At 59.4% G+C, this 57671-nt stretch carries 49 protein-coding genes and 2 tRNA genes (1 of these 51 running past the window's edge); 30 read left to right on the plus strand and 21 right to left on the minus strand.

Translation table 11 applies throughout. The annotated features are described in order from the left end of the window. The 5 genes from ACNQ62_RS05305 to typA form a co-directional block, all read left to right on the plus strand. Positions 1–860 carry the 3' portion of an NADP-dependent isocitrate dehydrogenase gene (locus ACNQ62_RS05305; RefSeq protein WP_009826912.1) on the plus strand. 358 nt of this gene lie to the left of the window's left edge, so 860 of the gene's 1218 nt are visible here — the last part of the coding sequence; its start codon lies off the left edge, out of view; its stop codon occupies positions 858–860. Between the two features lie 147 nt (positions 861–1007). Then, complete coding sequence (locus ACNQ62_RS05310; RefSeq protein WP_005853215.1) at positions 1008–1616, plus strand: YitT family protein; 609 nt, start codon at positions 1008–1010, stop codon at positions 1614–1616. An 82-nt stretch (positions 1617–1698) separates the two neighbouring features. Beyond that, a complete protein-coding gene (locus tag ACNQ62_RS05315; RefSeq protein WP_005853213.1) occupies positions 1699–2028 on the plus strand; it encodes a DMT family transporter in 330 nt (109 codons plus the stop codon). A gap of 114 nt (positions 2029–2142) precedes the next feature. After that, positions 2143–3015 carry a mechanosensitive ion channel family protein gene (locus ACNQ62_RS05320; protein WP_418094694.1) on the plus strand — a complete coding sequence of 291 codons (873 nt, stop codon included), beginning with the start codon at positions 2143–2145 and terminating at the stop codon, positions 3013–3015. Positions 3016–3119: 104 nt separating this feature from the next. Beyond that, a complete protein-coding gene (typA, locus tag ACNQ62_RS05325) occupies positions 3120–4937 on the plus strand; it encodes a translational GTPase TypA (protein ID WP_037944140.1) in 1818 nt (605 codons plus the stop codon). A 183-nt stretch (positions 4938–5120) separates the two neighbouring features. Here typA and ACNQ62_RS05330 read toward each other — a convergent pair whose 3' ends face one another. The 3 genes from ACNQ62_RS05330 to recA all read right to left on the minus strand — a co-directional run bounded on the left by ACNQ62_RS05330 (position 5121) and on the right by recA (position 9277). Then, positions 5121–5408, minus strand: coding sequence for a DUF1330 domain-containing protein (locus ACNQ62_RS05330; protein WP_009826907.1), 288 nt, complete (start codon positions 5406–5408; stop codon positions 5121–5123). Positions 5409–5411: 3 nt separating this feature from the next. Beyond that, complete coding sequence (alaS, locus tag ACNQ62_RS05335) at positions 5412–8072, minus strand: alanine--tRNA ligase (protein WP_418094357.1); 2661 nt, start codon at positions 8070–8072, stop codon at positions 5412–5414. Between the two features lie 134 nt (positions 8073–8206). Beyond that, positions 8207–9277, minus strand: a complete 1071-nt coding sequence (recA, locus tag ACNQ62_RS05340) for a recombinase RecA (RefSeq protein WP_005853202.1) — start codon at positions 9275–9277, stop codon at positions 8207–8209. 206 nt (positions 9278–9483) lie between these two features. Here recA and ACNQ62_RS05345 point away from each other — a divergent pair, with 206 nt between their 5' ends. Then, the gene (locus ACNQ62_RS05345) at positions 9484–10077 is read left to right on the plus strand and encodes a gamma-glutamyl kinase (RefSeq protein ID WP_418094358.1); all 594 of its coding nucleotides are present in this window, start codon (positions 9484–9486) and stop codon (positions 10075–10077) included. Between the two features lie 12 nt (positions 10078–10089). Here the strand turns inward: ACNQ62_RS05345 and ACNQ62_RS05350 are convergent, their stop codons facing one another. From ACNQ62_RS05350 to guaB, 3 genes are all read right to left on the minus strand, one after another. Next, the gene (locus tag ACNQ62_RS05350; RefSeq protein ID WP_418094359.1) at positions 10090–12375 is read right to left on the minus strand and encodes an ATP-binding protein; all 2286 of its coding nucleotides are present in this window, start codon (positions 12373–12375) and stop codon (positions 10090–10092) included. A 114-nt stretch (positions 12376–12489) separates the two neighbouring features. After that, a complete protein-coding gene (locus tag ACNQ62_RS05355; RefSeq protein ID WP_418094360.1) occupies positions 12490–13650 on the minus strand; it encodes an RsmB/NOP family class I SAM-dependent RNA methyltransferase in 1161 nt (386 codons plus the stop codon). 38 nt (positions 13651–13688) lie between these two features. Beyond that, positions 13689–15137, minus strand: a complete 1449-nt coding sequence (gene guaB, locus ACNQ62_RS05360) for an IMP dehydrogenase (protein ID WP_289080445.1) — start codon at positions 15135–15137, stop codon at positions 13689–13691. Between the two features lie 239 nt (positions 15138–15376). Here guaB and ACNQ62_RS05365 point away from each other — a divergent pair, with 239 nt between their 5' ends. The 3 genes from ACNQ62_RS05365 to ACNQ62_RS05375 all read left to right on the plus strand — a co-directional run bounded on the left by ACNQ62_RS05365 (position 15377) and on the right by ACNQ62_RS05375 (position 18164). Beyond that, positions 15377–17413, plus strand: coding sequence for an ASKHA domain-containing protein (locus ACNQ62_RS05365; RefSeq protein WP_037962505.1), 2037 nt, complete (start codon positions 15377–15379; stop codon positions 17411–17413). An 89-nt stretch (positions 17414–17502) separates the two neighbouring features. Continuing rightward, a tRNA-Gly gene (locus ACNQ62_RS05370) sits at positions 17503–17576 on the plus strand. Between the two features lie 165 nt (positions 17577–17741). Further along, a complete protein-coding gene (locus ACNQ62_RS05375; RefSeq protein WP_418094361.1) occupies positions 17742–18164 on the plus strand; it encodes a lysozyme inhibitor LprI family protein in 423 nt (140 codons plus the stop codon). A 21-nt stretch (positions 18165–18185) separates the two neighbouring features. On the opposite strand, the gene ACNQ62_RS05380 is transcribed toward ACNQ62_RS05375, so the two are convergent. Further along, a complete protein-coding gene (locus ACNQ62_RS05380) occupies positions 18186–19514 on the minus strand; it encodes an ATP-binding protein (RefSeq protein WP_037944103.1) in 1329 nt (442 codons plus the stop codon). A 45-nt stretch (positions 19515–19559) separates the two neighbouring features. Between ACNQ62_RS05380 and ACNQ62_RS05385 the strand changes: the two genes are divergently transcribed. Next, entirely contained in the window at positions 19560–20471 is a 912-nt protein-coding gene (locus ACNQ62_RS05385) for an MBL fold metallo-hydrolase (RefSeq protein WP_168592185.1), read from the plus strand. 81 nt (positions 20472–20552) lie between these two features. After that, positions 20553–20627 (plus strand) — tRNA-Asn (locus ACNQ62_RS05390). An 854-nt stretch (positions 20628–21481) separates the two neighbouring features. Here ACNQ62_RS05390 and ACNQ62_RS05395 read toward each other — a convergent pair. Further along, the gene (locus tag ACNQ62_RS05395; protein ID WP_418094362.1) at positions 21482–21880 is read right to left on the minus strand and encodes a hypothetical protein; all 399 of its coding nucleotides are present in this window, start codon (positions 21878–21880) and stop codon (positions 21482–21484) included. An 86-nt stretch (positions 21881–21966) separates the two neighbouring features. Between ACNQ62_RS05395 and ACNQ62_RS05400 the strand changes: the two genes are divergently transcribed. The 4 genes from ACNQ62_RS05400 (at position 21967) to ACNQ62_RS05415 (ending at position 25897) form a co-directional block, all read left to right on the plus strand. Then, positions 21967–22290 carry a helix-turn-helix domain-containing protein gene (locus ACNQ62_RS05400; protein WP_418094695.1) on the plus strand — a complete coding sequence of 108 codons (324 nt, stop codon included), beginning with the start codon at positions 21967–21969 and terminating at the stop codon, positions 22288–22290. 746 nt (positions 22291–23036) lie between these two features. Continuing rightward, the gene (locus ACNQ62_RS05405) at positions 23037–23789 is read left to right on the plus strand and encodes a hypothetical protein (RefSeq protein ID WP_418094363.1); all 753 of its coding nucleotides are present in this window, start codon (positions 23037–23039) and stop codon (positions 23787–23789) included. A 1-nt stretch (position 23790) separates the two neighbouring features. Beyond that, a complete protein-coding gene (locus ACNQ62_RS05410) occupies positions 23791–24660 on the plus strand; it encodes an HAD family hydrolase (protein WP_418094364.1) in 870 nt (289 codons plus the stop codon). Between the two features lie 202 nt (positions 24661–24862). Beyond that, the gene (locus ACNQ62_RS05415; RefSeq protein WP_418094365.1) at positions 24863–25897 is read left to right on the plus strand and encodes a hypothetical protein; all 1035 of its coding nucleotides are present in this window, start codon (positions 24863–24865) and stop codon (positions 25895–25897) included. Here the strand turns inward: ACNQ62_RS05415 and ACNQ62_RS05420 are convergent. The 7 genes from ACNQ62_RS05420 to ACNQ62_RS05450 form a co-directional block, all read right to left on the minus strand. Then, positions 25877–27541 (minus strand): Eco57I restriction-modification methylase domain-containing protein, encoded by a 1665-nt coding sequence (locus ACNQ62_RS05420; RefSeq protein ID WP_418094366.1) that lies wholly within the window; start codon positions 27539–27541, stop codon positions 25877–25879. The genes ACNQ62_RS05415 and ACNQ62_RS05420 overlap by 21 nt on opposite strands. Before the next feature lie 129 nt (positions 27542–27670). Beyond that, positions 27671–28567 carry a site-specific integrase gene (locus ACNQ62_RS05425; RefSeq protein ID WP_418094367.1) on the minus strand — a complete coding sequence of 299 codons (897 nt, stop codon included), beginning with the start codon at positions 28565–28567 and terminating at the stop codon, positions 27671–27673. A 95-nt stretch (positions 28568–28662) separates the two neighbouring features. Next, complete coding sequence (locus ACNQ62_RS05430) at positions 28663–29766, minus strand: hypothetical protein (protein ID WP_418094368.1); 1104 nt, start codon at positions 29764–29766, stop codon at positions 28663–28665. A gap of 971 nt (positions 29767–30737) precedes the next feature. Next, the gene (locus tag ACNQ62_RS05435) at positions 30738–31331 is read right to left on the minus strand and encodes a hypothetical protein (RefSeq protein ID WP_418094369.1); all 594 of its coding nucleotides are present in this window, start codon (positions 31329–31331) and stop codon (positions 30738–30740) included. A 944-nt stretch (positions 31332–32275) separates the two neighbouring features. Further along, complete coding sequence (locus ACNQ62_RS05440; RefSeq protein WP_418094370.1) at positions 32276–33484, minus strand: tyrosine-type recombinase/integrase; 1209 nt, start codon at positions 33482–33484, stop codon at positions 32276–32278. Between the two features lie 503 nt (positions 33485–33987). Beyond that, complete coding sequence (locus ACNQ62_RS05445) at positions 33988–36300, minus strand: molybdopterin cofactor-binding domain-containing protein (RefSeq protein WP_418094371.1); 2313 nt, start codon at positions 36298–36300, stop codon at positions 33988–33990. After that, complete coding sequence (locus tag ACNQ62_RS05450) at positions 36293–36763, minus strand: (2Fe-2S)-binding protein (RefSeq protein ID WP_037944099.1); 471 nt, start codon at positions 36761–36763, stop codon at positions 36293–36295. The genes ACNQ62_RS05445 and ACNQ62_RS05450 overlap by 8 nt, the downstream gene beginning before the upstream one ends. 323 nt (positions 36764–37086) lie before the next feature. Here ACNQ62_RS05450 and ACNQ62_RS05455 point away from each other — a divergent pair, with 323 nt between their 5' ends. Beyond that, positions 37087–37632 (plus strand): YaeQ family protein, encoded by a 546-nt coding sequence (locus ACNQ62_RS05455; RefSeq protein WP_074635026.1) that lies wholly within the window; start codon positions 37087–37089, stop codon positions 37630–37632. 59 nt (positions 37633–37691) lie between these two features. Here the strand turns inward: ACNQ62_RS05455 and ACNQ62_RS05460 are convergent, their stop codons facing one another. Further along, the gene (locus ACNQ62_RS05460) at positions 37692–38072 is read right to left on the minus strand and encodes a VOC family protein (RefSeq protein WP_418094372.1); all 381 of its coding nucleotides are present in this window, start codon (positions 38070–38072) and stop codon (positions 37692–37694) included. Positions 38073–38126: 54 nt separating this feature from the next. Then, positions 38127–38516 (minus strand): nuclear transport factor 2 family protein, encoded by a 390-nt coding sequence (locus ACNQ62_RS05465; protein ID WP_009826837.1) that lies wholly within the window; start codon positions 38514–38516, stop codon positions 38127–38129. 97 nt (positions 38517–38613) lie between these two features. Between ACNQ62_RS05465 and ftrA the strand changes: the two genes are divergently transcribed. Beyond that, positions 38614–39588: a transcriptional regulator FtrA gene (gene ftrA / locus ACNQ62_RS05470; protein ID WP_418094373.1), complete on the plus strand. Its 975-nt coding sequence runs from the start codon at positions 38614–38616 to the stop codon at positions 39586–39588. Positions 39589–39712: 124 nt separating this feature from the next. Continuing rightward, positions 39713–40873 (plus strand): amidohydrolase, encoded by a 1161-nt coding sequence (locus ACNQ62_RS05475; protein WP_418094374.1) that lies wholly within the window; start codon positions 39713–39715, stop codon positions 40871–40873. Between the two features lie 33 nt (positions 40874–40906). On the opposite strand, the gene ampC is transcribed toward ACNQ62_RS05475, so the two are convergent. Beyond that, entirely contained in the window at positions 40907–42073 is a 1167-nt protein-coding gene (ampC, locus tag ACNQ62_RS05480) for a class C beta-lactamase (RefSeq protein WP_418094375.1), read from the minus strand. A 208-nt stretch (positions 42074–42281) separates the two neighbouring features. Between ampC and ACNQ62_RS05485 the strand changes: the two genes are divergently transcribed. From ACNQ62_RS05485 to bioB, 9 genes are all read left to right on the plus strand, one after another. After that, the gene (locus ACNQ62_RS05485; protein ID WP_168592191.1) at positions 42282–43196 is read left to right on the plus strand and encodes an ABC transporter substrate-binding protein; all 915 of its coding nucleotides are present in this window, start codon (positions 42282–42284) and stop codon (positions 43194–43196) included. Between the two features lie 11 nt (positions 43197–43207). Beyond that, positions 43208–44380 carry an ABC transporter permease gene (locus tag ACNQ62_RS05490; RefSeq protein WP_418094376.1) on the plus strand — a complete coding sequence of 391 codons (1173 nt, stop codon included), beginning with the start codon at positions 43208–43210 and terminating at the stop codon, positions 44378–44380. Continuing rightward, entirely contained in the window at positions 44377–45312 is a 936-nt protein-coding gene (locus tag ACNQ62_RS05495) for an ABC transporter ATP-binding protein (RefSeq protein WP_418094377.1), read from the plus strand. Before ACNQ62_RS05490 ends, ACNQ62_RS05495 begins: the two co-directional genes overlap by 4 nt. Then, entirely contained in the window at positions 45309–46043 is a 735-nt protein-coding gene (locus ACNQ62_RS05500; RefSeq protein WP_418094378.1) for an ABC transporter permease, read from the plus strand. The genes ACNQ62_RS05495 and ACNQ62_RS05500 overlap by 4 nt, the downstream gene beginning before the upstream one ends. Before the next feature lie 76 nt (positions 46044–46119). Beyond that, entirely contained in the window at positions 46120–46770 is a 651-nt protein-coding gene (locus ACNQ62_RS05505; protein WP_418094379.1) for a DUF1007 family protein, read from the plus strand. Further along, the gene (locus ACNQ62_RS05510) at positions 46755–47678 is read left to right on the plus strand and encodes a nickel/cobalt transporter (protein ID WP_418094380.1); all 924 of its coding nucleotides are present in this window, start codon (positions 46755–46757) and stop codon (positions 47676–47678) included. The genes ACNQ62_RS05505 and ACNQ62_RS05510 overlap by 16 nt, the downstream gene beginning before the upstream one ends. Positions 47679–47723: 45 nt before the next feature. Continuing rightward, entirely contained in the window at positions 47724–48392 is a 669-nt protein-coding gene (locus tag ACNQ62_RS05515; protein ID WP_278375376.1) for a GntR family transcriptional regulator, read from the plus strand. An 83-nt stretch (positions 48393–48475) separates the two neighbouring features. Next, the gene (locus ACNQ62_RS05520) at positions 48476–49033 is read left to right on the plus strand and encodes a biotin transporter BioY (protein WP_005853098.1); all 558 of its coding nucleotides are present in this window, start codon (positions 48476–48478) and stop codon (positions 49031–49033) included. Next, complete coding sequence (bioB, locus tag ACNQ62_RS05525) at positions 49030–50013, plus strand: biotin synthase BioB (protein ID WP_005853096.1); 984 nt, start codon at positions 49030–49032, stop codon at positions 50011–50013. The genes ACNQ62_RS05520 and bioB overlap by 4 nt, the downstream gene beginning before the upstream one ends. Before the next feature lie 76 nt (positions 50014–50089). On the opposite strand, the gene ACNQ62_RS05530 is transcribed toward bioB, so the two are convergent. Continuing rightward, entirely contained in the window at positions 50090–50893 is an 804-nt protein-coding gene (locus ACNQ62_RS05530) for a thioesterase family protein (protein ID WP_418094381.1), read from the minus strand. A 196-nt stretch (positions 50894–51089) separates the two neighbouring features. Between ACNQ62_RS05530 and ACNQ62_RS05535 the strand changes: the two genes are divergently transcribed. Genes ACNQ62_RS05535 through arsJ form a run of 3 tightly spaced genes read left to right on the plus strand, consistent with a single transcriptional unit; the run spans position 51090 to position 54187 of the window. Next, on the plus strand, positions 51090–51932 hold the full coding sequence (locus ACNQ62_RS05535; protein WP_418094382.1) for a helix-turn-helix domain-containing protein: 843 nt from the start codon (positions 51090–51092) through the stop codon (positions 51930–51932). Positions 51933–51938: 6 nt separating this feature from the next. Next, complete coding sequence (locus tag ACNQ62_RS05540; RefSeq protein WP_418094383.1) at positions 51939–52937, plus strand: ArsJ-associated glyceraldehyde-3-phosphate dehydrogenase; 999 nt, start codon at positions 51939–51941, stop codon at positions 52935–52937. Then, the gene (gene arsJ, locus ACNQ62_RS05545; RefSeq protein WP_418094384.1) at positions 52934–54187 is read left to right on the plus strand and encodes an organoarsenical effux MFS transporter ArsJ; all 1254 of its coding nucleotides are present in this window, start codon (positions 52934–52936) and stop codon (positions 54185–54187) included. The genes ACNQ62_RS05540 and arsJ overlap by 4 nt, the downstream gene beginning before the upstream one ends. A gap of 36 nt (positions 54188–54223) precedes the next feature. Here arsJ and ACNQ62_RS05550 read toward each other — a convergent pair whose 3' ends face one another. Together ACNQ62_RS05550 and ACNQ62_RS05555 are read right to left on the minus strand one after the other, a co-directional pair. After that, positions 54224–56161: a TRAP transporter permease gene (locus tag ACNQ62_RS05550; protein WP_418094385.1), complete on the minus strand. Its 1938-nt coding sequence runs from the start codon at positions 56159–56161 to the stop codon at positions 54224–54226. A 101-nt stretch (positions 56162–56262) separates the two neighbouring features. After that, entirely contained in the window at positions 56263–57453 is a 1191-nt protein-coding gene (locus ACNQ62_RS05555) for a TAXI family TRAP transporter solute-binding subunit (protein WP_418094386.1), read from the minus strand. Positions 57454–57671: the final 218 nt, after the last annotated feature.

The following is a 57671-nucleotide window of genomic DNA, read 5'->3' on the forward strand; positions in this document are numbered from 1 at the left end:
TTGTGCCCGGCTGGACCAAACCGATTGTCGTGGGCCGTCATGCCTATGGCGACCAGTATAAAGCGACCGATTTCAAATTTCCCGGCAAGGGCAAGCTGACCCTGAAATTCGTCGGCGAAGACGGGACAGAGATTGAACGCGAGCTTTTCGACGCCCCGGACGCCGGTGTCGTGATGGGGATGTACAACCTTGATAAATCCATCATCGACTTCGCCCGCGCCTCGCTGAACTACGGTTTGAACCTGGGCTGGCCGGTGTATCTGAGCACCAAGAACACGATCCTCAAGCAGTATGACGGCCGTTTCCTTGAGCTGTTCCAGCACATCTACGAGACCGAGTTCGAAGATAAATTCAAAGCGGCGGGCATTACCTATGAACACCGTCTGATCGACGACATGGTCGCCTGCGCGATGAAGTGGAACGGCGGCTATGTGTGGGCCTGCAAGAACTATGACGGCGACGTGCAGTCAGACACCGTCGCGCAGGGGTTCGGCTCGCTCGGGTTGATGACCTCCGTGCTGATGACCCCCGATGGCCAGACGGTCGAGGCTGAAGCCGCCCACGGCACGGTCACCCGCCACTATCGTCAGCACCAGAAGGGCGAGGAAACCTCGACCAACTCCATCGCGTCGATCTACGCATGGACCGGCGGGCTGAAGCACCGCGGCAAGCTGGATGGCAACGCCGAGCTGACACGCTTTGCCGAAACGCTCGAGAAAACCGTGGTGGATACTGTGGAATCGGGCTTCATGACCAAGGACCTCGCGCTGCTGGTCGGCCCCGACCAAGGCTGGCTGACCACAATGGGCTTCCTTGAAAAGGTGGACGAGAACCTGAACAAGGCGCTTGGCGCGCAGTAAGCCGAATGCTCAAATTAAGGGCCATTCCTACCGGGTGGCCCTTTTTCTGTGCACGATCCCCCGCGTGACGTGATGTTATCGGGGAAAATATTATTCTGCACTGCAGCACCCCTAGACAGGTCAACATAGCTGCCCTATCTGAGCGATATGACATATGCTGATCCCCTCCACCATTCTTCACTAGATGATGTTCAAGGCCTCAGCCTTGGGGTCTTTCTCTGCGGTATCGGAATTTTTGTGCTGACCTCTGCCGGTCTGATCACCGGACAGACGGCGGGCTTGGCGGTGATCATCGCCTATCTGACAGGCTATTCCTTTGGCACGGTCTTCTTCCTGATCAACCTGCCGTTCTACTTCCTTGCGTATAAACGGCTTGGGGCCGAGTTCACGATCAAGTCGCTGATTTCCGTGACCATGCTGTCGGTCGTGACCGAATTCCTGCCCTATGGTTTCGCGATCCAGTCGCTCAGCCCTGCCCTCGCGGCGGTGATCTTTGGCGCGCTGGTGGGTCTGGGACTGCTGGCGATGTTCCGCCACAACGGGTCGCTCGGCGGACTTGGGGTGGTGGCCCTACTGGTGCAGGACACCACGGGGTTCAAAGCCGGATGGGTCCAGCTGATCACCGACGCCGTGATCTTTTCAGTCGCCTTGTTCCTGTTTCCAGCCTCCGTCGTGGGCTATTCGCTGCTTGGGGCACTGGTGCTGAACCTGATCATTACCTTCAACCACCGCCGCGACCGCTATATCGCGACCTGATCCACAGACCTGCACCGCTCTTGACACCGGCCCGTGACCGCCGCAGGACTGGGCCGGAAAGCAGCAACGGGGGCGTCAGGATATGCATTACTTTTGGTTGATGATCGCGATCCTGACAGAGACGTTGGGCACCAGCGCTTTGCAAGCCTCGCAACAGTTTACGCGGCTTTGGCCCTCCGTCGGCGTCGTCGTCTGCTATGCGATTTCTTTTTACCTGATGGGGCTGACGCTCAAGGTGATGCCCGTGGGGATCGTCTATGCAATCTGGTCGGGCCTTGGCATCGTCTGCATCGCGGGCATCGGCTATATCGTGTTCGGACAAAAGCTCGACCTCGCCGCGGTGGTGGGCCTGTCGATGATCATCGGCGGCGTGCTGGTCATCCACCTGTTTTCCCACAGTGCCACCCACTGACGCGCGCTTTCTCGGAACCTGCCGCTGGTTTTAGGCGTTAGCGTGTAACGCAACGACCGAAAGTGCCGCATGTTAGACTCACTAAGCTCCGTATGGGGCACCCTCCCCGACCCTTTGCGCAATCAGCTAGAAGGCTACGCCATCGGGTTCTGGAGCGTCCTGCCGCAGCTTATCCTGTCGATCGTTTTCCTGTGTTTTCTCTGGGCCATCATCCGCATCGTTCAGGCCGTCGTGCCCGGCACCCTGCGCCGCGCCCATATGCGGCGGTCGCTTGTTGACGTGATCATGATGCTGATCGTCGTGGGCATGTGGCTCTTCGGGGTGCTGATCGCGGTGACCATCGCATTTCCCACAATCACCCCCGGCAAGGCGCTGACCGCCTTGGGTGTGGGCGGTGTCGCCATCGGTTTCGCCTTCAAGGATGTATTCGAAAACTTCCTCGCCGGTATCTTGCTGCTGATCCGCGAGCCCTTCGCGGTGGAGGATTACATCGAATGCGAAGGGTTCGAGGGTCAGGTCGAAGAGATCACGATCCGCGATACCCATGTGCGCCAAACCGACGGGCAGCTTGTGGTCGCCCCGAACGCGATGTTCTTCAAGAACCCCGTCACCATCCGTACCGCCCGCGATGTGCGCCGGACCACGGTGATCTGCGGCGTGGCCTACGGCGAGGATGTGGATGCCGCGCGCGACGTGATCGCCAATGCGGTGCGCGGCGTGGATGCGGTACGCGACGACGTGCGCGACGTCGAGATCTTTGCGCAGGAATTCGCGGATAGCGCGATCAACTTCGAGGTCACATGGTGGACCGGCTCGCGCCCCATCGACATCCGCAGCAGCCGTGACAAAGTCGTGGCCGCCGTCAAACGCGCGCTGGATGATGCGGGCATCGAGATCCCCTTCCCCTATCGCACGCTGACCTTTAATGAACCGCTGCCCATCCGCGACCAGCGCGACAGCACAGAAGACACAGGCACCGGCGGCTAATCGCCTTTAGGGCTAGCTTTCTGATGCCGGGCACGGTAAGCGCTGCGCAAATGCTGCGGTGCGAGAGCGTGCGCGGCCCCCTCCCGTATCAAAGGCATACCCCAATGGACATGCGTAACATCGCAATCATCGCTCACGTTGACCACGGCAAAACGACGCTGGTTGACGAGCTTCTGAAACAATCCGGCACCTACCGCGAAAACCAGGCCACAACCGAACGCGCGATGGACAGCAACGATCTGGAGCGCGAGCGCGGCATCACGATCTTTGCCAAGCCGACCTCGGTCGTCTGGAACAACACACGCATCAACATCGTCGACACCCCCGGCCACGCCGACTTTGGCGGCGAGGTGGAACGCATCCTGTCGATGGTCGACGGTGTTGTCCTGCTGGTCGACGCGGCTGAAGGCCCGATGCCACAGACCAAATTCGTGACCTCCAAGGCGCTGAAGCTGGGCCTGCGCCCGATCGTTGTGCTGAACAAGGTCGACAAGGCCGACGCGGAGCCTGACCGCGCACTGGACGAATGTTTCGACCTTTTCGCCAGCCTTGACGCGACCGACGAACAGCTTGAATTCCCGCATATGTACGCCTCTGGCCGCTCTGGCTGGGCCGATGCAGAGCTGGACGGCCCGCGCAAAGACCTTAGCGCGCTGTTCGAGCTTGTGCTCAAACATGTCCCCGCGCCCAAGCAGATCGAAAACGCCGACAAGCCCTTCACCATGCTGGCAACCACATTGGGCGGCGACCCCTTCTTGGGCCGTCTGCTGACGGGTCGCGTGGAAACAGGCACGCTGAAAGCCGGCCAAAGCATCAAGGCGATGTCGCGCGACGGCAAACTGATTGAAAACTTCCGCTGCACCAAGATCCTCGCCTTCCGCGGGCTGGAGCAGACAGCCATCGACGTGGCCGAAGCCGGTGACATCGTTTCCATCGCCGGTATGTCCAAGGCAACCGTGGCCGACACGCTGGCCGATACATCGGTGAACGAAGCCATCCCTGCCCAGCCGATCGATCCGCCCACCATCACCGTGACTTTCGGCATCAACGACAGCCCGCTGGCCGGTCGTGACGGCAAGAAAGTCCAGTCCCGCGTGATCCGCGAGCGCCTGATGAAGGAAGCCGAATCCAACGTCGCGATCAAAATCTCCGATACCCCCGGCGGCGACGCCTTCGAGGTTGCCGGTCGTGGCGAATTGCAAATGGGCGTTCTGATCGAGAACATGCGCCGCGAAGGGTTCGAGCTTTCGATCTCGCGCCCGCAGGTTCTGTTCCAGGAGATCGACGGTGTGCGTCACGAGCCCATCGAAGAAGCCACCATCGACGTGGATGACGAATACTCCGGCGCGGTCATCGAAAAGATCACTGGCACCCGTAAGGGCGAGTTGGTTGAAATGAAACCTGCCGGCGCCGGCAAAACCCGCATCATCGCCCATGTCCCGTCGCGCGGGCTGATCGGCTACCACGGTGAATTCCTGACCGACACACGCGGCACAGGCGTCATTAACCGCGTGTTCCATTCCTGGGCACCGCACAAAGGAACGATTCCCGGCCGTCGCGCGGGCGTCCTGATCTCGATGGAGAACGGCACCTCGGTGGCCTTCGCCCTGTGGAACCTTGAAGAACGCGGCAAGATGATGATCGGCGCACAGGCTGACGTCTATACCGGCATGATCATCGGCGAACACAGCCGTGAGAACGATCTTGAGGTGAACCCGCTGAAGGGCAAAAAGCTGACCAACGTCCGCGCCTCGGGCACCGACGAAGCCGTCCGTCTGACCACGCCCATGACCCTGAGCCTGGAAGAAGCCATCGCCTATATCGATGACGACGAGCTGGTTGAAGTGACGCCAAACGCAGTCCGTCTGCGCAAGCGCTATCTGGACCCGCACGAGCGGAAACGGATGGCAAAGTCGGCGTAAACAAAGCGACGCTGGACCGGGGCTTTGCCCCGGACCCCAGGATTTTATACCATTTGGAAAGCGGGGCTGGTTTTGCCCTGCTTTTTTTATGTCTGGCGATGTGTGGGGGGGAGGTTTAGTGGGGTCAGCGGCCTTGCTTGGCCGCTGACAAGAGCTTGGGTGCGGGCTTGGCCAGCTGTGGGCTTAGCCGTCGATCTCTACGACCATCAGCTCGCGTTCCGACGCGTCTTTGGCGTGGCTCAGCGCCTCTTGGTAGGCGTCGGAGTTGTAGCAATCGACCGCATCCTCGACAGAGGCGAAACGGGCCACAACATTGCGCGGGCGTTCCTTGCCTTCAAGCTGCACGAAGCGGCCACCACGGGCCAGAAAGCTGCCCCCATGCGCCGCGATGGCGGGGCCAGCAAGCTTGGCGTATTTACCGTAGGCGTCCTCGTCAGTAACCGTGACATGTGCAATCCACAAAGCGGGCATAGTTTATCCTTTCAGAACATTTTCGGCTGCGGCAATCGCGGCCTCGGCGTTTGCGACATCTTTGGCGCCACCCTGGGCCATTTCAGGACGGCCACCGCCACCCTTGCCGCCCAGTTCGGCAACGACTGTCTTGACGATATCAACCGCCGAGATCGTGGCGGCCAGATCGGAGGTCACACCCGCCGCAACCGCTGCCTTGCCGTCTGCATCAGCGATCAGCAGCACCGCACCGGACCCGAGCTTGGCCTTATGTTCGTCGATCAGCGCGGGAAGATCTTTGCCGGTCACACCGTTGACCACCTGCGCGATGAACTTGATCCCGTTCACCTCGCGCGGGGCCGCGGCACCGGCATCGCCACCGCCCGACATGGCCAGCTCGCGGCGCAGCTGAGCGACCTCGTTGGCCAAGGCGCGGCGTTCGTCCAGCAAGGCACGGACGCGATCGGGCACATCCGCGGTCGAGGTCTTGAGCTCTGCTGCGACGCGGGTCAGCGCGGTTTCCTGCGTGCGCAGCCACTTGAGGGCTTCGGTGCCGGTCAGCGCTTCGATCCGGCGGATGCCCGAGCTGCTGGAGCTGTCGCCCAATAGCACAAAGGCCCCGATGTCACCGGTCTGGCGCACGTGGGTACCACCGCAGAGTTCCAGCGAATAGGTCTGCTTGTCCGCGCCCTTGCCCGAACCGGCCTCGCGGCCCATAGAAACAACCCGCACCTCGTCGCCATACTTCTCGCCAAAGAGCGCCTGCGCCCCCATCTCGCGCGCGTCATCCGGGGTCATGATCCGGGTTTCCACGGCGGTGTTCTGGCGGATGTAGCTGTTCACTTCCTCCTCGACCGCGGCCAGTTGGTCGGCCGTCATCGGGTGGTTATGGCTATAATCAAACCGCAAACGATCCGCCGCATTCAAAGAGCCACGCTGCATCACGTGATCCCCCAAGGTCTTGCGCAGCGCCTCGTTCAGCAGGTGTGTGGCGGAGTGGTTCGCACGGATCGAGGTCCGCCGCGCGTGGTCCACATCCAAGACCGCGGCCTGAGAGGTCTTGACTGTGCCCTCTGTCACCTCGCCGATATGGATGAAGACGCCCGCGGTCTTGCGCGTGTCGGTCACCGTGACCACGCCGCTGTCGGTTCTGATCGTGCCGGTGTCCCCGACCTGACCGCCGCTTTCGGCATAAAACGGTGTCTGGTTCAGCGCGATCTGAACGGCGTCGCCCTGTTTCACCTCGGCAACCTGCGCACCGTCCTGGATCAGCGCAAGGATCTGCCCCTCGGCGGTTTCGGTATCATAGCCCAGAAAATCGGTGGTGCCGGATTTTTCGGCCACATCGAACCAAATGGTCGCATCCGCCGCTTCGCCCGAACCGGACCATGCGGCACGCGCCTTGGCCTTTTGCGCATCCATCGCGGCGTTGAAGCCTTCAAGGTCAACCTTGCGGTCCTGTTCGCGCAGGGCATCCTGCGTCAGATCGACCGGGAAGCCGTAGGTGTCATAGAGTTTGAACGCGGCCTCGCCCGGCAGATCGGCACCGGCGGGCAGGCCCTTGAGTTCGTCATCCAGCAGCTTCAGGCCGCGGTCCAACGTTTGTTTGAAGCGCGTTTCTTCCAGCAGCAGTGTCTCTGTAATCAGTGACTGCGCCTGCCCCAGTTCGGGGTAGGCCCCGCCCATCTGACGCACCAGTTCGGGCACAAGGCGGTGCATCAACGGGTCTTTCAGCCCCAGCAAATGCGCGTGACGCATCGCCCGGCGCATAATCCGCCGCAACACATAGCCCCGCCCGTCGTTCGACGGCATCACCCCGTCCGCGATCAGGAAGGAGGTCGACCGCAGGTGGTCGGCGATCACGCGGTGGTGCGTCTTGCCCGGGCCATCCGGATCGGTGCTGGAGGCATGGGCGCTCGCCTCGATCAGGTTGCGCATCAGGTCGGTGGCATAGTTGTCGTTCGTGCCCTGCAGCAGCGCCGCGACCCGCTCGATCCCCATGCCAGTGTCGATCGATTGGTTCGGCAGTGCGGTGCGGCTGCCATCCTCGAACTGTTCATACTGCATGAAAACGAGGTTCCAGATTTCAACAAACCGGTCGCCGTCTTCCTCTGGCGATCCGGGAGGGCCGCCCCAGATGTGATCCCCGTGGTCGTAAAAAATCTCGGAGCATGGGCCGCAAGGGCCGGTCGGCCCCATCATCCAGAAGTTGTCATCTGTCGCGATGCGAATGATCCGGTCGTCCGGCAGCCCGGCGACTTTCTTCCAGATCTCCGCAGCCTCGTCGTCGGTATGGTAAACGGTCACGTAAAGACGGTTGGGATCAATGCCCAGTTCTTTGGTAATCAGCTCCCATGAAAACGCGATGGCCTCGGCCTTGAAATAGTCGCCAAAGCTGAAGTTCCCAAGCATTTCAAAGAAGGTATGGTGCCGCGCCGTATAGCCCACATTGTCAAGGTCATTATGTTTGCCCCCGGCGCGCACGCATTTCTGCGCTGTTGTCGCACGCGAATAATCGCGGGTTTCGACGCCGGTAAACAGGTTCTTGAACTGCACCATGCCGGAGTTCGCGAACATCAGCGTGGGGTCGTTTCGCGGCACCAGCGGGCTGGACGGCTGGATCGAGTGACCCTGCTTTTCAAAATAACCAAGGAAGGTTGATCGGATATCGTTGAGCGTCTTCATATGCGGGGCCTTTCGAGGGGCAAAAACAATTACCTTCGAATACCCTCGCGACAGAGCACTGTCCACAGGCAGCCCCCATGAAAAAAGGCGCGCCCTGGGGGCACGCCTTTTCTAACCACTTGCGGTGCAAGCCTTTACGCTTCGAGGATATCCGCGTCGTCGCTGTCGGAGCCGTCGAAGTCCAGCCCATGGGCCGCGCGGATCTTGTCTTCGATCTCATTTGCCATGGCGGTGTTCTCTTTCAGGAAGGTCTTGGCGTTTTCACGCCCCTGCCCGATCCGTTCATCGCCATAGCTGAACCACGATCCCGATTTATCAACCACGCCAGCCTTGACCCCTAGATCCAGCAGCTCGCCCATCTTGGAGATCCCTTCCCCATACATGATGTCGAATTCGACCTGCTTGAACGGTGCGGCCACCTTGTTCTTGACGATCTTGACCCGTGTGGCATTGCCGACCACCTCGTCACGATCCTTGAGCGCGCCAATGCGGCGGATGTCCAGACGCACGGAAGAATAGAATTTCAACGCGTTCCCGCCGGTCGTCGTTTCGGGCGACCCGAACATAACGCCGATTTTCATCCGGATCTGGTTGATGAAAATCACCATGCAGTTCGACCGCGAGATCGAGCCTGTCAGCTTACGCATTGCCTGGCTCATCAGACGGGCCTGCACCCCGACAGAGCTGTCGCCCATATCGCCTTCCAGCTCGGACTTTGGCGTCAGCGCCGCAACGGAGTCGACCACCACCATATTCACCGCACCAGAGCGGACCAACGTATCCGTAATTTCAAGCGCTTGTTCGCCGGTGTCAGGCTGGGAAATCAGCAGCTCGTCGATATCAACGCCCAGTTTGCGCGCGTATTGCGGATCAAGCGCGTGTTCCGCGTCAACAAAGGCACAAACGCCGCCGTTTTTCTGCTGCTCCGCAACACAATGCAGGGTCAATGTGGTCTTACCCGAGGATTCCGGGCCGTAAATCTCGATGATCCGCCCCATGGGCAGACCGCCGATACCAAGCGCGATATCCAGCCCCAACGAACCGGTCGAGCTTGCCTTGATGTCCTGAATGGCCCCTTCGGCCCCCAGCTTCATGATCGACCCTTTGCCGAACTGGCGTTCAATCTGTGCCAGCGCGCTGTCCAGGGCCTTTTGCTTCTCAGCTTGTTTCTTGTTGTCCATAGTCAAAAGATCTGCCGTTGCCATGATAGGTTATCCTCTTACTGTCACAGTGGTCTGCAAGCCGCAATCATCATGCCCCGACCATCTTGATGTTCTTTCTATGTTCCATATGAGATCAAAATGAGAACATTACAATGTATTTGTTTGCCCTTTCATCTATTTATTGAACTGATTAACATTCGGTTGATACGCGAAAATTACTATTCGACTGACGAAAGGTTTTCTTTCAAGTGCTTGTTTTCTTTAAGGAACGCCTTGCGTTTTTGTCGGTTCCAAAAACCGGAACCACCGCCTATGAAACCGCTTTGGCCCCCCGGGCGGATATGGTCATTTCCGAACCGCCCATGCTGAAACATGCGCCGGTCTATCGCTACAACCGGTTTATTCGCCCGATGTTTCTGAAAGTCTGTGACACGGAGCTTGAATTGATGGCCGTCATGCGCGAGCCGATCAGTTGGCTGGGCAGTTGGTATCGTTATCGCCAGCGGCCCTTTATGCAGGGCAAGCCCAATGCCACCTTTGATGTGAGTTTTGACGAATTCATCCTTGCCTATATGAAGGGGAAAAAGCCTGGGTTTGCCGACGTGGGCAGCCAGCTAAACTTTATGGCAGCGCAACCGAACGGAACGGGCATAACCCATTATTTTCGATACGAGAATCAGGATCGGTTAAAAGGTTTTCTTGAACAAAGGCTCGACGTGACGCTTGATCTGAAACAAGAAAACGTGTCCCCTCAAATAGACCTGCATCTTTCCCCGGAGATAGAGCAACGTTTCAAACGCAAATTCGCAGATGAATTCGCGCTTTACGACTCGATCGAGTAGCAACCAGCCAGCCTATTGGATCTGACTGTTCACAGTATTCGTCAGCTCCGTCAGCGAAAACGGTTTAGGCAGGAAAACAGAATTGGGAATCGTCATCTGGGCATCGCCGAAACTGTCCTCGGCATAGCCAGAGACAAAGACCACAGGCACCCCCGGTCGTGCTTTCAGCGCTTCGCGTACCCAAGTGGGGCCATCCATTCCCGGCATGATCACATCGGTCACAAAGACATCAATATTAAGCGCTTGGTCCTCAAGGGTTTTTAGTGCCATCTCGGCCGAGTCGGCTTCTAGAACAGTATAGCCGCGCATGCGCAGCGCGCGGCTGGCAAATGCACGCACCGGTGCTTCGTCTTCGACCAGCAAGACGGTCCCGTCCTCTCTTTTCGATCCGGTCGGGGAAGCGGTTAGCTTCATCGGCGCTGATGCCTCCGCGCCCTTACTATGGCACGGGAAATACAGGGTGAATGTGGTGCCTTCCCCGATCGTGCTGTCGACGAAAATATAGCCCCCCGACTGTTTGACAATACCGTAGGCGGTGGACAGCCCCAGCCCCGTCCCCTCGCCGGTCCGCTTGGTGGTGTAGAAGGGTTCAAACACTTTTTGCAAACGGTCCTGCGGAATACCTTCGCCCTCGTCAGTGACCTGAACAGTTACGTATTTCCCGACGGGCACGGTTACCCGATCACGTGTAAGCGGTTCAGCCAGCAGGGTATTTTCTGTCGTGACCGTGATTTCCCCGCCCATGGGCATCGCATCGCGCGCGTTCACGATCAGGTTCATCAGCACCTGTTCCAACTGCCGTTTATCTGCACGAATGGGTTGCAAGATCGGGTCATGGCTGAGCGTCAGTGTCACCGTTTCACCAACCAGACGATTAAGCAAATGGGTAAGGTCGGCAAGCGTGTCGCGCATATTGACCGTCTCGGGACGGAGCGTCTGCTTGCGTGAAAAGGCGAGCAACTGCCCCACCAAAGCCGCAGCGCGGTTGGCATTCTGGTCGATCTGTACCAGATCGCTGTAATCACGATCGCCCGGGTCATGGCGCAGAAGGAGCAGGTCACAGTGGCCGGAAATAGCGGTGAGCAGATTGTTAAAATCATGGGCAACGCCCCCAGCAAGCTGCCCGATAGCCTGCATTTTTTGACTTTGGGTAAACTGCGCCTCCAGCGATTTAAGCTCGGTCGCGTCATGTAGCACGGCGATAAGCGTGGGCGTGCCGCCTTCGGAAATTAGGCTTAACCTTATCTGAACAAACACTTCCCGATCGCTGCGTTTAAGCCTGAGGAACTCGGGCTTTTGCAGCAACCTCCCTTCCAGCGTATCTTGCAACCAGTCCGAGATTGATCGCCCCAGCCCCTCCATCACGTCGGCAAGCGACACGCCTTCCGTCAATTCCGCGCCCACCAACTGCTCTGCCGGGGCGTTGAAGGACAAAACCTCGCCGCTCGGGGCGACTTTGATGAGCGGAATCGGCAGGTTTTGAAGCGCGGACCATCCTGCGTCCTGAAACCGGTCGTTTGCATGGGGCAGAAAATACAGTGCGCGGCGGTTGGCCGAGGCTCCGATCTCGGCGACGGTCATGCATATGGGGCCTTTGGCAGTCTGCACGGTGACCATTTCCCCCGAAGCGATGGGGATATCGCCGATGATCTGATTCAACGCCGTCACGCGCCTGCCGACTAGACTGCGGGCCGCGGCGTTCATGAATAAAATGACGTTCGAGTTGCTGGCCATGACCATTGGCAACCCGTGATCGCTGGTGCCAGCCCCGTTTTCGGACGCGTCCCACAAGGTTTCGAGCCGCCAAAATAGATCTTCCCCCACGCGGTGCGCGGACAGGCGCATGGTGCCGTCACGGGTGTTGATGTCTTCTTTCGCAGCGCCCCCTTCCGTCGCCTTGGCCGCGAGCCGAGACGACAGCGCCTCAGGGTCCGCGAAAAGCGGCGCGAGCAGGTCGGCGATGGTGGGCTGTGCCGGACGCAGAAAGGTGGTTAACGCAACGTTGTTCTGCGCAACGATATCGCCTTCCTTGGTGGTAAGTACACAGGGGTTCGGATCATCAGCCATCGTGGTTTTTGCCGCCGTACGCTGCGCGCGTTGCACCCGCTGGCGGCGCAGCGCGACCACAAAGTTAACCAAGACAGCAAGGCCGACAGTGGCGCTGGCAGCCTGTAGAACGATGGCCAGAGAGCGCGCTGGAGCGATTGAACCAAGGATGGCGGCGAAGATAACAAAGGCTGATAGAACCAGCCAACGCTTACCAAAGACGATCTGACGAGCCGCACTTTCTTGAGCCAACACTTTCCCCCTAAATCATGAAACCGAGTTCATTTAGACTTAGGACGGTTAATGTGCTGTTAATTTCGTATCAGGTCAAAGGAAATAACATCTTCAAGTTGTTTCAAAGATCCTTCAACGACGCTTGAAATGTGCCGTGAAAAAACCGTCACCCTGCGCATCTACATGGAAACGCTTGGTAAATACCTGCGTCCAGTCCGGGTTCCGCGACAAAAACGCCGCAGCCCGATCTTCGTTTTCAGAGTGCAGCACCGAGCATGTCGCATAGGCCAGCGTCCCGTTTTTGGCGGTCAGCGTGGCAGCGTGATCCAGGATTTTATCCTGAATTTGTGTCAATTCTTCCAGACGACCGGCTGTAAACGTCCACTTGCCTTCGGGCGACCGGCGCCACGACCCGCTCCCTGAACAGGGAGCGTCACATAGAACGACGTCAAAGGGGCCGGCCCCGTCCAGTTCATCGGTTGTCACCTGTCTGACGGTTGCACCAGCGCGGTCTGCGCGCGTGGGCAGATCCACCATTCGACGCGGGTCGATGTCGTGGGCAAAGACAGTCGCATCGCGCCGCGCGGCCATTGCCAGCGCCTTGCCGCCGCCACCTGCGCAATAATCAAGCATCCGCTCAGCTTCGGGAAGCGCTGCCACAACCGCTTGGCTGGCCGCATCCTGAAGTTCAACATCACCGTGTAAGTAACTGTCAGAGTTGCGAAGTTTTCGCTCCCCCTCAGTCACCGTCAGGGCGGTCGCGCAAAGGTCATTCCTGCGTGTTTCGATACCGGCTTCGGCCAGTGCCTCTGCCACATCCGTGACCGTTGCCTGCGCCGTATTCACCCGGACCGAGATCGGTGCCCGCGATTGCAGGGCCTCCGCGACAGCTTCTGCGTCTGCCCCGAGCGACGCCTGAAACAGCGGAATGACCCAGTCCGGCAGGTTCCACAGGGTCGCCATATCACTTGGCACGTCGGGGGTCGTGGCCTCTGCGTCCGACAACGGCAGCGGCGCGTGACCTTCCCCGTTGAACAGCGGCGCAAGGTCGATGCCCTGCGCCCGCAAAACGCCAATCATCAGCGCCCGCCCCGTGTCATCCCCCCCAAGGTGCGCGGCTAGCCGCCGCTGCCGCAAGACATCGAACACATGATCGCGCACCGCAGCACGGTCCTTGGACCCTGCATAGCGGCTGCCACGGGCCCAACGGGTCAAGGCTTGCTCCGCCGGGACACCGTCCGCCATTGTGTTCAAGATCTCGATGGCGGCAGAGATGCGCGCGCCGGGGGTCATGCTTGGGTCACGTAGATTACGCCTTTGATTTAAGGGAGTTACCCGATGCGGTAGTTCGGGCTTTCGCGGGTGATCTGCACGTCATGCACGTGGCTTTCAGACAGACCCGCGTTGGTGATCTTGACGAAAGTGCAGTTCTTGCGCATCTCTTCGACCGTAGCGCAGCCAGTATAGCCCATGGCCGCACGCAGACCGCCGACCAACTGGTGCACAACGGCATTGGCAGAGCCTTTGTACGGCACCTGACCTTCGATCCCCTCTGGCACCAGCTTGTCCGATGCGGCGTCTTTCTGGAAATACCGGTCGGCAGAGCCCCGCGCCATGGCGCCAAGGCTGCCCATGCCACGGTAGCTTTTGAAGCTGCGGCCCTGGTACAGGATCACCTCGCCGGGGGATTCATCGGTGCCCGCAATCATGCTGCCGACCATCGCGCAGGACGCGCCTGCCGCAATCGCCTTGGCGAAATCGCCCGAGAACTTGATCCCGCCGTCTGCGATGATAGGCACATCGCCCGCAGCTTTGGCGCAATCCATGATCGCCGTCAGCTGCGGCACGCCGACGCCAGCCACCATGCGGGTGGTGCAGATCGACCCGGGCCCGATGCCAACCTTAACGGCATCCGCCCCCGCATCGATCAACGCACGGGTCGCGTCCCCTGTAGCGACGTTGCCCGCAACGATCTGGACCGTGCTTGATAGCTCCCGCGCACGGCGGACGGCTTCTGCGACGCCGGCAGAGTGGCCATGCGCGGTGTCGATCACGATCATGTCGACACCAGCTTCAACCAGGGCCTGCGAACGCTCATAGCCCGCGTCGCCGACAGTCGTCGCCGCGGCAACGCGCAGACGGCCAAGGTTGTCTTTGCAAGCGGTGGGGTTCAGCACGGCCTGTTCGGTGTCTTTCAACGTCAGCAGACCCGTCAGCTTGCCCTTGGCGTCGGTGACCAACAGCTTCTCGATCCGGCGCGCCTTCATCAGGCTGATCGCCTCGTCGCGGTCGGCGGGCTCTTGCAGCAGCGCCAGATTGTCGGAGGACATCATCAGGCGCACCGGCGTGGCATCATCAGAGGCAAAGCGCATATCGCGGTTCGTCACAATGCCCACAACGCGGCCTGCTTCATCAACAACGGGGAAGCCCGTGACACGGTAGCGTTCCTGTAGCGCCTTGGCATCAGCCAGCGTCTGGTCGGGGCGCAGGGTGATCGGGTTGTAGACGATGCCGGATTCAAACCGTTTTACGCGGCGCACTTCCTTGGACTGTTCGTCGATCGTGAGGTTACGGTGGATGACCCCCATGCCCCCCGCCTGCGCCATGGCAATCGCCATGCGGCTTTCGGTGACCGTATCCATCGCAGAGCTGAGCAGCGGAATGTTCAGCGCGATCGATTTGGTAACGCGGGTCCGCGTGTCAGCCGTAGACGGCAACACGTTGGATGCCGCAGGCACCAGTAGTACATCATCAAAGGTCAGAGCCTCACGAATCTCCATTTTGCACCTCGGCTTGCATGGGTTCATTTGGCGGTTTCATATTTCATGGATGGTCTTGATTGGAAAGACCCATTTGCACGCTAACTGCATTGCTTGACGCGCATACGTGATCCGCGCAGCCGCTGTTATGGGGGTACAGGGGCACAGACAGGCGCAGATGGCAGGAATTATGCCGCATCGCGGCTTTCACCTGCCGCCTGCTACGCTATGGTGCGCCAAAGTGTTGAGGATAAAGACAGATGAGCAACGATCCCCTTGTGGTATTCACGCCTTCGGGCAAACGCGGTCACTTTGCCAAGGGCACGCCGGTGCTCACGGCGGCGCGGCAGTTGGGCGTTGATCTGGATTCCGTCTGCGGCGGGCGTGGCATCTGTTCGAAATGTCAGGTCTCGCCCGGATATGGGCAGTTCTCTAAGCATGGGGTCACCGTGGCGCCGGATGCGCTGTCCGAATGGAACAGCGTCGAACAACGCTACAAGGACAAGCGCGGTCTGATTGATGGCCGCCGTCTGGGCTGTCAGGCGCAGATCATGGGCGACGTGGTGATCGATGTGCCCGCCGAAAGCCAGGTACACAAACAGGTGGTCCGCAAACGTGCCGAGGCACGCGATATCGTGCTCAACCCGTCGACCAAGCTCTTTTACGTCGAGGTGCAGGAACCCGACATGCACGACCCCTCGGGCGATCTGGAGAGGCTCTGCGACGCCCTGCGCGATCAGTGGCAGCTTGAAAATGTCACCGCCGATCTGCAAATCCTGCAAACGCTGCAACCTGCCCTGCGCAAGGGCGCATGGAAAGTCACCGTCGCCGTGCATTTGGGCGATGATGAGAACCCGGCCCGCATCATGCATCTTTGGCCCGGCTTCTACGAAGGGTCGCTTTACGGGCTGGCGGTCGATCTGGGCTCTACCACCATCGCGGCGCATCTGTGCGACCTGCAAACCGGAGAGGTTGTGGCCTCTTCCGGCGTGATGAACCCGCAGATCCGCTTTGGCGAAGACCTGATGAGCCGCGTCAGCTATTCGATGATGAACGAAGGCGGCGCGGCAGAGATGACCCGCGCGGTCCGTGCCGGCATGAACACATTGTTCGATGAAATCAGCACCGAGGGCGGCATCGACAAGGGCATGATCGTGGATGCGGTGTTTGTCTGCAATCCGGTCATGCACCACCTGTTTCTGGGCATCGACCCGTTCGAGCTTGGGCAAGCGCCCTTTGCGCTGGCCACCTCAAACGCCCTGCGTCTGCGCGCCATGGACCTGGACCTGAACATCCACCCCTCTGCCCGCGTCTATCTGCTGCCCTGCATTGCGGGCCATGTGGGCGCGGATGCCGCCGCCGTTGCCCTGTCGGAGGCCCCCGATAAATCTGACGATCTGGTGCTCGTGGTTGATGTGGGCACCAACGCCGAAATCCTACTGGGCAACCGCGATAAAGTGCTCGCCTGTTCGTCCCCCACCGGTCCCGCCTTCGAGGGGGCGCAGATCAGCAGCGGCCAACGCGCCGCTCCCGGCGCGATCGAACGGGTAGAGATTGACCCCGTTACCAAGATCGCCCGGTTCAAGGTGATCGGCAGCGACCTGTGGTCCGACGATCCCGCTTTCCTATCTCAGATCGGTGCCAGCGGCGTGACCGGGATCTGCGGCTCGGGCATCATTGAAATGGTCGCTGAAATGCGCATCCACGGGATCGTCGACGCCCCCGGCCTGATCGGCACGGCTGAACAAACCGGATCGGCCAATGTCTTTGCCGACGGGCGCACCAATTCCTATCTGGTCTATGATGGCACCGCCGATGGTGGCCCGCGCATCACCGTGACCAACCGCGACATCCGAGAAATCCAGATGGCCAAGGCAGCACTTTATTCCGGCGCGCGGTTGCTGATGGATAAATTCGGGGTCGATCACGTGGACCGCGTTGTGCTGGCCGGTGCCTTTGGCGCCCATATCAGCCCCAAGCACGCGATGATCCTCGGCATGATCCCCGACGCCCCGCTCGACAAGGTGACATCCGCCGGGAACGCCGCAGGCACCGGCGCGCGCATTGCCCTGCTCAACACCTCCAGCCGCGCCGAGATCGAAGAGACGGTCCGCAACATCCACAAGATCGAGACCGCCATCGAACCCCGCTTCCAAGAGCATTTCGTCAACGCCTCTGCCATCCCCAACGCGGTAGAGCCCTTCCCGATCCTCAACAGCATCGTCACCCTCCCGACCGAGACCTTCAACACCGGCGGCGACAGCTCCGGCGGCACCCGCCGCCGCCGCCGCCGCTAAGGTCTGCCCGCAACCATCGGCAAAGGGCGCGTCAGGCAAAAACCCCGCTTGACGCACCCGCCACATCGGATTAAGTCACCTCACGGCGCGCGGGTATGGTGAAAAGGTATCACGGCAGCTTCCCAAGCTTTAGTTACGAGTTCGATTCTCGTTACCCGCTCCAATATTCCCTCAAATTCACATCAATCCTTTTCGGGGATCGCGGCATGTCTCGCCGCTAAGGGCCGTTTGTCGATCATCGCCCTTGGCCCCACCGGTAGCATTCCGCCGTGCTTTGCGGCAGTATCTCTTTCGTAGCTTTGCCATATCGCCCGAAAGGATACGCCAGATGTTGAAATACATGTTCTTTTCGCTGCTGTTGATCCCGGCAACGGCCACCGCTGAAAAACTACCCCCTGCATCAGAACTTTTGTCAGACTGCACCGCGCCGCAGACAGATCCGAACGCCGTGCATCAATGTCTGTTTGCAATGGGCGATCAGGTGGAGCGTGACATGGTGCGCGCCTATCTCGATGCCCAAGCGGCGCTGGCTGCGTTTGATCAGGCGTTTTCGCGAAATGCCGATGCCTCGGCGAGCGCCTTGCTGCAAAACTCTCAGATCGCATTTGAAGACTACCGCAAATATCACTGCGCGTTTCCCGAACGCTTGTCTTTGGGGGGAACGGCCGCGATCAATGTGACGCTGCGCTGCCGGATTGACCTGACGCGATCGCGCATTGAGCAGTTGCAAGACTACGCCACCGCACGCTGACGCCACCGGTGCCTTGGCGCACTACCGTGCGATGACGATATCGGCGCGCAGACCGCCCAGAGTGTCCGAACTGCCCAACCTCAGCACGCCGCCATGCGCGCGGGCGATGTCGGTCGCGATAGCAAGGCCAAGACCCACGCCGCCGCTGCCACTGTTCTGATTGCGCGCGGGGTCAAGCCGCGAGAACGGGCGCACGGCCTCGATGCGGCGATCCTCGGGGATGCCGGGGCCGTCGTCCTCTACCCTGATCCGCAGGGTTTTATCCGTCAGCAGCACAGATACCTCGGCCCGCGCCCCATAGCGCACCCCGTTCGAGATCAGGTTATCCACCGCGCGCAAAATCGCCATGCGGCGCAGCCGGACGGTGCCGGTGCCGTCGCCTTCGGGTGGGAGCAAGGTCACGTTGCGACCAGCGCGTTGCGCATCCTCGACCGCGGTCTGCATCAGCGCGTGCGGGTCCAGGGGTTCGGCGTCTCCCTCTGCGGTTCCTTTGGCGAAATCAAGGAAGGCATCCAGCATGCCTTGCATATCATCGACGTCCTGCAACAGCGGCTCCGCGTCGTCTTCGTCGATCATCGACAGGCCAAGCCGCATCCGCGTCAGGGGTGTGCGCAGGTCATGGCTGACCCCCGACAACATCAAGGTGCGCTGTTCAATCTGCCGTTCGATCCGTGCGCGCATATCGACAAAGGCCGCCCCCGCCGCACGCACCTCGACAGCGCCTGTGGGGGTATATGGCACGTGACGCCCGCGCCCAAAGGCTTCGGCCGCGCGGGCCAGCCGCTTGATCGGGCGCAGCTGGTTGCGCAGGTAAACGAAGGATATCAACGTCATGACAAAGCCGAAGCTGAAGGTATACACGAACAGCTGATGCGGATTCTGCGCCGAGATCCTACGCCTCTCGAACTGGAGATCAAGCGGGCCAAAGCGCGACTGCACATATAGATGCACCCCCGTGGGCCGCGTCAGATCAAGGCTCAGGAAGGATGGCAGATACTCATCGAACCGCGCCACCATCACCCGACCGGAATAATCATACCACGACATCCGGTTACGCGTCGGCACCTCACTGGCTGACACAGGCGTCACCCCCATGTCCAGCGCGGCCAGCCGATCTTGCACCGTGGCGGGCACGGCAGCGGCGGAGGGGGCATCATCGACCACCTGCATGACCAGTTCGACCTCGCGCAGGACTGTATCGGTCATCTGGTTCGTGACCCCCTCATAGTTCCGCTGTGCAAAGATCACGGTCATCACGAGCTGCAAGATCACCACCGGCAAAAGCAGGATCAGGGCAGCGCGCCCATAGATGCCGCGGGGCATATATCGTTTGAGCCAGACGAAGAACATGGGATAGACCTTAGCCAGCCCCCTGCCCCAGCGAAAGGCCAAACCATGCTGCCCCCTGACGACTTCGACCCCGCCATCGGTATTGCCGAGATCTTGGAACCGGGCCTGCGCCGCATCGTGGCCGACAACCCCTCGCCCATGACCTACCGTGGCACGAATACCTATCTGCTGGGCACGCGCGGCATCGCCGTGATCGACCCCGGCCCCGCGTCGCCGCGGCACCTGCAAGCGATACGCGATGCCATCGGACCCGAGCAGCACATCAGCCACATCATCGTAACCCATACGCATCTGGACCATTCGCCCCTCGCACGCGACCTTGCCCGTGCCTGCGGCGCGCCGATCCTGGCCTTTGGCGACGCATTTTCTGGCCGCTCTGCGGTGATGCAACAACTGGCCGCCGTGTCCGATATTGGCGGCGGCGAAGGCATTGATGCAGAGTTCATCCCCGATCGCCCCCTAACTCACGGAGAGACCATCGCCGGCGACGACTGGACGCTGAGCGTGATTCACACCCCCGGGCATATTGGTAACCACATCAGCCTTGGCTGGAATGACGCCTGTTTCACCGCGGATCACGTCATGGGCTGGGCCAGCTCTCTGGTGTCGCCGCCGGATGGGGATCTGACCGATTTCATGGCATCTTGTGCGGAACTGCAAAAAAACGACTGGCGGGTGTTCTATCCGGGTCATGGCGCGGCGGTGACCGACCCTGCGGCAAGGCTCGACTGGCTGGTGTCGCACCGCCTCTCGCGCGAGGCTGATATCCTACGTGCCCTTGACCAGGCCCCCGCCACCGCCGCCCAACTTGCCGCCGCGATCTACACCGAAACCCCGCCTGCGCTACTGGGTGCCGCGACCCGCAACGTCCTTGCGCATCTGATTGACCTTACAGGTAAAAACCGCGTCGCCCCCGTTGAATCCCTCTCTGCGACAGCCACCTTTCGCCGGGTCTGAAAATCTTTTGAAAAAATCTGGAAAAAAGTGGCAAAACCCTCTGGACGCCGGAAATTACCATAGCTATACGGTGCAGACCGTTCCGACGTAGCTCAGCGGTAGAGCAGTTGACTGTTAATCAATTGGTCGTAGGTTCGATCCCTACCGTCGGAGCCAAAAAATATAACAAACCCAGTATGATAGGTAGAATTGTCATACTGGGTTTTTTGGTTTATATTTCCTAGCAGGCATATAGTAGTCAATCTTAGTAATTATCGTTGACCGGTTGTACAGGATTTAGTTGTTCGCGCCTTTTGAAAGAATTCGACTTCAGATTCATTTTTCGAGTTCTACCCTGCCCTAGCCCCAAGCATTTCGAGACAGAGCTCATGAAGAACGTCTATGTTAAAGTAGCAAATAAGTAGGGCGTAAAATGCTCCTTAGAACGTTTAGGACGCCCCACAATGAGCATGTCTGGTATCTTGTGATGATGGGGTACCCGAGTTCAACCCGGCGAATATAGACTGGAAATGACGGAGACGATGGGAAAGCATCCTAGTTTCTGCGATATTAACGATACCAGTCGGTTAGCTGAAGCCATGCCATTGTGTTCTGATTTACTGTACCATATGACCGACCCAAAAGAAGGGGCCCCGCCATATATTTCCCACCAATTGTATGTGCGTTGCGGTTCGGCTATTGAGCGCCATTGGCATCGCTCCCACGATTCATAGCGTGGGGATGCCGCTACAGTCCAACTTTTGGCTCTGAACGACCTATAGGGCTGATTTTGTTTAGGACTCGGGTCAGCTCGAAAAGCCCCAAACCTTGAGCACGCTCGCTCTCACTATCAATCATAATGCCCGGTCAGAGCGTCAAACCTGACTGTCCGCAGAACGGAACTTTAGTCCGAGGGGCACACTCCAAGGCGGAGGGAGCTCTCCAACACAATCGGTCTAAAGCTGTCGTTAGGAAGCCCGAAATAGGATGACGACTTTTAGCCCGTCTTACTGCGGCGACTTGGCAGCAAACTACTCCGGTTTGAGCCATTCGGTAAACGCCCATGCAGGACTTTGATACCATGCTGACCACGGGTTCGCGCGCACACGCTCCAGCATGAGCTCAGAAGCACCGCTCGCGACCATCCGAGCAATCTCTGCCTCAGTAGTCAAATCACGGTAGGTAATGCTACTAAGGCGGGGGCCGTCTTGCAGAACAATGACTTCCATGGGTGGGTCGACCACCCAACAGCCATTGACGTTATCGTCCCTATCATTCGCCACCAATGCATACATGGTTTGAGCTGTTGAGTAGCTCCGACAAACGAGCAACGCACCATCGTCTATTGAGATAATCTCACCGGGGTCTGCTTTGGCGGTGGTCGTTACGAAAACGGCGGCTGCCGTGAGTGCATAGAATGTCGTTCTCATAGGTCATCTGTCAAAAGCATTATGTTCATTTATTAATGACCAAATTGTACATGGCATACACGTATAATCCAGAACGAAACGTTCACATGGATGCGTTTGCTAAGAATTTGAGAAGTCGGTCGGAGGAACTGGGTATCTCCAACCCAGATGCTGCTCAACGTAGTGGTCCCAGCGATCGGCGCTACGCGCATTATGTCAGTGGTGATCGTGAACCTGACCTCGCTACACTTGTTTGGATTGCTGAGGCGCTGGGCGCTACGCCTAATCAGCTCCTCGGCCACGAAGAACTCAAGACAGCCCCTCGCGACCTCCTGATACAACGTGTCCAGTCTGCAGCTCAGGGAGTTTCAGACAGTGCGTTAGAGATTGTTGCTGTACAGGTAGAGGCATTGGCCGTGAAGAGCCTCTAGCGCCTGATTGAGTTGTTCAAGAAGAACAACAGTGGAAGGATTGCCGCCTATTCCGACATTCCGCTCGCCCGCGCTTGGAAGGCCCCGCATTATTTTGCATCGAAATGGCATAGATGTGGTGTCGTCCAGCATGCTCGAGTGTCGTTTTGGGCGTAGATTGAGCTGCCTGTATCAAAATTGTGATGTGGAATAGGTTTGCTGCCATAAGGTCCGTTGGCATGCCATTTTGCTAAATTTTGGGAGGCGTAGGGTTTTCCTATTGTTGTTTGCCACCTGCCAAATGATCTTCGTTGGATGCATTGTTAAGGACACAGGTCCTTACTCCCGAACGAGACCGCCAGAAGAAGATTCTGAGCCCTCTTTGCCAGATGCTGCGCAGTGGTCGAACGGCAGCTATGCGGAGGATAGCGGCCTTCATAAAGTCATCCCTCTGAGGCGCTCAGGTCACGCTTCATGCTTTGCTGTGGAGCGCAAAGGTGACGTTCGCCGCAGATGAATCGAGTGACCATGGGCAAATGTCTAGAGTTCGGGACGAGGAGGCCTTGCGGCAGCGCGGAGACAGGCGAACTCCCGATTGGCCACCAGATGACGGCAGACAACCCGCAGTGGACATTACCCTCTCGGACTGTAATCTATCTTATAGTATTGTCTGACGTTTCGGGAAAATGCGCGCGGTTCTATAAAACACGCAAAGCATCTGCCAAAATCAAGAGAAAATAAGCTAATAATAATAGAGGTGAGCAACTATGGCTCCAGAAGATCTTGGCACTGACAAAGGGCAGCAAATCATCGAGATTTGGGCGAAGTCAGTTGAAACGCAAATGCACTTCAATGAAATGCAAGTCAAATCACGTCAGCTTGGCCTCACCTTCGTGACAGCAGCCCTAGGCGTAGGGATCGTGCTCTTGAGTGAAGGCGACGACTTCTCATTTTCGTTTTCGGTCTTTGGCTACGACCTTACTCTCCATGTGTCGGTTCTCCTTACCGCTGGAGCCATGCTGGCCCTACAAGCGGTCAAGACACTCGACCTAAATGTTTATCATCGCATGCTCAGAGGTGCGGTTACGTTTGGTGAGGACTTCGAGCGAAACTGCTTGGTCCCCATGGTCGGTTTGCGAAAGGGGATGACTTGCTCTATCTCGCATTTCAGCCGCTTCACGGATGCGAGCGCTCAGGAAGATGAAACAGGAAAAAATCATTACGGTGGAAATATCAAAGTTTCGGCTCATGACAAAATCAGGTCGTTCTATCGAGCGACACAAGGATTTTTGGCCTTGGCTGCTGTCGCTTTGCTAATTTTTACAAATAGTTCTTCGTTTGGTAGCGTTTCTGACACAAAAAAACTGGATGCTTCAACTCCTTCAACTCCTTCAACGATAGAGCCGACCTCGTCGACTGCGGGAGCCACCGATTTAAATAGACAAGTAGAAAACTCAGATGCCACCGCTCCCACTCCATCCGAAAGCCCTACGGACAAAGCGACAAGTGGGTCGAACTAACTTGCCATCACAACTTTTGGTATGCGACCTCGATAACACGCTCTATGATTGGGTAGATTATTTTGTACCAGCATTTTACGCGATGGTAGATCGAGCGACCGAGATATTAGGCTGCGACAAGGCTGATCTGTTGGTAGACCTTCGTAAGGTTCACCAAAAACATCATGATACCGAGCACCCTTTTGCGCTGCTGGAAACTGAAATTGTCTCAAATCATTTTCCAGATTTTTCACTTGAGCAAAAGGCGGCCCACTTAGATTCGGCGTTTCATTCCTTCAATTCAGTGCGGAAAACCCACCTCCAACTTTATGATGGCGTCCTAGATACACTGAACGCGCTCCAATCCGAGAACGTGACTCTCGTAGCGCATACAGAGGGCAAGCTGTATTCAGTTCTTGGGCGGCTTCGGCAACTCAATATCCTTGATAGGTTCAATTCTATATATTGCAGAGAAAGAGCGCAGGGGGGAATCAAGACCGAAGCCGAAAGTGAGGAATGGTTAAAGAAATTTCCAGAGGTAAACATAAAAGAGCTACCACCCGAGGACAGAAAACCAAATGCTCAAGTGTTATTGGATATTTGCGACCTCGAAGGATTTAGTCCAAGTGATGCAGTCTATGTCGGTGACAGCATTGGGAAAGACATTTACATGGCCCAAAACGCTGGGGTTTTCTCTGCTTGGGCTAAATATGGAAATAACGTTAACTCAGAAAAATACAGAGCCCTTGTTGCGGTTTCTCACTGGACAACTGAGGATATTGACAGGGAGAGTGCTGTAAAGGCTGCAGCAACTGGTACCGTACCTGACCTAGTACTAGAGAACTCATTTGCAGAAATTCTTCCTTGCCTGAAAAGGCGAAACTCAGCGTAATATTAGTGCTTGGTTAACGTATCGAGGTACGAGATGACCGGCTCAGTGGAAGAGGTCCCGCAATATTTTCCCACCAATTTTATTGCGCGTTGCGGTTCCGTTCCGGTAGGCGAGCCGTGGCATACCCAGAATTCTTGCGAAAGCTAGCAAAGATACAATTCAAATGCTACTTCGTGATAAGGTGCGGCTTGAGAGGCATTAAATGGGCAATGATTACGTCAGCGCGATTGCAGAAAGTGGTCTAACTATATTTGATCCAATCGAAGTTGGTGATCCTGAGCTTTGGATACCGACACCGGACCTAGAACGTATTCTCAGCGAAGCCCTTGTAGGGATTGATGGCCTAGACGTACCGATCAGGACAAGATCGAAGCTAGTCAAGCAGCACGTTTGTGACGCTCTGGGCTATCCGGTTCCCAAGAGCTTTACAAAAATTCAGCCGCGCTTCTATGGGCAGATGTTCGATACCTACGCCCAGAAGGCGAACAACCTCCAAATCTGGAATGAAGAGCTATCTCCGTCGCGCAGGTATGTGCTCCTCCGGGTTGATGATGCGGGCGTCATAAGGCGCATAAAGGTGGTCAATGGGGAGGAGCTGGCTCAGCTCGACACAACGGGAACGCTGACGCAGAAGTATCAGGCACGGCTGGTCCCCGGGCAAGCGGGCGCGGAACTTATTGCGTCAGCTGACACTGACATCCTCCTGCCCCACGTCCGCGCCGGTGCCAACCTCGCCGAACAAGTCAGCCCAATAGATCACCCAGCCCACGGCCTCATCCTGCCCATCGGCGAGGTGTTTGACCGGCTGCTCGGTGCCGTGGGCCAGTCGTTCCCCGATGCAGGCCGAGATCAAGAACGCAACCGGGGAGCCGCTCTGCACCGCATCGTCTGCGAACTTCTGGGCTACGCAGACTACCGTGACGATGGGCGGTTTCCAGATGTTCGGAACCAGCTCATTGAGGTCAAACTCCAGACCTCCCCGACAATCGACTTGGGCCTTGTCCTTCCCGCCAGCAAGGAACCACTGGACGTGCCTCAGATCGAAGGGACTCAGATTCGCCATTGCGACGTTCGCTATGCGTTATTTTCTGCCCATACGGACGGGGTAAACGTGACGCTGACAAACTTGTACCTCACCACTGGTGCGAGCTTTTTCACCCGCTTTCCCCAATTTGGCGGGAAAGTGCTGAACAAGAAGCTCCAGATACCGCTGCCTTCAGACTTCTTCTACAGGTAATCCGAACGCGGCCCAGACCATCTCATCAATCCGTTTCTCCAGATCGGGCTCTGGGCCATCAATCAATCGCGCGTAGAGGTCGCGGCAAGCCTCAATAATCGCACGCGCGCTGTCGCCGGCGGGGTCTGGGAGTGGGAATTGTTCCACATACTGCGTGATGAAGCGACGACGCCCAGCGTACAGCTTATTGTTAAACCGCCGGTCATAGAACCGCTCAATGAATGTTGAGTTGGCCACGCCAAGGGCGAGCCATAGCAAGTCTTCGTCGCCCGTCAGCCAGTAGCAGTCCCCGTTGACGATGGTTCCCTCTAGGTCCATCCAGAATGTCGGCTGTTCGCATATGTCCCGGAAAACCAGTTTTGGGGCGTGCCAATCCGCTGGGTTTTGTGGCACCCAAATCTCATACCACTCTCTCCCCGCCTCAATCACATAGCTGCGGCCCTCTAGGGTCTGGCGATGTTCTTCAAGGTAGGCCCGGCTAGCCGGGTATTGCGCCAGATTCACGGCTTGCTTGCGACCGTCAACTATGTGGTGAGGATACAAGACCTTCCTGTGGGGCGGCTCGGGCCGGAACCGTTGCGCCGTGTGATGCGTAGTCAATGGGCGGTGCAGTTCCAATTCCCTGTCCCAGGCCTTGGGAATGAAAACCTTGTCAGCGCATGTTTTGATGCCGACCCTAATCTTCCCAATTTCGCGGAAGGTGCTCCAAGTATTCTGTTGAACGGCATCAAGCCAACGCTCGACCCCTTCCGATGCCAACCGCCAAACACCGGTCGGATCGTTGCCATTGTCTAACGTGCCGTGCTGAACAAGGAAGGCACGGCCATCCGGAATAGCTACCGCTCCTTCATGTTCAAGAGCGGTGAGTACATCTTTGGAGGTGAACTCGGGCTCCGCTCTGGTTTCGTAAATCGAATGGAAGGAAGGCGTTTGAGCTTCATCCCCATTTCCCCGCGCGATCAGAATTGCGGGCAGGACCGCCGCTTCAAACAGTTTTGTATCACCCAAATCATAAACCTCGCGCAGGCGGAGGTCGTTTATCATCCCTGCGCGCGCAGACGCGCCGCCTTTGGTTGTCATGAATCGGTTGGACACGATGAACCCAGCGGCACCGTCTGACGCCAATACAGTCCCCATACCCAGCAAGAAGGCGTGATATAGGTCCACACGCCCAGTCAACCCGAACTGTGAAGAGAGAAGGCGCGCCCGCTCCGCTCCAATGATCTGTGTTCGGACATATGGTGGATTCGCGATTATCAGATCATACTTTTCAGCGGCACCAAAAAGCCCCCCGGAGAACTCATCTAGCACGTGATCAAGGAAGCTACCGAAGCGCAGCTTCAACAATGCGCTGGGATATTCCAGCGATAACCGCATACGGGCCACTTCCAAAGCTTCAGGGTCCGTTTCAAACCCATAGACCTCGACTGGCCCATCTAGACGTGCCAGCAGGGCCAGCAATAACTCCCCATGCCCCACAGCGGGGTCAAGTAGGCGGACCGGACGAGTGGAAACGGGGGCCTTATTTGCGACGATACGGTCTGCAACAAAGTTTGCCAATGCGCGGGGGGTGTAGGTGACGCCATCAGACTTGGTGTCGCCTACATCCTCGTAACGTTTGGAAAACCGAACTGCTTCTGTCATTTTTCTGTTCCATCTGCGTTTACGCCGCGTATCCGAAATTAGATGCCTAGCTTCACAATATCTACGAGAGCCAACAGCACTTCCCTGAAGAGGTAGTGAATAATCTCAGTAGGCGTGACGAAAGCTTAGTTACAACAAAGTTACTACGGCGTTCCCGTCGAACAATCCAGCCTCCCGCACGTACCGGCCTAGCATCGCATCCGAGGAGTGGCCTGTCTGTGCGCGAACTTTGTAGGTCGGCACGCCCGCCTTAATGGCGCTGGTGGCGAGGCCTGCGCGGAGGCTGTGGCCGCTGTAGCCAATCGGATCAATTCCTGCGGCTGTTAAACGGCCTCGGAGGACGGTTGAAACCGCATCTCCACGCAACGCGTTGCCTTTCAGATTGCCGTGGCGATCGACAGGACGGAATATCTTACCGTTAGATTGTTTGGCGGTGTCCAGCCATGCTGTGAGCGCCGCCACGGGGCAGTGTCGGGTTCTTCCGAGAGGAATGCCAAGCCTGCGACCTTGCCCGGTCTGGTCGGTCTTAGAACGACGCAGGTGTAGCACAAGACCTTCGCGAACTTTTTCGACATCTGTCACGTCCAGCCCCGTGAGTTCAGATGACCTGAAACCACCTGCCCAGCCTATCAACAACAAAGCACGATCACGGATAGAGCGAGTGTCGTCTCCAAGGGTATCAAGGACTAAGAACAGGTCTTCGCGTAGGAGTGGCTTGGCCTGATCCTGTGCGGTACCTTTGACGCGCTTGATTCCCCGCATTGTTGCGCGAACGATTTCAGCACGGCACGGATTTCCCCAACCGTTTGCGGCATGGACCTTGCTCAAGGTGGCTATCCGCCGCGCAAGGCTAGCGGGGGCAAGCAGTTTGGCATGATCTGCTAGGTATTGGGCGACCAATTCCGGTGACGCTGGTAATACCCCGCCCCAACCAATGAAGTGCGCCAGGTCGGAGCGATAGGCTTGGCGGGTGTTTTCGGAAAGGCTTTCACGTACGAAATGCTCGACCGCCTCGGTACGAGTCATTCCGGTTCCATCTGTCGCCTTTATAAACCGGGATAAGAAAGGATTATGCCGGGTTAGGCCAGGTAGCACATGCGGGAGGGACAACTGCGCCCTGTTCATTTGAGGTAATCTCGAAGTGCAGCCGCGCGGCATTCGCTCAGCAGGTCGTATTCATTGCGAAGGATAGCGAGAGCTTCAGGAACAGCTTCGTCCCGGACGCCCCAGCCCAAGTTGGTCGCTCGCGATTTTAGTTCATTGCCCGTCTGCCAATCCAAGCGGCGCTTCAGCTGCCCACAGTCGAGCCGAAAGACCAGTCCTCCGACCATTTTAGCGGGCGAGACGTCACCGGTCGCGCTCTCTCGCAGTATTGCTTTCATTTTCCGCGATTGTGCGATAAACCGTCGGAACCCGTCCAACCCCACACGAGTATGCAATCCAAGGGCCCATAGAGGTACATCGGCCATGCTAGTGGGTTCGAGAGTTGGATCGTCGATCGTCGCCCCGGTGATTTGGGATCGGCCAGATGCGGCGAGCATCATCGGTGCCAGTACACAGCCGGTAACATCAACCCCCAATAGCGCCACTTCGCGAACGACGGGTGAAACGAAGGTCTCGTCGAGCGCTTCTATGGCTGACTTCCACCTACGCCTGTTCAGTCCCATTGCTGGAACTTCAGCGCCACATCCCGCAAGAGCCGCGAGTTTGTTAGCTGTCTTAACGACCCCCCCCTCACCCCATTCAAACGGATTGAACAGAACGTCCGGATTGCATTCCAGAAGACGGGCACGGTGTTCTTCCACAGCATGATCTCTTGTCAACACGTCATAGAGATCATCACTAGAACGGTCCTTTATGCTCTCGCACATGTGGTCGATCAGCAGAGATGCAACCCTTATGCATCCCCCACATTTTGCGCGAACTGAAGTGTCGGAGGAGGTTGCCAACACCAGTTCGACGAGCTTCAAATTAGCTAAACCGATGTCCTCAAGCGCGATGATCGGCAGCCTACGCCAAAAGTATTCTCTATAATTTTCAACTAGGTAGCTCGCGGCTCTCCACGCAAACTCAGGTTCTCCGCGCCGAATAGCTTTTTGAAGCAGCGAGGCCGCGAGGTAGCGGTCGAGTCCCGCGCCTGAAGTTAAGCTACGTGAGCTCGTGCTTGCAGCCAATACGGTCAATGCTTCAATGATGTCATGGTGATCTTTGATATAGGCAAGCAATTCCTGTCCTCCTTTAAAACGGAGGCAATCGCACCCAGTATTAGATTATCTTAAAGTGCGATGAGGTCAATATTTAGAGCACTCTTTAGACCAAATTACGATTTATAGACCGCCCTACCACATCGAGCGTGCAATTGTTTGCACGGCACAGGTTGCCCCTCTAAGTCAGGATAGTTTTTGTGTCATTTCTCTCTGAAAGTAGGGTTCTTTTGACTCAGCAGGCCGCTTTTTATCAAAAACCTGTCCGCATGCCAGCCGGATCAGCGCCAGTTTGACATGCCTTTGCTTGCTAATGTCAGTTGTTCAGCCGGGTCACTTGTTTTTTTTCGCACGCCAAGCGTTCTCTCAGGAGCTATGCGTTAAATCTTTTCGATCGGACGTGATCTGCCTTGGTTGAGGAAACAGCGTCGAGTTCAGACGGAGAGGTCTCCTTCCCGTTCGCCGCCCGTTTCCATACTGTTAGCTTGTACCAAGCAGATTCGGCGCGATTGCGCCTGACCACACATGATCCGGGGGAGCAGTCGAAGAGTTGCCGTGAGAGGCGGTGAGAGGCCGTGTGGGCGCAATCTCATCGCTCCGGTAAGGGTATGGCACCAAGGCGCTCAAGTTGGCCTTGACGCACCTAAAACTCGACACACGCACTGCCGTTCGATGATGCCTGGATAATGGCTGCCTTTCTAACTATTCGAGGCCGTCAGATCAGATTTCGACAAAGGTTCAGAATGCGTTCGCGCTCGCGTTACTTCTTTAGGCTCTTCTGTTGGTCACCGAACCACCCCCCTCTGTGGTCTTTTCTGAAGACTTGCTCGATGAAACCAGAGCGCAGCGAAGGTTTGATGTGTATAGATAAAGTTATCTATACATGGGGTTTCTCTTAACGTCCTTTCTCTTAAGATACCGTAGGTATCTTTATAATCGTCGTCGAACGGAGACCTTTACTAATCGTCTTCAGAGCCCGTTTCGGGGCATTTCTAAATGTCTTTCGAATAGTAGTTGTTCGGAGACTTATGAAACCCCACCCCGACCCCGTCTAACTGCGCCCAGAACATTTCCCAATCCATCGTCTTGCTGCCTTTGATGAACTCCATCAGTGTTTCTTCATCGACGCTTATCCAAAGCATTTTAGCCGGTCCATTGCCCATTGCTTTGATAGTCAGAAATGCTTGGCACTCCTTCCTAAGTCGGGGTAAAGCACGGTCCCTAAACTCTGAGAAGGTGAGGCCCGATGCCTTGGCCCATGCTTCTCGCTTGTGAGCCAGCCAATGGAGACCATGGCGCTCAAGCTTCTTTTTACGATTGCGCCAGATGTAGAGAATGTGAGCCAGCAAGAGTCCCGCGGCCATGTCCTCGCCCGCCAACTTTCGGCAGAGTGCGTTGAGATTGGGACGTTCCCACTTTTCGTTGGCCGTTTTCGCATTGGCTGCTTTGCTTGCAGAAACATTATATTCGGCTGTTTTAGTAGGGGGCTTCTTTTGTGGAATGGTCGCTTTCTTTGCCATCGTCCCGCCCATCGCCAGAAGCTTTAAAGCCTCTAATTTTGCTGTCTTATTTACCGGTAGCGTCATATTCCGAACCTGATTTGGGCCGGGAAGACAGCTTGCACTTGTCACAGAATCAAGCCTCGCCTAAACATACGGATGAAAAGGTCAGTTTCGAATTTCCCAGCGATATCGTTGCCACCTCCCCTCGGCTGCAACCGGGGGGGGCTTTTATATAGGGTTAGCCAACCCACTCATTTTCCGCCCCTAGGGCCCTAATCTTGGAGGCTAATAATCAACATAGCCCGTCGCTAACCTATTGAAGACAGTTGCTTCATGTCTCTCTGTCCCGTCTAACAATGCACGGCGCATGACAATCTTTATCGCCTCCGCTTGGTAACGCCCATAACGAGAACGGACCTGAGTAAGAGCCCCTTTTTTTTCCATCTGGAAGTGACTTGATATGAACCTCTAGCGCACTCCTTTTTATAAGAAAATCATTGAGATAGCCGGGGGACATAAGGCTGTCTTGATCGGATCTCTCCGACGTGTGCGCGCCCGCCCTCGTGTCTGGTCTTTCCCGCATTGCATCACCCCCCCTGTACGCGATTTGCATCAATAAAGGCCAGTACGTCAGTTCGCCTGTACCGCACGGAACGTGGGCCAAGCGCAACAAATGGCACGCGGGGCGGAGTAGCATTTGCTCTCGCGACATGCCGGTCATGGGTGAGCCATCTAGCAGTAACACCCATCAACATAGCTGCTTGGTCAGATGTGAGCATTTCGCCTGATTCAACAGGAATTTGCTTTGTGGTATTTCGTAACATTTGCGTTTCTCCACAGGTTCGAAGCAAAGCGCACCAATATATTTGGCTGCGCACTATTTTTTGGTTTTGCTTCGCGTCTGCCCACCTACTTCCAAGTCCTCAGACCGCGGTTTCGGCGTTAATCAGGCACCCTCCGTGGTAAGGACGCGATGTGTCGTTTTTTTCCTGCGACGATTAAAAAGGTAGCTAGGGCCTAAATTGTTGTCAAGCCGCGTTATTGACAACTTTCATTCGACGGCAATCGTCAATAAAATCTGAGATCTCCTGAACCGAGCTGCGAAGCGTTTCGGGGTTTTTCGAGACTTGGTAGCCTAAAGTGACGCTTGCCCCCGTGGCATGATTGAGTAGGCGCATGATCTTCGACTGCTGGATGTCCAGTTCCGTGGCAATGGTGGCAAAACTCCGTCGCAAATCGTGGAAGTTTAAATTCCAACCTAGCAACTCCCTGAAGGCCATAAGCGTCCTCCTGGGATCTCCGTAAGGGTCTGCACCCCATAGATAGGTTTGACCCTCAGTGCGGTCCCGAACGCGCTCAAACAGCTCAACGGTTTGGTTTGACATGGGCAAGGTCAAGGCTTCACCGTTCTTGGCTCTGTCTGCCGTGATCGTGAGCGTCCTAGCTTCCATGTTGACATCCGACCATCGCAAGTTCGCGGCTTCGTTTCGTCGCAGTCCAGTTCGCGCCAGCAACTCGATAAAAAGCCGGAAGTTCTCGTCCGCACCTTGATGGCGGTTCGAATTGGTTTCGAGGACTTCTAACGCATCGAAAAAGGCGCACCAGTTAGAAACATAGGTTTGTTTACGCTTCGCTTTTGGCATCAGTTTCTTGGCCCGCACTATTTCTGCCGGACATTCTGGCAGTAGTGCTCTCCCCTCTGCATCTGTCACCTCAGCACGCGCCCAGTTCCAGCAAGATTTGAATGTGCGCACCGCCAGTGCGGCCCCCGTTTGCGTTCGTTCCATCATCTCATGGAAACGAGTTTGAAATACCTTTGGTGTAATCTGTCTTAGTTGCATATTCTGCCAGTCGCTAAACTCGCGGTCCATCGTGTCCCGGTATTGGTTCGCGGTGCCTACCCTGTGGTCACGCTCGTTAAGCCAACCTTCCACAGCTTGTCCTAATGTCATCAGCTTGGCCCGCTCTTGCCTCTTTTCCGCGTTGCGGTCACGCCCATCAGCCATCTCCGCCAATGCTTTCACCGCCAGCTTCCGCGCTTCGGGGAGCGTAAGTTTGTCGGTACGCCCGATGGTGACCCGGCACGTTTTCCCTCTAACTCTGCTTTCAGCGATATAGGCCTTCGAGGTTTTCCCCACACGGACCCCGAACCCTGGCTGCGCACTATCCACAACAAGTCGTTGCCCTTGATCGGTCAGGGATAGGTCTCTCACATATTGCGCGGTAAGTTTGACCATCTTTGAACCTCCTAGTAGTCCTTTAGTAGTCAGTTGTAGCGACTTCTAGTGACAAGATTAGTGGTCACGAAATCAAGAAAAATCAGCATAAGAGACCGTTATTATTTGATAATTGTCTCTTGATGACGGCTTGTGTCGTGTGGCGCTACCAAGCGATAATGCAGGATTTAGTAACTGTTAATCAATTGGTCGTAGGTTCGATCCCTACCGTCGGAGCCAACTTCCCCTTAGGTGGTTGGCGGCAAACGAAAAAGCGCTCCTTCGGGGGCGCTTTTCGCGTTCTGGGGGCCTGCGTGGCACATCCTTTGCGTTTTAGCTGATGGGGTGCCAATCCCACGCAACACGGTGCGCAGAACGGCGCGATGCGCAACGACGCAGCGCGTTGGGAAAACGAACAAATTTCGGGAAATATGGGCAACGGTACCCGACGGATTTGAATCAGCCGCGGGCACTTGGTTTGTCGGAACGGGCGGGCGCGATGACTGCGCCCGCCCGATCAGTTTTTAGGACTTCATCGCGGCAAGCACAGCATCGCCGGTGATCGGCAGGTGACGCACACGCGCGCCCGTCGCGTTGAAGATCGCGTTGGCAATCGCGGGTGCGATCACGGTGGTGCCGGGCTCGCCCAGACCAACGGGTACTTCGGTGCTTTCGACAAAGTCGATTTCAAGCTCGGGCACATCGGCCAGACGCAGTGGCGTATAGGCCCCGAGGTTCAGGTCGATGACGTTGCCATTCTCGATCCGGGTGCCTTCATGCAGCGCCATCGACAGCCCCCAAAGCGCTGCACCTTCGCATTGTGCGCGCGCCCCGTCGGGGTCCACCACGGTGCCGCAGTCAAACGCCAGCCACATCTTCTGGACATCGACCTCGCCCGTTTCAGGATCAACCGCCAGCTTGACCGCGGCCGCTGTCCAGGTCGGCATGCTGCGCGACTGGCCATAGGTGGTGGCAATACCGATTGCGGTGCCCTCGGGCAGCTCTGCACTGCCATAGCCCGACATCTCTGCCACGCGCTGCAAAACAGCGGCCTGACGCGATGCACCACCAACCGCATTGGGCGCAGAGCCCGCGTTGATGCCTTCGGCCTTCAGGTGATCCAGACGGAACTGCAGCGGATCGGCACCGACTTTATGCGCCGCTTCATCCATGAAGCTTTCCACGGCAAAGTTGGTCCAGCCCGGTCCGACAGACCGCAGCCAGCCGGGACGGAAGGTCGCATTCGCCAGATCGTTCGAGATCGCCCGCACCTGATGCGCACCCACCGTGTACCAGTGATCGGCACCGTCGATGGCAAAGGGGTCATAGGGTTCTTCGTTGACACCTTTGGGCATGAAACCCGGTGCCATCACCTGCGTCGGCCAACCGGCTGCGGCGTGGTGTTCCATACCCGTGACCGATTTGGCATCGTCGAACGCCATGCGCAGTTTTTGCACGGACGGCGACCGGATGCTGTCGAACTGCGCGTCTTCCTCGCGCGAGAACACCAGCTTGACCGGCTTGCCAACCGCTTTCGAGGCGAGCGCTGCGGGCACGATATAGTCGCCGTTCAGGCGACGGCCAAAGCCCCCACCCAGCATATAGCTGCGCATCACGATCTTATCGGCGGGTACTTCCAAAGCGGCGGCCAGTGTGGGCAGGATCAGCGATTGCCACTGGTTGCCCGCGTGGGTTTCCCAAACACCATCGGCGTTCTGGAAGACCGTGGCGTTCACCGGCTCCATCTGGAAGTGCAGCACGGATTGCGTGGTGTATTCGGCTTCGAGCATGTCGGCGGCGGAATCAAAGGCAGCGGTCGTGTCGGGCTGCTCTGTGTGCAGGATCGACCCTTCCTCGCCCTGGATCAGCTCGCGCGAGCGCGCCTGGATATCCTCTTCCGAGACATTCGCCGTCTCGCCCGAGGTCCAGTCGACGCTGATCTCGTAGGTCGCCGTGCGCGCGGCGTGCAGCGTTTTGGCCAGCACCACAACCCAGCCCGGCACAGTGCCCGACGGGTCCTCGATCACCACGGTTTCAAGGTAACCCTTGATGTCCTTGGCACCGCTATCGTCCACAGCATTCACCTTGGAGCCATAGCGCGTCGGGGGCAGCATCGGCACGCCGTACACCATCCCGTCGACCTTGGCATCCAGACCATAGATCGCCTGACCCGTGGTTTTCGTATCCAGATCAAGCGGATGCACGTCCTGGCCTACAAGGCGCAGGTCAGCGTGGGGTTTCAGCGGCAGCGCTACCAGCTCTTCTTCGGTGAAGCTGCGGTCAAGGCCATCGGCCACCAGATCACCATAGCTGATGGTTTGCGTGCCATCGGTCACCGCACCGTCGCGTGCGGTCAGACCCGAGGCATCAACGCCCCACTTTGCCGCTGCGGCTTCGATCAAGGCGGTGCGGCCAGCGGCCCCCGCTTGACGGTAGACAGGCCAGCTTTGCCAGATCGACCAGCTGCCGCCGGTGACCATCAGGCCCCATTTCTCGGCCGTATCGACATGGGTGATGTGTACGTTTTCCCATGCGACTTCCAGCTCGTCCGCCAGAATACGCGCGATGGCGGTGCCCACGTGTTGGCCCATCTCGGCGCGGATGATGTTGACGTTGACCTGACCCTCGGCGTCGATCCAGTACCACATCGACGGCTCGAACGTGTCGCCATTGGGCGTGACCGGCGTGCCATCCGGCACCGCGGGATTCATTGCGGCGTTCGACGCCTGCGGGAAGCCGAATGCAACGCCAACGGCCGTCATGGAGACAAGGAACCCACGGCGGGTCATCTGGGGTTGCGTCTCTGCGCCTGTGAGGCGGGAAATCAAATTAGCCATTGTCGGAGCCTCCCATAGCGGTGGCGGCATCGCGCACGGCTTGACGGATTCGGGTATAGGTCATGCAGCGGCATAGGTTGCCGGTCATCACCGCGTCGATGTCGTCATCGCTGGGGTTGGGCGTGTCTTTCAGCAGCGACGCTGCCTGCATGATCTGACCCGACTGGCAATAGCCACACTGGGGCACGCGCAGGTTCCGCCACGCTTCTTGCACAGGGTGGTTGCCGTTTTCGTCCAGCCCTTCGATGGTGGTGACCTTCATCCCTTCGACATCCGAAAGATAGGTGATGCAGGACCGTGTGGCCGTCCCCTCGATATGCACGGTACACGCGCCACAGGCACCGATGCCACAGCCGAACTTGGTGCCGGTCAGTCCGATCTCGTCACGGATCGCCCACAGCAGGGGCGTATCCGGCTCAGCGTCGACAGAGACCTGCCGTCCGTTCAATTCGAATTCAATCATTAAGTCGTTGTCCTTGGGTAATTTTTGCCTAGGGCGGAGGGCGCGTATAACAGCGTGGTTTCGAACTGGTCAACATAGGTTTCATGGCACCCTTTGACAGGTCTGGACCAAGATGATCACGGGATTGTCAGAGGTCCATGCGCGATACGCGTTTGATGATCTTACACGGAAAGCGCGCTTGGCGAAAGAATATTTCGCCACCACTCATACACGCATGATTTTCCACAGCGCAGTCTCGCCTTGTTTATCCAGTCACCGGCAGGTACTGCCCCCCATCACCAGACTGTATAGGACAGTCCGGTCATCAAGGGTCCGGCAACGTCATGGCGCAAAATTCTCTGATCTACAAAGTCGAGCTTTCGGTCTCGGACATGGATCGCCACTACTACGAGACGCACAAGCTGACCGTGGCCAAACACCCTTCGGAAACCGATGAACGTCTGATGGTGCGCCTGCTGGCCTTTGCCCTGAACGCGCATGAGCACCTTGAGATGACAAAGGGCCTGTCGACCGATGATGAACCCGATATCTGGCAAAAAAGCCTGAGCGACGAGATCGACGTTTGGGTGGCTCTCGGCCTGCCAAGTGAAAAAATCATCCGGCAATCCTGCAACAAATCCGCGCGGGTCGTGATCTATCCTTATGGCGGCAAAACGGCAGAGGTCTGGTGGGACAAGGTCCGCAGCAGCACCGCCCGTTTCGACAAGCTCGAGGTCGTCAATCTGGCAGAGCATGACACCGCGGCGCTGGCAAAGCTGGCCAACCGCGCGATGAAGCTTGGCGTGCATATTCAGGACGGTGACGTGATGGTCAGCGTCGATGACAGCGTCGTCTACCTGACGCCCCAGACGTGGAAAGACGCAGGCTGACGCGCCACTGGCGTAGGGATGATCCCTCGCCAGCGCGCATTTAAGCGAAACTTGTGCCGCTACTGCATGGAGTGGAAGCCGACCATATTGCCCTCGGTATCCTGACACACGAGGATCCAGCCAAACTCACCGATGGATGTTTTCGGTTGCGCGACGCTCCCGCCCGCGCTGGTCGCGCGTCTCTCTTGGGTGGCACAATCCTCGACCATGAAATAGACAATCGTGCCCCCGACCCCTGGCCCCGCGTAGGGCGCTTTGGTCAGCGCGCCCCCCGCGCCATAGGCTGTCATCTCGGTCGGGAAGCTCATCATCTGCATCTCACCGCTCGGGTCTGGCATCGGCTCCAGCTTGGTGTCGAGCATGGCTTCGTAGAACCCGACTGCCCGATCAAGGTCGTCCACATAGATATCGAACCATCCTACGGCATTCATCTTGGTCATTTCCTATCCCTTTCAAGTGTTTGGTGTTGTCGTAAAATCGAATTGCCCCGCCGCTCAGACCGCATTGGACGCGTCAATGCGCCGCTCAAGATGCCAGATCTTCGATACAATCTGCCAGCCCTGCGCGCCCTTCACGAAACCAAGGTGATCGACGAAGACATTGTCATGGGCGCGGATGCGGATTTTCACCGTTGCACTCAGTGGCGACAGCATGTCGATCATCAACACCTCGGCCTCGCGCGGTTGCCCGGTGCTGGCAGGAGAGACGCGGGCTCCGACATCGCGGCTGAAACTGTCGATCGGCTCTACAAAGACCGTCCCATTGTCGCCGTCAAACAGGCTTGAGTCCGGGTGAAACACGGCATTCAGCTTGTCGGTGTCACACTCGTGTATCGCGTCAAAATAGGTCTCTATCGCGCTCAGCAGGTCAGGGTGCAGGGTCATGTCAAACCTCCGGTAAGTGTTGCTGATCCAAGATTGCCATTTCTGCGAAACCCGCGATACTGGCTATATTGACAAGCTTCGGTCGGATTCTGCCAAAATGTCCCAAATTGCGCCCCGAAACGCCCCCTTGGTCTGTGCGCTTGCCTATGACGGGCTGTGCACCTTCGAATTCGGCATCGCGGTAGAGCTTTTCGCCCTGCCCCGACCCGAGTTCGCGGATTGGTATCGCTATGCGACCGTTAAGGCCGAACCCGGTCCGATCCGTGCCACGGGCGGCATCACGATCGAGGCGCAGGAGGATCTTGATCTGCTGCGGCAAGCCAGCCTGATCATCGTGCCAGGCTGGCGCGGTGCCGATGCCCCTATCCCGCCCGCGCTATGCGCCGCCTTGCAAGACGCCTATGCTCAAGGCGCACGGATCGCGTCGATCTGTTCCGGTGTCTTTGTTTTGGCCGCGGCGGGGCTGCTGACAGGCAAAAGCGCCACAACCCATTGGCGCTACACCGATAAGCTGGCCGCGCGCTACCCTGACATATCCGTGGACCCTGACGTGTTATTCGTGGAAGACGACCGAATTTTCACCTCGGCCGGATCGGCGGCGGGGCTGGATCTGGGGCTGCATATCATTCGGCAGGATCACGGCGCGCAGGTCGCTGCGTCTGTTGCCCGCCGGCTTGTCCTTCCCGCACAACGCGATGGCGGGCAGCGTCAGTTCGTGCCCCGCCCCGAGCCCAAGGCGCGGATGGGGTCGGATCTTGCAGCGCTACAGGATATGATCCGCGCCACACTCGACGAGGACTGGCCGATGGCGCGTATGGCACAAACCGCCGCCACCAGCGGGCGCACGCTGGCCCGCCGGTTCCGCGAAGAGACAGGCGACACCCCCCTCAACTGGCTCAAGCTTGAACGGGTGTCCCGCGCCGCTGAACTGCTGGAAAATAGCGCCATCCCGCTGGCCGATATATCAGAGGTCTGCGGCTTCGGCTCGGCCGAGAGTTTTCGCCGCGATTTCCGCAAACTGATGGGCGTCCCTCCGATCCGGTATCGTGAAAGGTTCGGGGCTGCCGCCTAGCCCCGAACCCTACGCTCGGTTTCCCGCACCGCCCGCACAAACGCGCCTACACTGCACCCGTCGCGTTTGCTAAGGCTTTGACCTAACATACCAGAAAACCCCGAAGCAGAAGGCGTCGCGTTTTATGTTGACCAATAGTGATCTTGTGGAACTGACCGAATTTCGCCGCGCGCTGCATCGCCATCCAGAAGTCTCTGGCGAAGAGGTAGAGACCGTAAAGACCATCGTTCACGCGCTAAAGCCCCTGTCGCCCACCCGCATCCTGACAGGTCTTGGGGGGCACGGCGTCGCGGCGGTGTTCGACAGCGGCACGGCTGGCCCGACGGTCCTGTTCCGCGCCGAGCTTGACGCCCTGCCGATAGAGGAACGCAACAGCGATATCGCCTGGTTGTCCGAGGTTGCGGGCAAAAGCCACGTGTGCGGCCACGATGGTCATATGACGATGCTGCTGGCTTTGGGGCGCATGATCGCGCGCAAACCGGTTGCCACGGGGCGCGTGGTGCTGATGTTCCAACCCGCGGAAGAGGACGGCAGCGGGGCCAAAGCGGTGGTCAGCGATCCCGCTTTCGATGCGATCAAACCGGATTGGGCCTTTGCGATCCACAATGAACCGGGCAGCCCCTTCGGCTTTGTCTCCACCCGCGTGGGGCTGATCAACTGCGCGTCGATGGGGCTCAAGGTCAAGCTCAGCGGGAAAACGGCCCATGCCGCCGACCCGCAAGACGGGGAATCGCCCGCGCTCGCGGTGGCACGGCTTATCCCCGCGCTGGATGATCTGGGCCACGGCGACGGCGGCCCGCGCAACGACGACTTCCGGCTGGTCACCGTCACCCACGCCACTATAGGAGAGCCGACTTTCGGCATCGCGCCGGGTGCGGCAGAGGTGTTTGCCACTCTGCGCACCGCCGGCGATGCGGGGCTGGAAAGCCTTGAGGCCGCCGCGCGCGATCTCGCATCAACGATTGCCGCTGAATACGGTCTTGGCGTCTCTTTCGAGGTGCATGACCATTTCGCCGCTTCGATCAATGACGCAGACGCCTATGCCGTAGCGACCAAAGCGATGGAGGCGATCGGCGTGCCTTTTGGCGAGGAAAACGTACCCATGCGCGCGTCGGAGGATTTCGGCGTATTCGGCTGGGGGGCCAAAGCCGCAATGCTGTGTCTCGGACCGGGGGAGGATCACGCGGCCCTGCACAACCCCGACTATGACTTCCCCGATGACCTTATCCCCATCGGCAGCGGGATCTTTGACCGCATCGCCCGAGATCTTCTGGGGACGGCGTAACCCGCCCCCTTCTGAACGCGCCGCCCAAGCCCGCTAGTCCTGCGTCGCCAGCAAATCGGTGATCAGCGCATGGGTCGCACGGACCCGCGCCTCGTTCGGGTAGTTGCGGTTGGCAAGCACAACGATCCCAAGGTCTTGCCCCGGTAGCAGCGCGACATAGCCACCGAACCCGTTGGTCGCGCCGGTCTTGTTCAGGATCACATCGCGCTGCGGCGGCAATGGTAGGGCCAAGCGGGTCGCGGGCTGGGGCGACAGGATAAAGTCATAACCGTTGCCCGCCTCCATTCTGGCGACCTCGACAGGCCAAGGGTACTGCTCCCATATCATGTCTTGGGTGTAATAGGCCGTCTCTGCCTGCCCCTGCCGTGTGCGTTCAAGCGCTGCGGTCAGCGCGGGATCTGCGCCACCGCGGCCCAGCTCCAGATCCAGCAGGCGCAGCATATCGCGGGCGGTCGATTTCACCCCATAGGCTTCATCTGCCAACACGCCGGGGTTAACGCGAATGGGCGCATCCGTCTTGCGGTCATAGCCAAAGGCATAGCGATCCATCGCGTCATCCGGCACGTCGACATAGGTGCTGCCAAGCCGCATCGCGGGAAACAGCACATCCTGAGCCGCTTGGGCAAAGGACATACCCATGGTCTGTGCCGTGATATGCCCCAGCAAGCCGATGCTGACGTTGGAATAGCTGCGTGTCCCCGGTTGCGGCGGTTGCCAGCCCTCTAGCCAGCGGATCAGCTCGGGCGCATTGCCCACCTCGCCGGGGACCTGAAGCGGCAAGCCACCGGTGACATGGGTGGATAGATCAACCAGCCTTATCGCGCCGAAAGCGGCCCCCTCAAGCTGGGGTATGCTGTCCGACACAGGCGCATCCAGATCAAGCATACCGCGGTCTTCAGCCAATGCGGCCAACGTCGCGGTGAAAATCTTGCTGATCGACCCGAGTTCAAAGATCGTATCCGGCGTCGCCGCGACATTGCCTTTGCGCGCCGCCACACCCGTCGCATAGAAGTTATGCTGCCCCTGCCAGGTGATGCCCACGACCAATCCGGGGATTCGATACTGCTCGATTACCGGCGCAAAGCTGGCACCTGCGATCTCGACAATCTGCTCGCTCGTTGCGCTTTGTGCGAACAGCGACGCGGGAAGAGCAAAGGGGACCGACAGCACGACTGCCAGCGCGAGGTTGGGGAATTTCATATCTGCTTCGACCTATTTATGGGTGTTGCCGACGTCATTAAGCGGCACGCCTTCGATGCACAAATGCGAAAATGCGCGGACGGACCGGTGCGCGCCCCGCCGCTTGCCGCTTTCGCAGTAATTTCCCTTGGCTTCCCGGCTTGGCCCGCTACTTTGATCCCCAAGTTGTGCAAACCAGTCACTTTTTACGCCAAGGAGCCTGCATCTCATGAAAAATTCCCTTCGTATCACCGTATCCGCCGCCACCCTTACCGCGGCACTCGCCTCGGCCGCGGCCGCCGACATCACCGTATCGTCCAAGATCGACACAGAAGGCGGGCTGTTGGGCAATGTCATCGCCCTTGCGCTCGAGGACGCGGGCCTGCCTGTCGAACGCCGCCTGCAACTGGGCGGCACGCAGGTTGTCCGCGAGGCGCTGCTGTCCGGCCAGATCGACATTTACCCCGAATACACCGGCAACGCGGCCTTCTTTTTTAACGAAGCAGACAGCGACGTGTGGAAAGACGCCGAAGCCGCACACGCCCGCGCGGCCGAGCTTGACGCCGCGCAAAACGATGTCACATGGCTGACCTCGGCCCCTGCCAATAACACATGGGCTATCGCGGTGACCGGCCCCGTGGCGCAAGACAACAACCTGACCACCATGTCCGATTTCGGCGCATGGGTCGCGCAGGGTGGCACGGTCAAGCTCGCGGCCTCGACCGAGTTTGTGTCCTCCCCCGCGGTGCTGCCCGCGATGCAGGACACCTACGGGTTTGAACTGAACGCGGACCAGACGGTGATCCTGTCCGGCGGTGATACAGCGGCCACGATCCAGGCCGCCGCACGCGGCACATCGGGTGTGAACGCCGCGATGGTCTATGGCACCGACGGCGGTGTCGGGGCCACAGGTCTGGTGGTGATGGAGGATGACAAAGGCGTGCAGCCCGTCTACGAGCCCGCCCCCATCGTCCGCGCCGAGGTACTGGCCGAATACCCGTCGATCCCCGAGGTGCTGAACCCCATTTTCGAGGGGTTGGACATGGCGACGCTGCAAAAGCTCAACGGGCGGATTCAGGTTGGCGGTGAACCGGCAGAGGCCGTGGCCCGTGATTACCTCACCCAAGCCGGGGTGCTGGACTGATCCGGGGCACGATGTCCTTGCAGACCTCTCGGGCGCGGCTATCCGCGCCGGGGGTTCTATTTGCCGTTCTGGGGGCCGCAGCGATGCTGGCCCCCTTTATGACGCTGGCCGCAAACCGCATCGTGGCGGGGGACGCGGTGCCGATCTGGGCGGCGGTCCCCGTATCGCAGACGATCCCCGGATTGGCAGCGATCGTGGCGGGGCTGGCGTTGGGCCTGCCTGCAAGACACGTGGGACTGCGTCTGGCGGGGCCGCTTGTGGGGCTGGCGGGGTTGCTGTGGCTTCTCGTCCAGGGCGCGCCAGCGCTGCTGGAGGGCGCGGGCGATTACGCAAGGGTCTCTCCGGCGGCGGGGTTCTGGTGCTTGCTGGTGATCTTTGCCCTGCTCATGGCCGATGCGATCACTGCGATGAAACCGGGGCCCTTTCAGCGCGCACTGTTGCTGACAACGGTGCTGGGTGCCATGTCCGTCATGCTCGGCTCTGGCGCGCTGGCACCGCTGTCGGTGATGCAGGAATTTGCCGCGCGCCGTGACGCCTTCGCGTCCGAGGCGACGCGTCACCTGTGGCTGGCCTTCGGGTCGCTTGGCATGGCGGGGCTGATCGGCTTTCCCATCGGCGTTCTGAGCCACCGCAAGCCCGCGCTGCGCAGCGCGATCCTGCCGGTGCTGAGCTTTCTGCAAACCATCCCCTCGCTCGCCATGTTCGGGCTGATGATCCCCCTGCTGGGCTGGGTCGGTGCCACCGTGCCCGGTGCGCGCAGCATTGGCATCGCGGGCATCGGATTTGCACCGGCCTTTGTCGCACTGGTGCTCTATTCGCTGCTGCCCGTCGTGGGAAACACCGTGGCCGGACTGGCCGCCACGCCGCCGCAAGCCCTGAACGCCGCGCGCGGGATCGGCATGACAGCGGCGCAACGCCTGTGGCGCGTGGAACTGCCCATTGGCCTGCCCGTGATCCTGACCGGGCTGCGCATCGTGCTGGTCCAAAACATCGGGCTGGCGGTCATCGCGGGGCTGATCGGCGGCGGCGGCTTTGGCACATTCGTGTTCCAAGGGCTGAACCAGACCGCGACAGACCTGATCCTGCTGGGCGCGCTGCCCACGGTCGCGCTGGCCCTGACGGCGGCCATCGTGATGGATATTCTGGTCGACCTGACCCGCCGCCTCCCCAAGGAGACACCATGATAGAGATCGACAATATCACCAAAATCTACGACAGCGCCCGCGCCGTCGACGGCGTGTCGATGACCATTGATACCGGCACGATCACCGTAATTGTGGGCACATCCGGTTCGGGCAAGACAACGCTTTTGCGGCTGATCAACCGGCTGGAAGAGCCCACCTCGGGAGAGGTGCGGATCAACGGACAATCAACACTCGACGTCAAACCGCATATCCTGCGGCGGCGGATCGGATATGCCATTCAGGGGCACGGGCTGTTCCCGCATCACACGGTCGCGCGCAATATCGGCGCGGTGCCGCAACTGCTGGGCTGGACCCGTGACAAGATCGACGCCCGCGTGGACGAACTGCTTGATCTCTTCTCGATGGCACCACAAGAATTCCGCCAACGCTACCCCTCTGAACTGTCGGGCGGGCAACAACAACGTGTCGGCGTGGCACGGGCTCTGGCCTCGCGCCCTGATCTGATCCTGATGGATGAACCCTTTGGCGCGCTCGACCCGATCATCCGCACCCGCGCGCAAGAGGATCTGCGCCGCATCCAGCAGGCGCTCGGCTCCACCATCATCCTCGTGACCCATGATATGGAGGAAGCCATTCGTCTGGGCGACCGCGTGGCGGTAATGGATGGCGGCAAGCTGGTGCAACATGCCACCCCGGCAGAGATCATCACCCACCCCGCGAGTGATTTTGTGGCCGATATGGTGGGCGATGTTGAACGCCCGCTGCGGCTGCTTTCCCTCACCCCGCTGGCTGAGGTGATGGAGGACGGTCCCGCCAACGGCGCGCCCCTGCACCGCGAGGCAAATCTGCGCGACGCGCTGTCGGCCTGCCTGTGGACAGGGCGCAGCGCCGTGCCGATCACCGATAAGGGCAAGATCATCGGCCGCGTGACGCTGGACGCGATCCGCGCCCGCGCCGAGGTGCACGCATGACAGCGGGCAATCTGCTACGCGCCGGTTTGCTGGCGCTGTTGCTCGCTCTGGTGCTACGGCCCGATTGGTTCGCGCCGCTCTTTGCGCCGCTGGCCCCGGCTGGTGGTCCGGTCATTTACGCGCGCAGCTCTTTGCTGTCGCTCTCGCTCAGCCATCTCGGGCTGGTGGCCCTTGCCTCTGTTGCGGCGACGCTGGTGGCGGTGACGCTGGCGATCTTTGTCACCCGTCCTGTGGGCGCGTCCTTCCTGCCGCTGTCGCGCACGATCACCAACATCGGTCAGACCTTCCCCCCTGTCGCGGTGCTGGCGCTTGCCGTGCCTGCCTTGGGGTTCGGGGCGGGGCCGACGCTGGTGGCGCTGTTTCTTTATGGGCTGCTCCCGATCTTCGAGAACGCGATCACCGCCCTGACGACCCTGCCCCCCGCCACGATGGAGGCCGCACGCGGCATGGGGCTGAACCGCTGGCAACGCCTGTCGCGGGTGGAGCTTCCCCTCGCCCTGCCCGTGATCCTGACCGGCATCCGCCTGTCCGTCGTCATCGCCCTTGGCACCGCCACCATCGGCTCCACCGTTGCCGCACGCACCCTGGGCGAAGTCATCATCGCCGGGTTGCTGACCAACAACACCGCCTATGTGCTGCAGGGCGGGTTGATCGTGGGCCTTTTTGCGGTGCTTATCTATGATGCGATGGCCCAGCTTGAACGCTACCTGAGCCGTCGCATGGGTGGGTAAACCGCGCCGAGTGGAAGCGCGCCGATCCGCCGCCCGCGCAATTGCGCCCCCTGTCCAAGACTTGTATCACACGCCTATGATCCGACAGCTTGCCCCCTTTATCCTCACCCTCTGGGCCGCGCCGCTGGCCGCGCACCCCCATGTGTTTATCGACACGCAGCTCTCGCTTGTCGCCGATGATCAAGGGCAACTGACCCATGTACGGGTGACCTGGCAATATGACGCGCTCTATTCACTGCTGGTGACCGAGGATATGGGCCTTGATGCCGACGGCGACGGGGCGCTCACGGAAACGGAGCTTGCGACGCTCAACGGCTTTGACATGCAGTGGGTCGACGGGTTCAACGGCGATCTGGTTATCAGCACCGAGGCGAACACCATCGCGCTGTCCGGCCCGACCGAGATTGCGACGCAGTTTGATAACGGACAGATCACCACGATGCACACCCGTGCGCTGGAAACCGCAATCCCCGCCGGGACAGCGATCACGATCAAACCCTATGATGCGACCTATTACACCGCCTATGATATCACGACTGCAATAGACACCACGCGCGCGCCGACCTGTAGCGCCCGTGTCGCCATGCCCGACGTCACCGCCACGATGGAGGCACTGCAACAACAGCTTGCCCAGCTGGATGCCCAGACCGATCCTTCCGACGCGGGTCTGCCGGATATCGGCGCGCAAATGGCCCCGACGGTGAATGTGACATGCGCCGCGCCCTGACCGTGATCGCCTTGGGCGTGGTCATCGCCCTTGCCGCGCTGTGGTGGACCGGCGGCTTTGACCGGCTGGCGCAATGGGCTGCGGCGCATCAACGCGCGTTTCAAAACAGCATCGCCCTCTCGCTTCGTGCTGTGCGTGCGGGCCAGCTAGAGGCGGTAACCGCCCTGCTGTCCGCCTGTTTCGCCTATGGCGTGGTGCATGCCGCAGGCCCCGGTCACGGCAAGGTGTTGATCGGCGGCTATGGCGCGGCCAAGGCTGTGCCGATGCTGCGTCTGTCGGTGATCGCGCTACTGTCGTCGCTGGGTCAGGCTGTGACGGCGGTAGCTCTGGTCTATACCGGCGTGAGCCTGCTGCACTTGGGGCGCGAGCGTATGATCTCGCTGACAGAGGCGATTATGGCCCCCGTCAGCTATGGCGCGATTGCCTGTGTCGGGCTGTGGCTGTTCTGGCGGGGCCTGCGCCATTTCCGCGCGACGCTTCCCACGCCGCATGATCATCACCACCATCACCACGATCACCATCATCACGACCACGACGGTATCTGCGCCACCTGTGGCCACGCGCATGGCCCCACCGCTGAACAGGTTCGACAGGCAACCACCCTGCGCGAGACGCTGCTGCTGATCGGATCTATCGCGGTGCGGCCCTGTACGGGGGCGTTGTTCGTGCTGATCATCACGCTTCAGATGGGGATCGCGGGCGTCGGGATTGCCGGTGCTTTTGCGATGGCCTTTGGCACGGCGACCATCACGATCGCCGTGGGGCTGGGGGCCGGCGCGTTGCGCGGCGGCGTGCTTGCCGGATGGGCCAGTACCCCCCGTGCAGCCCAGATCGCCGCCCTGATCGAGCTTGCCGCGGGGCTTGGTGTGGCCCTGTTGGCGGGCGGATTGCTGCTGCGGGCGATCTGAGTTTACCCGCTCGACAAGCGGGGCGGCCAAAACTATCTATAATCTATGACCCAACCTAGATCAGAGACCCACTCCGCCCGGATCGCGCGCATATTGGCCGACCGCATCATCTCGGGGCAGTTGGCTCCGGGCGCGCGGTTGCGGCAAGACCACATCGCGCAAGAATTCGGCGCAAGCCATGTGCCCGTGCGCGAAGCCTTCCGCCTGCTAGAAACGCAATCACTTGCAGAAAGCCTGCCAAGACGCGGATTTCGCGTCACTTTCTTCGATATGGCAGAGCTGCGGGAAGTCGCTGAAATGCGCGCCAGCCTCGAAGCGCTCGCCCTGCGGCACGCCGCACCCAACCTGACGCCCGATATCCTCGCCAAGGCGCATAAGGCCAACCTACAAGGCGACAGCGCCCAGAATGTACATGAATGGGAAGAGGCAAACCGCTGTTTTCACAGATTAATTCTGGAACCCTGCCAGATGCCGCGGCTGATGCGGTCGATTGACGACCTGCAAGCGGCAAGCGCGCGGTTCATTCTGCGGGCATGGCGGACAAATTGGGAAGCCCGCACCGATCACGACCACCGCCTGATCCTCGACGCGCTGCGCAAAGGTCAGGTGGATCTGGCCTGCACCACGCTCTCGCGCCATGTGGGGTGGATCGGCAAGCGCAGTCGCACCCTAAAAAATCAAATCGGCTCAGGCACTTCCGAGTTTTTCAGATAATTATCTATAATCTGAATTGCCAGAAGGCGCGTCCTTCGTCCTACTGGGATAGACCTTGAAAGCTATCACTCGGAGGAAACCAGATGGCACTTGCGATTACATCCCTACCCCGTAACCCGTCCTTCGCGCAGGGGCTTGGCCTCGCGCTGGCCGGTGCCGCGCTGATCACGCTGGGGGCCAAGGTCCAGATCCCGTTCTGGCCAGTGCCCATGACCCTGCACACGCTATCGGTCTTTCTTGTCGCCCTCACCCTTGGGCCGCGTCTGGGGCTGGCGGCGATGGCGGCCTATCTTGGAGCCGGTGCGGCGGGGCTTCCGGTGTTTTCGGGCACGCCTGAACGCGGCATCGGGCTTAGCTATATGGTCGGGCCGACGGGCGGCTATCTGCTGGGCTACCTTGTGGCGGCAGGGCTGACCGGCTGGCTGGCGATGGGGCGCGGCTGGATCGGGCGCGTGCTGGCGATGCTGGCGGGGCTGACCGTGGTCTATGCCGGTGGTCTGGCGTGGCTGGCGCTGTTCGTGCCCGCGCCCAAGCTGCTGGCCGCAGGGCTGACCCCTTTCCTGCTGGGTGATGTGGTTAAGGTGCTGCTGGTGGCGACACTGCTGTCGGGCCTGTCGCGGCTGAAAGGGCGTGATCAATGATCCGTACAGACTGGACCCTTGACGAAGCGGCAGCGATCCACGCGCTGCCCTTCCCCGACCTGATCCATCAGGCGCAAACGCTGCACCGTGCGCATTTCGACCCCACGGCGATCGAAACTGCCAGCCTGCTGAGCATCAAGACCGGCGGCTGCCCCGAGGATTGCGGCTATTGTTCGCAATCGGCGCATTACGACACCGGCGTCAAAGCGACCAAGCTGATGGGCGCGGAAGAGGTCATCGCCGCTGCCAAACGCGCCAAGGACGCGGGCGCACAGCGGTTCTGCATGGGGGCTGCATGGCGCAGCCCCAAGGACCGCGACATGGACAAGCTGACCGATATGGTGCGCGGCGTGGCCGATCTGGGGCTCGAAACCTGCATGACGCTGGGGATGCTGTCGCCCGAACAGGTGACCAAACTTAAGGATGCCGGGCTCGATTTCTACAACCACAACATCGATACCTCGCCCGAGTATTACGCCGAGATCGCCTCGACCCGCACGATGGAAGACCGCCTTGAAACGGTGGAACATGTGCGCAAGGGCGGGATCAAGGTCTGCTGCGGCGGTATCCTTGGGATGGGCGAGGCAGAGGCGGACCGGATCAGCATGCTGGTCACCCTCGCCACGCTGCCCAGCCACCCAGACAGCGTGCCGGTGAACCTATGGAACGCGGTCAAAGGCGTGCCCGTGCAGGGAAAATCCGAAAAGGTCGACCCTTTTGCGCTGGTCCGGCTCGTGGCCTTGGCGCGTATCCTGATGCCCGCCTCGGTCGTGCGTCTCTCCGCAGGGCGCACCGGGATGAGTGACGAGCTGCAATCGCTGTGCTTTCTGGCGGGGGCGAATTCGATCTTTGTGGGCAACCAGCTGCTGACCACCGAAAACCCCGCCACGTGGAAAGACAACGACCTGCTGCAACGGCTCGGCATGCATGTGGCACCGGCCAAGCCCGCGTCCAGATCGGCCAAGATCGCGGCGCAGTAGATCCGCCCCTGACACGTGCAAAAGCCCGGCCTGATATCCTCGGGCCGGGCTTCTCATATCGGACGACAGCGTGGCGTCAGGCGAAGATGATCACCGACTGCATGCCGTCTGCGACCATATCCCCATCGGTATTCCAGACCCGCATGACCTGAGAGCTATAGCCGCCGTTACCGGCGGTCAGCTGTGTCTCCATCATATACCAGCCGTCGCGGGTATTGGCGTGATCGGACAGCAGGTTGATGATCCAGTTCATTGATGAATTCGGCCCCGGTCGCGTCATCATCGGGAAGGCCGCAGGGGGCAGCACGTCGCCAATCGCGATCAGCCCTTCAAGCGTCCCCCACATCGCCGGATCACGGTGCCGCGCCCAGATCCGGACATAGCCGCGATCGGCACCAGAGAACGGCAGGCTGCCCTCGATCAGTTTGACCTCGAAGTTGACAAAGAACCGTACCGGCGGGCGTTTCAATGCGGGCGGGAAGTATGAGGGCGTGTCGTCCGGCCCTTGGGGGGCATCGGGCGCGGTATGGCCGACGTTCAACTGACTTTCCTGCGCATGGCCGAAAGAAAACGTGCCCGTTGCCGCGACCTTGCCGTCGATTTCAGCGCGGGTGGCAATGGTGGTGATGTTGCGCCCTTCGCGCAGCACTTCGGCATGGATCGTGGGCGGCTGCGACACGGGCGCGGTAAAGTTGATCAGCGCAGACCGCAGCGCGGGCAGATCGGGGCGGTCCCGACGGGCCGCATTGACCAGCAAGGCACCGGTAAATCCGCCAAAGGCCGTACGCCCCTGCGCCCAGTTCTCTGGCACCTGATAGCGCGGCGCGGTGCCGTCCTGCTCTGCTGTGGCCAATACCTCGGCCAGGGTCACGTCTGTCATGTCGGGTCCTTTATACGTCTGTCACCGCGCGCGGACGCGCTGCAGCCCAATCGATGCCCGCAAAGCCAAGGGCGCGCAAGACACCCCGCCCCTGAAACGCCACGTCACCCGAAATGCGGCCCCGCGGCAAAAAAACCTTTGGCGGGATCGAATAGAGCTGTTGACGCTCAATGTGTAATTCACATATTCATGAAATATGGAATCACTACTCACAGATCGACTCGCCACCTTAAGCCACCCGCAGCGGCTGGCCGTGTTTCGCCTGCTGATGCGGCGCTATCCCGATGCCTTGCCTGCGGGGGAAATCGCGCAGGTGTTGGCCCTGAAATCCAGCACGGCGTCGGTATATCTGTCGGCGCTGACGCAAGTCGGGCTGATCTCGCAGCGGCGCGACGGGACGCGGCTCTTGTATACCGTCAACCTTGATGCGGCGGGCGAGGTCGTATCGGGGTTGTTCGTGGATTGTTGTCGGGGGCGCGCTGATCTCTGCCCGCCCCCGTTCTCTGACCTCATTAACAGGACGCAGATGATGACCCAGACAAAGTTCAACGTGCTTTTCGTATGTACCGGCAATTCCGCCCGCTCCATCTTTGCAGAGACGATCCTGCGGGACATGGCGGGCGACCGGTTCACCGCCTATTCCGCGGGCACCCTGCCCCGGTCCGAGCTTAACCCCCTTGCGGTCGAGATGCTGCAAGCCAAGGGCCACAGCATCGACGCGCTGCGGTCCAAACATATCTCTGAATTCCAGACCGCCGATGCGCCGCAGATGGATTTCGTCTTTACCGTCTGTGACCACGCCGCAAACGAGGAATGTCCCACCTGGCCCGGCCAGCCCGTGTCGGGGCATTGGGGCATGCCCGATCCCGTCAAAGCCGAAGGGACAGAAGCGGAACGCCGGCTGGCCTTCCAACAGACATATGGCGCGCTGCACAACCGGCTGCTGGCCTTTACCGCCCTGCCTTTCGACGCGCTGGACCGCGCTGCCTTGCAAAAACGGGTCGATGCCATCGGGGCCGACCCAGTGACCACAGGATAAACCACCATGACAACCTATGCTTTGAACGGCCTTGGCCGCATCGGAAAACTCGCCCTGCGGCCCTTGCTGGAACAGGGGGCCAAGATCGCCTTTATCAACGACGCGGTTGGCGACCCCGAGATGCACGCCCATCTGCTGGAGTTTGATTCCGTCCACGGGCGCTGGCCTGCGACCTTCAGCGCAGAGGATAACGCGATCACCATCGATGGCACGCGTATCCCCGTGACCAGCACCAAATCGATCACAGACCTCCCGCTGGACGGTGTGGATGTGGTGATCGACTGCACCGGTGCGTTCAAGACCGAAGCCAAGCTTGCCCCCTATTTCGAGGCGGGCGTGAAAAAGGTTGTTGTCTCTGCCCCCGTCAAGGACGGGCCGACGGCGAATATCGTCTATGGCGTGAACGACGACACCTATGATCCAGCCACGCACAGCATCGTCACCGCGGCGAGCTGCACCACCAACTGCCTCGCCCCCGTCGTCAAAGTGCTGCTGGAAGGGATCGGGATCAAACACGGGTCGATCACCACGATCCATGACGTGACCAACACGCAAACCATCGTGGACCGCCCCGCCAAGGACATGCGCCGCGCCCGATCGGCGCTGACCAACCTGATCCCCACCACCACAGGGTCGGCCACGGCGATCACGCTGATCTATCCGGAGCTGACCGGCAAGCTGAACGGCCACGCCGTGCGGGTGCCCCTGCTGAATGCGTCGATCACCGATTGCGTGTTCGAGGTGGAGCGTGAGACGAGTGTGGAAGAGGTCAACGCCCTGTTCAAAACCGCCGCCGAGGGGCCGCTAAAGGGCATTCTGGGCTTTGAGGAACGCCCGCTCGTGTCGTCGGATTACACCAATGACACCCGCAGCGGGATCGTGGATGCGCCATCGACGATGGTGGTGAATGGCACGCAGGTCAAAGTCTATGCGTGGTATGACAATGAAATGGGCTATGCGCACCGTCTAGTGGATGTGGCGCTGATGGTGGGCGGCAAGCTGTGACACGCCCTGCCGGTTTTACCGCCTATATCACTGTCACCGCCGCCTATTGGGCCTTTATGCTGACCGACGGCGCGCTGCGGATGCTGGTGCTGCTGCATTTTCACACGCTCGGGTTCTCTCCGGTACAACTAGCCTATCTGTTTGTGCTCTACGAGATCGCGGGCGTGGTCACCAACCTGTCGGCGGGCTGGATCGCGGCGCGCTTCGGACTGACCTCGACGCTCTATGCGGGGCTGTCGTTGCAAGTGGTCGCGCTGCTGGCGCTGACGCAGCTTGATCCGGCATGGAGCGTCGCCGCCTCGGTCGTCTTTGTCATGCTGGTGCAAGGGTTGTCAGGCGTGGCCAAGGATCTTGCCAAGATGAGCTCTAAATCCGCGGTCAAGCTGCTGGCCCCCACCACGGGGGGCGGCTTGTTCCGCTGGGTCGCACTGCTCACCGGATCGAAGAACGCGGTCAAGGGCGCTGGCTTTCTGCTGGGTGCGGGGATGCTGGCGTTGCTGGGGTTTGTGCCGTCGACGTTGGTGATGGCGGCGATCCTGTTTGTGATCCTGATCGGCGTCATCATCGGTATGCCCGCGGGCCTGCCCGTGGGGCGCAAGGACGCCAAGTTCACCGAAGTCCTGTCCAAAAACCGCAATATCAACTGGCTCAGCGCCGCGCGGCTGTTTCTGTTCGGGGCGCGCGACGTATGGTTTGTCGTGGGCATCCCGATCTATTTCTATGCCGTGCTCTCCGATGGCAGCGTCGAAAGCAAGCGGGAGGCTTTCTTTATGATCGGCAGCTTCATGGCGGTGTGGACGATCCTCTATGGGGCCGTGCAAGGCTGGGCCCCGAAGATACTGCGGGCCACAGGCCGGACCGAGGGCGAAACGCTCGCGCAGGCCCGCCACTGGAACCTTGCGCTGGTGGTCGTGCCTGCCCTGCTGGCCGCGCTGGTCTGGATCACGCCTGCGCCGTCCCCCGCGCTGACGGTCACGATTGTCCTCGGTTTGCTGGTGTTCGGGGCAATTTTCGCGGTGAATTCGGCGCTTCATTCCTATCTGATCCTCAGCTTCACGGATGCAAAGCGGGTCACGATGGATGTGGGGTTCTACTATATGTCCAACGCGGCCGGTCGGTTGGTAGGCACGCTTTTGTCAGGCTTCACCTATCAACTGGGGGGGCTGGCGCTGTGTCTTGGCACCGCGGCGCTGATGCTGGCGCTGAGCGCCTTGGGGACGGCACAGCTGCGCCCCTCGCAAACGTCATGAACTGCGGCGCGCGGGGATGTCCCCGCGCGCCCAATCTCAAGGGACCGCAACCACGCCGTTGCGGTTGTCCCGCCAGATCACCGCGACGAGCACCGCCGAGGCGACCCCCGCGACCAGCGTCGTCGTCAGCCCCGGAAAGCTGAAGGCAAAGCCCGCGATCCCCAGAGGCAGACGCAGCCAGGGCCGCACCATACCGACGCCCAGCAGATAGCCCTCAAGCCCGCCGGACAGCAGCGTGATGCCGATAATGATCGACGGTAGCACATAGATCAGCGGCGTAAGATCGCCCTGCAGCACCAGCGCAGGCTGGAACAGGAAGAACAACGGCACAAAGTAGATCACCACCCCCAGCCGCATCGCGGTGAAGGAGGTCAGCATCGGCTTGGCCCCCGCAATCGTCGCCGCCAGAAACGCCGCAGCCCCCACCGGAGGCGTGATCACCGACAGCATCGCGTAGTAGACGATGAAAAAGTGCACCGCGACCGTGTTCAACCCGCCGATTTCGATGATCGCGGGTGCCAGCGTCACCGCAAGGAAGATGTAGGCCACAATCGCAAGCCCCGCCATGCCCATGATAAAGCAGGCCAAAACCCCAAGCGCGATTACGAGATAGACGTTATCCCCGCCCAAAGCGACCAGCCCCGAGGTCATCGACCCTGTCACACCGGTGATGGTCAAGGCGCTGACCACAAAGGCGATCGGCAGGATGATCGCTGCGGTCTGTGTGACCAGCGTGCCCACCTGGCGCAGGGTTTCAAAAATGCGCGCAGGTGTCATCATGGTCTCGCGTGGCAGGAAGCTCAGCGCGATCATCAGCGCACTGGCGTACCACGGGGCGTAATACTCCCACCGCATATACAGCAGGCCCCAGACCAGAAAGATCATGACCAGCAGGAAGGGCCAGCCGCGCTTCATCACCTCGCGGGCCGAGGGCAGGTTTTCGGGTTTCATCCCCACCAGCCCCTTGCGCGCGGCATAGGCGTCGACTTGCAGGATCAGACCAAAGTAGAACAACGCCGACGGCAGGATCGCGGCCACCATCACGGTCGCGTAATCCACACCGATGGTGATCGCCATGACAAAGGCAATCGCCCCCATCACCGGCGGCATCACCACCCCGCCGGTCGAGGCACAGGCCTCGATCGCGCCAGCGTAATGGGGCGGGTAGCCGACCTTTTTCATGGTCGGAATGGTAATCGACCCGGTGCCCGCGATGTTCGAAAAAATCGACCCCGACAGCGACCCGAAAAAGGCGCTGGCCACGATCGATACTTTCGCTGGACCGCCGCGGTACTTGCCAAAGCCCGCATTGGCCAGATCGATAAAGAACTGCCCCGCCCCCGTAGCGATCAGCACGCCCGCAAAGACCAGAAAGCCCAGCACGATCTCGGCCACGATCTTGGTGGTGATGCCCATCAACCCTTCGGTTCGGAAGACATGCGCCTCGATCATGCGTTCAAACGTATAGGGGATGCCCATCAGCAAACCGGGGAAGTAATCGGCCACCAGCGGATACAGCCCCAACACCAGCACCACGAGCAAGAAAGGGATGCCCCCCGACCGGCGCGCGATTTCAAGCATCAGCAGCCAAAGCACGACGCCCGCGTAGAAATTGGTCCAACCCGCCTGCACGATCTCCCATGCATACATGGAAAACCACATGCAGATGCCAAAGCTCACGGCGGCCGCCACGATGTCATAGATCGGCACATGGGTGTGCGATTTCACCGCTGGCAGCGCGATGAACGCCGCCGCAAGGAAGGTGCCGATGAAGACCCAGTAATACTGCCCCTCGATCAGACGCCGCCCGCCGATGGGAACGCCGAATACATAGGCCAGCCCCATCCCGAGGCCAAAGGTACACAGCAGCACAAAAGCGATGCTGGTGAACGAGAATAATCCCCCCAGTCGCGTCGTCTCGGACGAGGGTTCGACAGCCGTTTCAGCCGCCGGAGGGTGTTGTGTTGCTGACATGGATGATCCTGAAAATAAGGGCGCTGTGGCAGTGTCTTAGGAGGACGGAGCACGCTGTGCTCCGCCCTGTCTTATGCCGTCGATGACGGTCCGGCGCGGCGTTACAGGCGCGAGCGGAACGGCTCCAGCCCGTCGGTGTGCTTGGCCAGAATGTCGAGATACTCCTGGTTCTCGAAATTCATCTCTACGCCCTGCTCCATCGCCTCTTTCATGCCGGCGTTGCGTGCCGCGATCCACGCGTCCATCTTCTCGATGGCCTCGTTGTTCCAGGCATCGTCTTCTTCGGTCCACGCCCCGATTTCACGCAGGTATTTCACCGTGCCTTCGTGCACCGGGATCGGGTTGGCATCCAGGAAGTTGCGGAAATGCTCCAGCGACATGCGGGTCGCCAGCGCGTGCGATCCTTTGTAGTTGTCGTGGGATTCATTCATCCACTTCGCCATGTTATAGACGAAATCCTCTTCTGCGGTGACCGGCACGGCATAGACGAAGTTCGACGTCATGGACTCGACACCCTTGGCGGTGCTCACCCCCATAGAGATGGTCGAGGGGATCGTCATGGGGCGGTAGCTCAGGTAGCCGTCCCAGCCTTCTGTGTTGGCCGGGTCCATCGGCAGCCAGCGAATGCCACCCGGTGCGCCCTCCATTTCGGACAGGACGGAAGAGATCGGTGAGCAATAGGCCACATCGGACTTCCCCTCGACAACCGAACGACAGTTTTCACCGTAGCTGGAGGCCGGGACGAATTCGATCTTTTCCTGCGCTTCCTCGGGCGTCATGCCGATAAAGGCAGGCAGGGCCTGGGTGATCGCCGCGACGATTGCGGGCGAGAACACGCCAGAGGTCACACGCACGCCGCCTTTGCCGATGTCTTCAAGGCTTTGCAGCTCGGAATCGCCAGCCACAACAAAGCCCCAAGGCGTGTCGTTGTGGTGCCACAGGATCCGCTGCGGCATGGGTTTCGCCGCGGCGTAGCCGCCGACCCCTTCCGCTTGCAACGCCATTTCCGACGCTGCAACCGACGCGATCGACACGTCTTCGCGGTCGGTCAAACGTTTGTAGCGCATGGGCTCGCTGTCTTCGGGAACGATCCGCACGGTGGTGCCGGTTTCTTTTTGCAACGCAGGCCCCCAACCGTTGGTCGAGGCAAAGCTGCCTGTCGACGTGCCCGGCGTGGCAATCACGAGCATGCGCGGCCACTCATACTCCTGCGCCATCGCGACGCCCGAAAGCGCCATCGATACCGCAAAGGACCCGACAGCGGCCTTGGCAAAACGTGTCATATTCTTCATGTGGTCTCTCTCCCTGTTGTACATCTTTGGATTGTTCGGGATCGCAGAATCACAGGCACCGCAAAAGCTGCGGATGCCCGTGCGCAGGACGCAGATGTGATCTTTGCAGATGTCACGCAGCACCTCCCAATGCTTGTCGCGACGCGTCCGGTACGACCCGTAAAACGGGCCAGAAAACGCATCCCCCCGAGTGTCGGCCCCCTCCTCCCGAGGGTATC

Source organism: Sulfitobacter sp. SBS6 (assembly GCF_048285585.1).
Classification (GTDB): Bacteria; Pseudomonadota; Alphaproteobacteria; order Rhodobacterales; family Rhodobacteraceae; genus Sulfitobacter; species Sulfitobacter pontiacus.

Bases quoted from the DNA above. Each gene is read 5' to 3' on its own strand.
- ACNQ62_RS05395 (WP_418094362.1), bottom strand. From the start codon at position 21,880: ATGAGAACGACATTCTATGCACTCACGGCAGCCGCCGTTTTCGTAACG.
- ACNQ62_RS05455 (WP_074635026.1), top strand. From the start codon at position 37,087: ATGGCGCAAAATTCTCTGATCTACAAAGTCGAGCTTTCGGTCTCGGAC.
- ACNQ62_RS05485 (WP_168592191.1), top strand. From the start codon at position 42,282: ATGAAAAATTCCCTTCGTATCACCGTATCCGCCGCCACCCTTACCGCG.
- typA (WP_037944140.1), top strand. From the start codon at position 3,120: ATGGACATGCGTAACATCGCAATCATCGCTCACGTTGACCACGGCAAA.
- ACNQ62_RS05450 (WP_037944099.1), bottom strand. From the start codon at position 36,763: ATGATTGAATTCGAATTGAACGGACGGCAGGTCTCTGTCGACGCTGAG.
- ACNQ62_RS05460 (WP_418094372.1), bottom strand. From the start codon at position 38,072: ATGACCAAGATGAATGCCGTAGGATGGTTCGATATCTATGTGGACGAC.
- ACNQ62_RS05510 (WP_418094380.1), top strand. From the start codon at position 46,755: ATGCGCCGCGCCCTGACCGTGATCGCCTTGGGCGTGGTCATCGCCCTT.
- ACNQ62_RS05315 (WP_005853213.1), top strand. From the start codon at position 1,699: ATGCATTACTTTTGGTTGATGATCGCGATCCTGACAGAGACGTTGGGC.
- ACNQ62_RS05535 (WP_418094382.1), top strand. From the start codon at position 51,090: ATGGAATCACTACTCACAGATCGACTCGCCACCTTAAGCCACCCGCAG.
- ACNQ62_RS05425 (WP_418094367.1), bottom strand. From the start codon at position 28,567: ATGACTCGTACCGAGGCGGTCGAGCATTTCGTACGTGAAAGCCTTTCC.
- bioB (WP_005853096.1), top strand. From the start codon at position 49,030: ATGATCCGTACAGACTGGACCCTTGACGAAGCGGCAGCGATCCACGCG.
- ACNQ62_RS05400 (WP_418094695.1), top strand. From the start codon at position 21,967: ATGGATGCGTTTGCTAAGAATTTGAGAAGTCGGTCGGAGGAACTGGGT.
- ACNQ62_RS05310 (WP_005853215.1), top strand. From the start codon at position 1,008: ATGACATATGCTGATCCCCTCCACCATTCTTCACTAGATGATGTTCAA.
- ACNQ62_RS05380 (WP_037944103.1), bottom strand. From the start codon at position 19,514: ATGTTCTTCGTCTGGCTCAAACGATATATGCCCCGCGGCATCTATGGG.
- ACNQ62_RS05420 (WP_418094366.1), bottom strand. From the start codon at position 27,541: ATGACAGAAGCAGTTCGGTTTTCCAAACGTTACGAGGATGTAGGCGAC.
- ACNQ62_RS05505 (WP_418094379.1), top strand. From the start codon at position 46,120: ATGATCCGACAGCTTGCCCCCTTTATCCTCACCCTCTGGGCCGCGCCG.
- recA (WP_005853202.1), bottom strand. From the start codon at position 9,277: ATGGCAACGGCAGATCTTTTGACTATGGACAACAAGAAACAAGCTGAG.
- ACNQ62_RS05440 (WP_418094370.1), bottom strand. From the start codon at position 33,484: ATGGTCAAACTTACCGCGCAATATGTGAGAGACCTATCCCTGACCGAT.
- ACNQ62_RS05435 (WP_418094369.1), bottom strand. From the start codon at position 31,331: ATGACGCTACCGGTAAATAAGACAGCAAAATTAGAGGCTTTAAAGCTT.
- ACNQ62_RS05415 (WP_418094365.1), top strand. From the start codon at position 24,863: ATGGGCAATGATTACGTCAGCGCGATTGCAGAAAGTGGTCTAACTATA.
- ACNQ62_RS05520 (WP_005853098.1), top strand. From the start codon at position 48,476: ATGGCACTTGCGATTACATCCCTACCCCGTAACCCGTCCTTCGCGCAG.
- ACNQ62_RS05515 (WP_278375376.1), top strand. From the start codon at position 47,724: ATGACCCAACCTAGATCAGAGACCCACTCCGCCCGGATCGCGCGCATA.
- ACNQ62_RS05330 (WP_009826907.1), bottom strand. From the start codon at position 5,408: ATGCCCGCTTTGTGGATTGCACATGTCACGGTTACTGACGAGGACGCC.
- ACNQ62_RS05550 (WP_418094385.1), bottom strand. From the start codon at position 56,161: ATGTCAGCAACACAACACCCTCCGGCGGCTGAAACGGCTGTCGAACCC.
- ACNQ62_RS05465 (WP_009826837.1), bottom strand. From the start codon at position 38,516: ATGACCCTGCACCCTGACCTGCTGAGCGCGATAGAGACCTATTTTGAC.
- ACNQ62_RS05385 (WP_168592185.1), top strand. From the start codon at position 19,560: ATGCTGCCCCCTGACGACTTCGACCCCGCCATCGGTATTGCCGAGATC.
- ACNQ62_RS05540 (WP_418094383.1), top strand. From the start codon at position 51,939: ATGACAACCTATGCTTTGAACGGCCTTGGCCGCATCGGAAAACTCGCC.
- ACNQ62_RS05530 (WP_418094381.1), bottom strand. From the start codon at position 50,893: ATGACAGACGTGACCCTGGCCGAGGTATTGGCCACAGCAGAGCAGGAC.
- alaS (WP_418094357.1), bottom strand. From the start codon at position 8,072: ATGAAGACGCTCAACGATATCCGATCAACCTTCCTTGGTTATTTTGAA.
- ACNQ62_RS05445 (WP_418094371.1), bottom strand. From the start codon at position 36,300: ATGGCTAATTTGATTTCCCGCCTCACAGGCGCAGAGACGCAACCCCAG.
- ACNQ62_RS05365 (WP_037962505.1), top strand. From the start codon at position 15,377: ATGAGCAACGATCCCCTTGTGGTATTCACGCCTTCGGGCAAACGCGGT.
- ACNQ62_RS05405 (WP_418094363.1), top strand. From the start codon at position 23,037: ATGGCTCCAGAAGATCTTGGCACTGACAAAGGGCAGCAAATCATCGAG.
- ACNQ62_RS05495 (WP_418094377.1), top strand. From the start codon at position 44,377: ATGATAGAGATCGACAATATCACCAAAATCTACGACAGCGCCCGCGCC.
- ACNQ62_RS05500 (WP_418094378.1), top strand. From the start codon at position 45,309: ATGACAGCGGGCAATCTGCTACGCGCCGGTTTGCTGGCGCTGTTGCTC.
- ftrA (WP_418094373.1), top strand. From the start codon at position 38,614: ATGTCCCAAATTGCGCCCCGAAACGCCCCCTTGGTCTGTGCGCTTGCC.
- ACNQ62_RS05475 (WP_418094374.1), top strand. From the start codon at position 39,713: ATGTTGACCAATAGTGATCTTGTGGAACTGACCGAATTTCGCCGCGCG.
- ampC (WP_418094375.1), bottom strand. From the start codon at position 42,073: ATGAAATTCCCCAACCTCGCGCTGGCAGTCGTGCTGTCGGTCCCCTTT.
- ACNQ62_RS05555 (WP_418094386.1), bottom strand. From the start codon at position 57,453: ATGAAGAATATGACACGTTTTGCCAAGGCCGCTGTCGGGTCCTTTGCG.
- guaB (WP_289080445.1), bottom strand. From the start codon at position 15,137: ATGGAGATTCGTGAGGCTCTGACCTTTGATGATGTACTACTGGTGCCT.
- ACNQ62_RS05490 (WP_418094376.1), top strand. From the start codon at position 43,208: ATGTCCTTGCAGACCTCTCGGGCGCGGCTATCCGCGCCGGGGGTTCTA.
- ACNQ62_RS05355 (WP_418094360.1), bottom strand. From the start codon at position 13,650: ATGACCCCCGGCGCGCGCATCTCTGCCGCCATCGAGATCTTGAACACA.
- ACNQ62_RS05375 (WP_418094361.1), top strand. From the start codon at position 17,742: ATGTTGAAATACATGTTCTTTTCGCTGCTGTTGATCCCGGCAACGGCC.